The sequence below is a fragment of the Bacillus sp. FSL W8-0629 genome (genome assembly GCF_038593225.1).
In the GTDB taxonomy this organism is placed as follows: Bacteria; Bacillota; Bacilli; order Bacillales; family Bacillaceae; genus Bacillus; species Bacillus altitudinis.
In genome coordinates, this window is the sequence record NZ_CP151975.1 from 1,063,014 (window position 1) to 1,120,684 (window position 57,671).

The window sequence follows — 57,671 nt, forward strand, 5'->3', positions numbered from 1 at the left end:
CGATGATTGATGAAGTGAAAAAAGGAATTGAACAAAAGTAATGGATGAAAAGCTGCTCATTTTGAGCAGCTTTTTTATTGTGGATACATAAAAATATGTTGCATGCAGGAAACTTTCATCAAAATATGTTATAGTGGAACCTACATTGTGAGACTAAGATAGAGTGAGGGTTCGGAAAGGATGAAGGAGAAAACAAGATCAAAAAGAAGGCTAAGACCTTGGGTGAAAGTCGTGCTGTTTATCATGGCATTTGTCATGATCATGGCAGTATCTGTCACAGGATACGCATACTATAAAATTTCAAAAGCGTCGAATAAAGCGCAAGTATCTTTAGAAAGAGGAGAGACCTCGCAAAAGCGTGTGAAAGCTTTTGATCCAGGAAAGGATAGCTTTTCGGTGTTGCTCTTAGGGATTGACAGCCGTCCAGGTGAAACGGTAGACGAAGCAAGAAGTGATGCGGTCTTACTGGCGACGGTGAATCGAACAGACAAAACGATCAAGCTCCTAAGTATTCCTCGTGATTCTTATGTTGATATACCGGGGAGAGGATATGATAAAATTGCTCACGCCCATGCGTTTGGGAGTGCAGATTTATCAGTCAAAACGGTAGAGAATTTGTTAAACATCCCGGTAGACTATGTGATTGCAGGAAACTTTAAGGCGTTTCAAGACATTGTCGATGAGCTAAATGGAATTGACGTAACGATTGAAGATGAAGGCATTGCAAAACAAATGGAAAAGGATTCAAAAGGAAAAGTTCATGTGGAAACAGGCACACATACGCTGAGCGGTGAAGAAGCATTAGCGTTTGTGAGAACGAGAAAGGCAGATAGTGATCTCATGCGCGGAAAGCGCCAAATGGAAGCACTTCAAGCCATCTTTGAAAAATCCAAATCCATTTCTTCCATACCGTCTTATGACAACATCATTGATACACTTGGGGATAACGTCTCCACCAATTTATCCATGAAGCAGTTGATCGGTCTATTCCCTTTACTGAGTTCATTAAAATCAGTGGATACCATTCAGTTAAAAGGACACGATTACCAGCCTGGGAATGTGTATTACTTTGAGTTAGATGGACCAGGATTAGAAGAAGTGAGACAAGAGCTGAGAAAACAGCTCGAATTGTCATAATTGAGAAAGAGCCTGCCGCTGTGGCAGGCTTCAGCGTGTAGACAAACCCTCGCATTCTTTGTCAGTCCTGCGTGCTGGTGCTCACGAATGTGAAATTCGCTCCGCGCCAGTACTCGTCCTTTCTAGACTGCAAAGGTTTTCTATCACGCTGAAAAGAAGACAAAGGGCTAAAATAAAGTTCATTTTAGCCTTTTGTCAACAATCTGGAGCCTGCCACTGTGGCAGGCTTTTTTTAATAATAGAGGGTTGCAGGCATCGTTGGGTACCACACACCATTTAAAGCAAGCGCCCAGCCATACACCTTTTGACCTGATTCAATCTTGTCCTTTACCGAAGTGAGCGCTTCGTATGAAAAGACTTGATAAGCCTGTCCGGTTTTTTTTGCGACAATGACCGATAGAATATTGTCATTGAATACACTTGGCTCTTCGTCCGTACTCGTCCAAGCAATTCGATTATAGTAATTCATGTTGAAAGGATTTTCGAGTGCTTTCACTTCAAACTTCACTCGTTTTCCAACGATAGAAACCGTTGTATAGGCTACACTTGTTATTTGTGCAGATGCTGCTGGGGCTTGTTTTCCTGTCTGCAGTGGTTCTAATGCTGACACTGTGCTTGGCACAAGTAATCCTGCTGCTAAGGTGAGTGCTGTTATTTTTTTGAACATGAGTCGGAACCTCCTAATTTTTGGTATAACAATCAATTCGCCAAAAACTGAAAAGTCCCTTCTATAAATGTAAAATATAACCATATTATTTTCCTGAATGGAGGAAATAATGGGTGAGCATTTCCTCTACACGATGACGTATACGGGGATTAAAATATTTATGCTTTTCTTCATAGCCATTTATCAGAAATAAATATGTCGTAAATCCTTCATCGTGTTCAATTTGCTGTACGTTCATTTTTTCTTTACGTAACTGTTGTTTCAGTTGATAAAGGGCTTTTTGTGCTTCTTTTAATGAAGAGGTGACTAGCTGAATATATGGTTCATTTAGTTTGAATGTTTGATGTTTTTTAAGGTACGTCAAATCACGATTGAGGATGGAGATGACCATTGGAAGAAAGATGGCCTGTTCCATCATCTGAAGCTGTACGCTTGATAATCTCGTCATGTCCATGCCTGCTTTCTTTATTTATAGAACATTTGTTCTTATTTATTATATCGGATGAGTTAAAAAATCTCAAGGGGGGCTGAGAGGGATTCATTTGTATATTTTTATGTTTTCCATGTAAAATGAAAGATAGACAAACCTTGAAGGAGTCAAACAAGTTGCCATTATTTCTTTCTATATTTACTCATGAAAATATCACATCATTTTTTGAAAGCTACAAGGCTTTTGGACCCATTGTGGCTATATTACTCCCTTTAATAGAAGCATTTCTACCGTTTTTACCTCTCGTGGCATTTGCGGTGGCCAATGCAAATGCTTTTGGGCTATGGGAAGGCTTTTTATTGACCTGGATTGGTGCAAGTGCAGGGTCTATCCTTGTCTTTTTACTGATCAGAAAATTTGGACAGATGAGGATGCTGAACTTTATTAGCAGACACCCTTCTATTCAAAAGCTAATGCTTTGGGTTGAAAAGCGGGGATTTGGTCCGTTATTTATTTTACTCTGCTTTCCTTTTACACCTTCTGCTGCCGTTAATGTCGTAGCAGGTCTATCAAGAATCAGCGTCTGGCAGTTCTCATTAGCTGCTTTATCAGGGAAGTGTGTCATGCTCTTTATTATTAGTTTTATCGGCTATGACATTTCAGCTTTAGTAAAGAATCCGTTAAGAAGTGTTTTTGCGGTTCTAGTCATTGCTTTATTATGGTATGTTGGAAAGAGAGTAGAAAATAGGTTGAATATACGGATGAGTCAGCGTGAGGACAAAGGAGGCTCTTAATGAAAAAGAAGCCATTGCTATGGTTCATGATTATTACATGCATCGTCTTGTTGTTCCAAGTAAAGAATTTCATGTTTGTCACGTACAAAGTAGAAGGGGTTAGTATGGACCCGACATTTACAGATGGAACAGAATTATTAATTAACAAGTTCTCGCCAAAACTCACGAAAATTAGCCGGTTTGACTATGTGTTATTTCATGGCCCTAAAAATCAAATATTGATCAAACGGGTCATTGGACTTCCAGGAGAAACAATCAAATATGAAGATGATCAACTGTTTGTTGATGGTGTAAAATGGAAAGAGCCGTATTTAAAAGAGCAGAAAAAACATAAAATGGGCAACGTCCTAACAGGTGATTTTCAGCTGAAAGCCATCACCGGTCGTCAGAACATACAAAACAATCATTACTTCGTGATCGGAGATAATCGAATACATAGCTTTGACAGCCGGCATTTTGGAACGATCTCAAAGGATCAAGTAGTCGGTGTAAAAAGGAATCATGATGAATAAAAAAGAGCCGCTCTGCTTATGCAAAGCGGCTCAGCGTGTAGACAAACCCTCGCATTCGTTGTCATGTCTGCGCTCCAGTGCTCACGAATGTCAAATTCGCTCCGCTCTGGTGCTCGACCTTCCTAGACTGCAAAGGTTTTCTATCACGCTGAAAAGAAGACAACGGGCTAAAATCAACATCATTTTAGCCCGTTGTCAGACCATCTGAAAGCCGCTCTGCTTATGCAAAGCGGCTCTTTTTATTTAGCGGCTTTATAATCAGTCTGTCTTTTTGCCCAGACATGATGTAAGAAACGAAAAAACGGTGGCAGCATGGCGATGACCAAAATAATTCTGACGACTTGTACAGCCACAACAAATGTGGAATCCTCATGAAGTGTAACAGCTGTTGTGGCCATTTCCGCAATACCGCCAGGCGAAAAAGCAAGAATGGCCGTAATGACAGAAATACCTGTTATTTCTGCAATGGCAATTGAACTGAGAACGGTCGCAGCAATCAATCCGGCTGAGCTGACGACGGCCACAATCAAGGTATTTTTTAGCCCGACAAACATTTGTTTATTCATTTTTGACCCGATGGTTGCCCCTAGAAATACTTGTGACGCAATGTTCGCTTGGGCTGGCCAGTAAGGAATCAAATCATGACCTGTCAAGGCGCCTGCCCCTACTTGGAGAGCCGCCACACCTAACATACTGCCGATCAGCCAAGGGGCGGGAAAGTGAAGACGCACGGCTAGGCGTGACATCAGCCATGCCCCTAAAATGAGTGCAGCAGTCCAAGAAATGTTTGATATTGTGAAAACGCCTGATGAGAAGGCGCTGCCTTGGGCGACTACCACATCTGATTGGCTTTTTGTATTTAAATAAAATACCGTAAATGGAATGGTCAGTACGACCATTAACACACGTATCGTTTGTACGAGACTCACTACAGCTGTATTTGCTCCAACCTCTTGGGCGATGCCTGGCATAGCGGAAAGACCGCCGGGGGCAGTGCCGACAAAGCTGGTCAGCATATCTGTTTTACTTAGCTTCCATAAGACAAACCCGGAGAGCATGGCTAATAAAATAGAAAAAACGAGCATGAAACTCACGGGAAGCCAATTTTCAGCGAAAATGTGAAGGACTTTCATGTTCATTTTTTGTCCTAGTTCGATTCCGAGAATGAATTGACCAAGGAGTAGCCATCTGCTGTGAATACGTAAGGTATTCTTTCCTTTACGCTGAAACAGGGCGGGACGGCGCAGGGCAATAAATGCAGCTGTCATTAATGTGCCAATCATCCAGCCGATAGACATCCCTGTTAGAGATAAAAGGAATCCACCTAAACCGCTTACCGCAATCAAAATGAGATCGGTTCGAAGGCTGTTTCCTTGCTTCATCACGTATAAACCTTCTTCCTGTATATTTGTTCAGTAAGTGAAATGTTGTTATCTTCACTATAATACAAAAGTCTCTATAAATAAAATACGAATTTTTTTAGTATTTTCATAAGATTATCTTATGGTTAACTCTGTTAGAAAAAAGATTGTTTTTGATATAAATGACATATAATTTTTTCAAAAACAAATACAATATACAACGATTTTCCCCTATTTTTGTTATCTGTTGACTATCATTTTCAATTACACTACAATGCTTAGTGTGAGGTGATGACATGAAAATTCCTTCTTTTAAATATAACGAAAAGGGATTGAACCGCTTTTTCGGTCCTTTAGAAGGAAGGATTATGGAGATCCTTTATCAAGGTGAGGATATGCCGATTAAAGAGGTACAGCAGAAGCTGTCAGATGAGAAGCCAATTAATTTCAACACGGTCATGACGGTACTCAATCGATTAACCGAAAAAGGAATTGTGGAAAAGAAAACAAAAGGGCGTTCATCTATCTATAACCCTGTTTTAACAAAAGAAGAATTTCTAAATGAGCAAACGAAATGGATTACTCAAGGACTGATGGATGATTTCGGCCCCCTTGCAGTCAATCATATGGTGGACGCAATTGAAAGTGCTGATCCTGAATTACTGAAGGTACTCGAAGCAAGGCTTGCATCCAAAAAAGAGGAGAAACGACATGATTAAAATGAAGTCGAGTCTGCTGTTTTTAGGCGGTATATTGATTGGCTTAGTGATCTTTTACCAGATGGGCTATTATGTACTCTCAAGCTTTTTTGGCTGGAATCAAGCATATAACCTGATCCATGTATGTCAATCTGTTCTCGAATTTTATGGATTCACTCCTTTAAAGTATTTTCTGGATGCGTTCGTCTTGTATACGCTTGGTTTTGCCGTTTTCTATATGACAAAGCAGGTCAGAAAGTATCTTCATTTCAAAAGAAATATGATGATGGCAGTCGATCAACATGCAACGCAAAGTCTATCAGACAATTATAGAAATGAGATCATTGTGTTTCATTGCCATGAACCGCTTGCTTTCGCAATGGGGATGCTTCGGCCAAAAGTGTATCTCTCAACAGCGCTTATAGACATGCTGGATGAAGGGGAAATCGATGCTGTTGTCTATCACGAATTACATCACAAATACAGCTACGATCCTTTAAAGACTTTCGCTTTCTCTATGCTCACAAAAGTGATTTGGTACATTCCTGTGTTAAAGCATATGAGACAAAGTTACTCCGTTTTTCGTGAAGTCATTGCAGATGACTATGCCATTCAGCAGACAGGGACTGAGCTTGGAGTAGGGCAAGCCCTTTTGAAACTCATTAAAAATAGAACCCAGTTTCAAAAACAAACGAAATTTGCCGTGTCCTTTGGAGACCGAGCATTGAATTTAAGAATCCAAAAAATCTTAAACCCAACATACAACATACCGTTCAATGTACCACTTATCCCAATTGTGACATCAACCATCCTCATGTTGGTCTTAATGATTATGCTCAACTTAAATTACTAATTTTTTTTACGAATGAACATTACATGATGTAGTGTGAAAATGGGAGGAAATCACTATATGAAAACAAATCAAGAAATAGGAACACTTTTTGTACGCGTCATCTTAGGCATTATTTTCTTTTTACATGGGCTTCAAGCATATCAAGGTGGACTAGGAGGCACTGCTGCATTTTTTGGTCAAATTGGTGTCCCAGAATTTATGGCCTATATTGTCAAAACAATTGAACTGGTTGGTGGAATTGCCCTGATTCTAGGTTTAGGCACACGTCTTTTCGCAGCTTTATTTGTGCCAATTATGGCTGTAGCCATTATCACAGTTGGTTTTGCAAGAGGATTTGTGGGCGGTTATGAATTTGAACTTTCTTTAATGGTCATGGCGCTTTACTTGACACTTAGTGGCAGCAAGATGCTATCGATTGATGGATTGTTAAAACAACAGCAGCAAAGTAATGAAGCAAAATTTCATTAAATAACAAAAAACTCCTTCTGCGATTTGTAGCAGAGGAGTTTTTTTATGGTCAAAAGGTCGTTTTATCATTAAAAAAGGAAAAGCGAAGAGGCGTTTTGATGATGACAGCCCTTTATTTAACATATTGAATGAGCAAAAAAGCAATTTCATTTTTTGACGGAACATACGATCTCCTATTAAAATAGGGGTAACTAAGAAACATGGTGCGTTAAAAGATATAGAAACCAGACGGCATGCTGCTGTTCATCTTGAGCAATACGCTTCATTAATTCCTTTGTTCCTTGATCACGGACATAGTCTGATACCGTTAAGTAAAAATCGACTGTTTTTTGTTCGTCTTTAAAGGCAAATAAGAGACCTTCCCTAAATTGGTCTGGACAAGGCTCTGTTATGCTTGGTTTGTGGTTTTTACCAGTCAAAGAATAGTATAGCTTTGTAAATAGCTGATAATGTCTGACTTCATCCTGACGTATTTCTTGAATGATTTTTTTCGCTTCAGGATTTTTTGCTTTTTGTGCAAGTTTTTCATAGCATTGGATCGCAGAATATTCGCCATTGATGGCCTTTTCAAGGTCTGCAATGATCCTTGTGTTTTGGCGCATGTCATATGGCGAGTAGTCATAATAACCGTAATACATGATATTGCCAGCCTCCTTTTAGATCATGATGGTTTATGATATGAAAAGAGTCGGGAAAGGTGCCTATTTTCTTTTCAATCGGAGGAGAAAGGGAAGGTGATAGGAAAATAGCTATTTACCTTTATTTTCGCTAGAATATGAGTACATAAGAAAGGTGTTGTGGAACGTGGAGATTCAGTTTTTAGCAGGCAGATCGGGGAGTGGAAAAACGACTGCAATTCTAGAAGAAATCAAAGAACAACTGCGGCTTGATCCGCTGGGTCCGCCAATCATTTTTTTAGTCCCGGATCAAATGACATTTTTAATGGAATATGAGCTTGCAAAAACGTCTGAAGCTGGTGGAATGATCAGGGCCAAAGTCTTTAGTTTTACTCGGCTTGCCTGGTCTATATTACAGCAGACTGGCGGTGCGAACCGTCAATTTGTCACAAGCACAGGGATTCAAATGCTCTTAAGAAAAGTAATAGAAGAACAGAAAGACAAGTTTAAGGTATTCAAAAAGGCGAGTGATAAACCGGGATTTGTTGAGCAAATAGAAAAGACGATGGCTGAATTCAAAAGGTACTGTATGATGCCGGAGGATATTGAAAAAATTTCGGTATCCAGCATGCATTCAGAGTATACAGAAGAAAGACGTGCGGCGGAAAAATTGCATGACCTTCATGTTCTTTATCAGCAGATGGAGCAGCATCTGCAAGATGAGTATGTGCACTCAGAGGATTACTTGACACTTCTGGCTCAGCAAATTCCTTTATCAGAAGAATTGAGAGGAGCACACATTTATATAGATGGTTTTTATCAGTTTACCCCCCAGCAGCTTCTTGTCATTGAACAGCTTTTGCTACATGCAGAAAAAATAACAGCTGCATTCACAGTGGATCGTTCCTATCATGACACGCAGCCAAATGAACTTGATTTATTTCGCATGACAGGTAAGACATATTCCCAGCTTTATCAGTTGGCTAAAGAGTGCGGAGCGGCTATTTCTGAGAACATTTTGGAGAGAAATAAGCGGCATCTTCATACCCCAGATCTAGCTTATTTAGAAAATCAATATGAACAGAGACCTTTGCAGCCGTATCAAGAAGAAACGCCTCACCTTACCGTATCGAAAAGTGCAAATAAACGAGCTGAAATTGAGGGAGTAGCGAGAGATATTCTTGATTTAGTAAGAGGGGAAGGTCTTAGGTTACGAGACATCTCAATTGTTGCAAGACATGTAGACGACTATAAAGATACGTTAAAAGAGGTGTTTCGAGATTACGATATTCCTTTCTTTATTGATGGAAATGAATCGATGCAGTATCATCCGCTCATTGAGTTCATTCGTTCGAGCCTCGATGTCATAAAAGGGAACTGGCGGTATGAGGCGGTGTTTCGCTGTGTGAAAACGGAGTTCTTATTTCCGCTTGAACTCGCCAAAAACAAAGCGAGAGAACAGGCGGATCAGCTTGAAAACTATTGTATTGCTTACGGTGTAAAAGGTGAACGCTGGACGAATGGTTCACGATTTCATTATCGCCGCTTCCAATCACTAGATGAAGATTTTGGACAAACCGATCAAGAAATAGAAATGGAGCAAATGCTGAATGATGTAAAAGAATGGATTGTTCCGCCTCTCTTTCAATTGCAAAAAAGATTGAAAAAAGCGCAAAAGCTAAGAGACATGGTGGAGGCAGTGTATATCTTTCTAGAAGAAGCCCAAGTGCCAGAAAAGCTTGAAAAGGCAAGGCTTGAGGCAGAAGAAGCAGGCAGGTTAGCTGAAGCGATGCAGCATGGGCAAGTGTGGGATGCTGTCATTCAATTGATGGATGAATTTGTTGAAATGCTGGGCGAGGAGGAGCTCTCATTTCCATTATTTCAACAGATGATGGATACAGGACTGTCCTCTCTCAAGTTTGCTTTGATTCCCCCTTCACTTGATCAAGTGTTTATCGGAAGTATGGATTTATCCAGAATGTATCAAGTAAAGTGTACGTTTGTCATTGGAGTAAATGATGGAGTTATACCTGCACGGCCCTCTGATGAAAGTGTATTGTCTGAAGACGACCGGGAATGGTTAAAGCGGGCAGGAGCAGAGCTGGCAGAGACAGGGAAGGAACGGCTGCTGGATGAACAATTTTTGATATATCAAGCGCTGTCCAGTCCATCGCACTACCTGTATTTATCCTATTCAGCTTCAGATACGGAAGGGCGGTCTCTTTTGCCTTCGACCCTCATCAAGTATTGTGAGGAACTGATGCCAAACCATCAGCAAGCCCTCTATGTGTTAGATCCAGAGCAGTTGGATGATCAGGAGCAATTAAAATTTGTAACAAACGAGCATGTCTCGTTATCCTATACCGTTTCGCAGCTGCAACAATGGCTCAATCAATATCCGATCAGCGGCGTATGGTGGAGTGTATATAATCATTTGATGACCTCGTCCAACCGTGACGTATCAAAAAAAATCATGTCCAGCTTGTTCTTTACCAATAGAGCGAAACGTTTAAAGCCGAATGTCACAAAAGAACTTTACGGTGACCATATTCAGGGCAGTGTTTCAAGAATGGAGAAATTCAATGCATGTGCATTTTCTCATTTTGCTTCCCACGGGCTAAAACTAAAAGACCGACAATTTTACAAATTAGAAGCACCTGATATCGGCCAGCTCTTTCACTCGGCTTTAAAACTGATTTCAGATACGCTTGTTGAACAAAAAAAGGATTGGAAAAACTTAACGAAGGAAGATTGTGTGACCTACTCAAGGCATGCAATTGAACAGCTGGCTCCACGTCTGCAAAAAGAAATTTTATTAAGCTCTAATCGGCATGCTTATATAAAAGAAAAGCTTCAAAAAATCCTCATCAGGGTGTCTTCTATATTAAGCGAACATGCAAAAGTGAGCGGATTCTCTCCGGTTGGACTTGAGTTAGGTTTTGGAGGTCAAGGACCTCTGCCGCCGTTTACTTTTCAATTAAAAAACGGCTGCACGATGGAGCTTGTTGGAAGGATTGACCGAGTGGATAAAGCAGAAGGGTCAAAAGGACTTCTATTAAGAATTGTCGACTATAAGTCCAGTGAGAAGGGGCTTGATCTAGCAGAAGTTTACTACGGTTTAGCCTTGCAAATGCTCACTTATTTAGACCTGACCATTACGTATTCTAAAGAATGGCTTGGCATGGAAGCGACACCGGCAGGAATTTTATACTTCCATATTCATGACCCGCTGATTCAAGCGCCTATTCCGCTTGGAGAAGATGCAATTGAGCAGGAAATATTGAAGAAATTTAAAATGAAGGGTCTATTGCTCGAAGATGTGGAAGCAGTGAAGTTGATGGATCAAACACTCGAATCAGGAAGATCACAAGTCATCCAAGCTGGTTTGAAAAAGGATGGTTCTTTCCGATCTGACTCTGCGGTATTAAGTGAAGATCATTTTCACATTCTCACAAAACACGTTCGGCGAACCTTTGAAGAGGCAGGAGAAAGAATTACAAGCGGTGAGGTAGAGATAAACCCATATAAATTAAAGGATCAAACCCCTTGCCGCTTTTGCTCCTTTAAGTCTATTTGCCAATTTGATGAATCAATAGAAGATAATGAATTTAGGGTGCTCACCTCTGAGAAGGATGATGTCATGTTAGACCGGATCAAAAAAGAAGGGGATCAGTATGCAAATACCAAAACCGAATAACAGTACTTGGACAGATGACCAATGGAACGCCATCGTTTCAGAAGGACAAGATATTCTTGTTGCTGCGGCGGCAGGGTCAGGGAAAACAGCGGTCTTGGTTGAACGGCTCATTCGAAAAATGACTCGGCCGGAGCAGCCAGTTGATGTGGACAGGCTGCTCGTAGTGACTTTTACCAATGCTTCAGCAGCAGAAATGAAGCACCGGATCACTGAAGCACTTGAAAAAGAACTATCTAAAAACCCTGGATCACTTCATATGCGGAGACAGCTGTCACTTATGAATCGTGCCAATATTTCTACCTTGCACTCCTTTTGTTTGCAAGTTCTTCGCACTTTTTATTATGAGATTGACCTTGATCCAGGTTTTCGTTTGGCTGATCAAACAGAAGGAGAATTATTAGGAGATGAAGTGTTAGATGAACTGTTTGAGGATGAGTATAAGGCTGGAAAGCCGTCATTTTTTGAACTCGTTGATCGTTACACATCTGATCGGCATGATTTAGATCTTCAATGGCTTGTCAAAAGAATTTATGAGTTTTCTAGGTCACATCCAGCGCCCGAACAATGGATGCGGGCATTCCTTTCTCTTTATGATGTGGATACACAGACAAAGGTAGAAGAATTACCCTTTTATCCATATATCAAAGAGGACCTTTCTCTCGTTTTAAGAAGCTGCCAGGAACTGCTGGAACAAGCGCTCACTTTATCAAAAGAGCCGGGCGGTCCAGCACCGAGAGCAGAGAATTTTATAGATGATTTAGAGCAAGTAAATGAATTAATAAGGCATCAAGATGATTTTGAGACACTTTATGAGCTTTTACCAACTATCAATTTTAAAAGGTTAAAGACTTGCAAAGGGGATGACTATGACCCAGCTCTGTTAGAAAAAGCAACAGATGCACGCAATCAAGCCAAAAAACAATTAGAAAAGCTAAAAGATGAATACTTTATGCGCAGTCCCGATCAGCATTTAAAAAGCTTGGCTGAAATGAAGCCAGTTGTAGAAACACTTGTAGAGCTTGTGATTCAATATGGAGAGCGTTTCGAAAGAGCAAAACAAGAAAAATCAATCGTAGACTTTTCGGATCTAGAACATTATTGTTTGCGCATTTTAGCGAAGCAGGACGCAGAAGGAAATCTCATTGAAACAGAAGCGGCTAAATACTATCAACAGCAATTTGAAGAAGTACTCGTGGATGAATACCAGGATACAAATCTTGTCCAAGAAACGATTTTAAAGCTTGTGTCTAAAGGGAAACAACCGGCAGAAGGCAATCGCTTTATGGTTGGTGATGTGAAGCAGTCCATTTATCGCTTTAGACTTGCAGAGCCGATGCTCTTTTTAAATAAATATAAACAATTTAAAGCAGATAACAAAGAAACAGGTAAAAGAATTGATCTAAATAAAAACTTCCGTAGCCGGGCTGATGTTTTAGACAGTACCAACTTTCTGTTCAAACAGCTGATGGGAGAAACAGTTGGAGAAATTGAATATGACGAACAAGCTGAATTAAAGCTTGGAGCGAGTTATCCGCAAAGCGAAGACACGACGACAGAAATGCTTCTTGTTCATTTAGATCAGCACGACACAGAAAGCGATGAAGAACGAGAAGAGCTAGAGACGGTACAATTTGAGGCGAGAGTGATTGCAAAGAAAATAAAAGAATTGGTAGAACAGCCTTTTCAAGTGTACGATGCAAAACAGCAGCTGACACGCAACTTGCAGTATCGAGACATTGTGATCTTGCTTCGATCAATGCCGTGGGCTCCGCAAATGATGGAAGAGTTGAAGAAGCAGGGAATCCCTGTTTATGCGAATCTTTCCTCAGGCTATTTCGAAGCGACAGAGGTATCTGTCATTCTTTCTTTGTTAAAAGTGATTGATAATCCATATCAAGATATTCCGCTCGCTGCTGTTTTAAGGTCACCTCTTGTTCATTTAGACGAAAATGAGATGGCACTGATTAGAACCAGTGATAAAAAAGGCACTTATTATGACGCTGTGAAGGCATTTATGAGTGTGACACACTCTGATCATCCGACATGCAGAAAGCTGGAGCGATTCTTCCTTCAATTACGCAAATGGCGTGATTTTTCGATTCAGCATTCGGTAGCAGAACTGATTTGGGAAGTGTACCGAGATACACAATATCTAGATTATGTCGGCGGGATGCCAGGAGGTAAGCAAAGACAGGCAAACCTTCGGGCTTTATATGATCGAGCGAAACAGTATGAAAAGGCTGCATTTAGAGGGCTGTTTCGATTTCTTCGATTTATTGAAAGAATGCAAGAGCGTGGAGATGATCTTGGAGCGGCAAAAACGTTCAGTGAAACAGAGGATGTTGTCCGCATGATGACCATTCATAGCAGTAAAGGACTCGAATTCCCTGTTGTATTTACTGCAGGACTTGGCAGAAACTTTAACATGATGGATTTAAACCAGTCCTATTTGCTCGATAAAGAATTAGGTTTTGGCAGCAAATATATTCATCCTGAGCTGAGAATTAGTTATGCAACATTACCGCTGATCGCGATGAAAAAAAAGATGAGAAAAGAGTTGTTATCTGAAGAACTGAGGGTTCTATATGTGGCGCTCACAAGGGCGAAGGAAAAATTATTTTTAGTCGGCTCTGTCAAAAATCAAGTGAAAGCTTTAAGTAAGTGGCAAAATGCCGCAAACGGAGACGACTGGCTTCTCCCTGATTTTGAACGTTATCAAGCGAGAACATACTTAGATTTTATTGGCCCTGCCCTTATCCGTCATCAAGCGATGTCTTCTCTTTTAGAAGAATCGAGAGAAGTCGTTCTCTCGCATCCATCATCATTTTCTATCACCTTTCATCAAGCGTCCGATCTTCTACAAGAAGACATGTCACTTGAAAAACAAAAACAAGACGAAGTGCTACAAGCATTAATGGAAGGTGTGCCTGTTCAAGGATATGGCGATTACGAGGAGGAAGTAAAAGAAAGACTTTCATGGCGTTATCCATATTTAGCGGCCTCCCAAGTAGGGACAAAGCAGTCAGTTTCCGAGATCAAAAGAATGAAAGAAATACAGGATGAATACAGTGTGCCTGCTTCCATTCGAAAAGCTCATGCGACACTGTACGAACGACCGGCTTTTATGAAGAAAAAAACACTCACAGCTGCAGAACAAGGGACGGCCATGCATACAGTCATGCAGCATATACCTCTTCCTTCAAATGAACCATATGATGAATCTCGTGTAGAAGAGCTGCTCCATTCTTTAAAAGAGAAAGACTTACTAACAGATGAACAAATCCAGTCCATCAATCGAGAAGGAATTGTGGCCTTCTTTTCTACTGCTATTGGTCAAAAACTGCAGAAAGCGGACTGGGTGAAACGAGAAGTATCGTTTAGTATGGTTTTACCGGTTAAAGAGGTATACAGCCATATTGATGCAGAAGGTGAACCTGTGCTCATTCAAGGAATGATCGATTGTTTATTTGAAGCAGATGGCAAGCTCTATTTACTTGATTATAAAACAGATCGAGTGACTGGCAGATTCTCAGGTGGATTAGAGGAAGCTGAAGCGATGTTAAAAAAACGCTATGAAACGCAAATATCGTTGTATACAGCAGCGGTAGAACGTTTAACAAACAGAACATTAGAGGAGAAAATCCTTTATTTCTTTGATGGAAATCTAGAAATTTCTTTATAGGTGGAATGAATGAGAGGTGAATCACATGAGGATTCTGCATACAGCGGATTGGCATCTAGGGAAAACCCTTGAAGGTCGAAGCCGGCTTGAGGAGCAAGCGGAGTTTTTAGATGAATTAAATCAAATCGTCAAGGATGAACACATTGATGTCATTGTGATGGCAGGCGATGCCTTTGATACAGTAAACCCTCCTGCTCGCGCAGAACAGCTTTTTTATGAAAGTTTGTCTGCATTATCTGATAAAGGAAAGCGTCAGGTGGTTGTGATCTCTGGCAACCATGATAACCCAGACCGTTTATCAGCCGCATCTCCTTTAACGAATGAGCAGGGGATTCATTTAATTGGATATCCGACAAATGATTTAATTCATGTCGATGTTTCTTCTGCAAGTGAACGTCTATCTATTGCAGCACTCGCTTACCCGTCTGAAGCAAGGCTAAACGAGGTGCTGGCTGAAACATTTGAAGAGAAACTGCTTCGTGATCAGTACAATTTAAAAATACAACAAATGTTTCAACATTTAAGCAGCCAATTTCAGGCGAATACGGTCAATATCGCAACAAGTCATATTTATGTGGCAGGTGGCAGTCAAACGGATTCGGAAAGGCCGATTGAAGTGGGAGGCGCATATACCGTTGCGGCCGAAAGTCTGCCTGAGGCGGCTTGTTATGTCGCATTGGGGCATTTGCATCGCCCCCAAACCATTAAACGTGCCAAGACGATTGCCCGCTATTCTGGATCTCCACTTGCATACAGCTTTTCTGAAGCAGGCTACGCCAAATCAGTCACCATTGTGGATGCAAAACCGAATGAAACAGCAAGCTGGAAAGAAGTGTTTTTATCAAGCGGTAAACCACTTATGAAGTGGAAGGCGACTGAAGGGCTGAGCCAAGTACACAATTGGCTGGATGAAAAGCGGGATCTTCAAGCCTGGATTGATTTAGAGATTCACTTAACAGATCAGCTGTCGATCGAACAAATTCATCAGCTTAGAAAACAGCATAGTGGATTTGTCCATATTAGACCAAAGTTTAAAGAGTTACAGCAAAAAGAAGAACAAAAACAAGTGGAAAAGCTCTCGATTGAAGAGCGGTTCGTGAAATTTTATGAGCGTCAGACAGGTGGAGGTCTACCTGATGAAAAAACCGTCAAGCTATTTTTAGAGCTTGCCAATGACATGCAAGAGGAGGAAGCGAATTGAAGCCGATCACGTTAACCATTAAAGGACTTCATAGCTTCAGAGAAGAGCAAACCATTGACTTTAGCTCCTTATGTGATGCAGGTGTGTTTGGTATTTTTGGACCGACTGGAAGCGGAAAATCGTCCATATTAGATGCCATGACACTCGCACTCTATGGCAAGGTCGAACGTGCACTCAATAATACGCATGGTATTTTGAACCAAGCTGAAGAAAAGCTGTCTGTCTCCTTTACGTTCGCTTTGCAAAGAGAACACCATATTTCTTATAAAGTGGAACGTGCCTTTAAACGTGCAGATGAAATGAAGGTTAGAACGACGTTATGCCGATTGATTGAAATTGGTGATACGCAGACAGTTCTTGCAGATAAAGCAAGTGAGGTCAATCGTAAAATAGAAGAATTACTTGGTTTAACCATTGACGATTTTACGAGAGCGGTTGTTTTACCCCAAGGAAAGTTTGCGGAATTCCTTTCATTGAAAGGAGCCGACAGACGCCAAATGCTTCAGCGTTTGTTTAATTTAGAGAAATATGGTGATCAGCTCGTCAAACGTTTACGCGCAAAGGCTCAAAATCACTACGGACAGAAAAACGAACTGCTGGCTGAATTGACTGGATTAGGAGAAGCTGGGCCAGAGGCATTAGCGAAAGCTAAAGAAGCAGCTGCGCAGGCGCAAGCTATTTTTCATGAGAAAAAACAAACGCGGGACGAAGCGTTCACTGCTTTTACAAAAGCGCAAGCCATCTGGCAGTATCAAAAGGAACAAGAAGCGTACGAGAAGGAACAACACAACCTCAATCTGCTGGCATCCACGATGGAAGAGAAAAAGAATCAACTTCACATTGCAGAGCAGGCAGAGACATTAAAGCCTTATGCGGATGCATTAACAAAGGCTGAAAAGCAGCTCTCTCAAGCATCAAAAGAGAAGCAGGAAGCAGAAAAACATTTACTTCATCAACGAACGATCTATGATCAAATGACGCAGGAGTATGAGCAAACGCGGCAAAAGAAAATGGAAAATGAGCCAGAGCTTCTTCAAAAGAAAGAGCAGCTTATTCAATTAAAAGAAATTGAACGAAAAAAAGAAACAGCTCTTCAGGAAAAGACCGTACTAGAGCAGCAAAACCATGAAAAAGCGCAGCAATTGACTCAAAAAAAAGCGGAAGCCGAAAACGTGCAATCTTTATTAGAGCGTGCGCTTGCGAAACAAACACAGTTGAAGCATGAGCTGGAACAATTACAAGTCTCTGTCAAAGAGCGGAAACTTGTACAAGACGCACTTCGTTTCAGTGAAAATGTTCAAAGAATGAATGTGAGCATTCAAAAGGAAGAACAAAAGATTGAGAAGCTAAGACAGCGTTCAGCACAGGCGACACAATCGTATGAAAAGCTTCAAAAACAGCAAAAAGATCATCATGAAAAAATAAATCAATCGTTTCAAGCGATAGAGCAATTGTATTTTTATGTATGTGAATTTGAACGAGGTCTTACAGAATGGAGTCATAAAGAGCAGGACAAAAAACAAGAAAAATTAAAACAGCGTGATGTTGTCAGATCGGCAGAATTAAGAAAAGAATTAGCGGCAGAGCTAGTAGACGGTGAACCATGTCCTGTTTGTGGATCGATTCATCATGATCCAAAGGCTGTGATAGACAATGACCATGAAGAAACGGTTGCCCAAATTGATGAATGGATTGTAAAAATGGATAAAGAGCTCAAGCTGGCAGAGGAATATGCTAGAGACATGTTTGCTGCAAAGCAGCTGCTTGAAACGCATGCCAATCAATTAGTTAAACAGTTCTCCTTTTTATCTCAAAAAGCCCCCGATTCGGAAGTAGCTGCAGCAGTAGAAGCAGTACAGAATCCGCAGTCTTTGCACCAGCTGATTCAAGAATGGAAAGGCGTAAAACAAGATATTCAAGCAATCGAAAGCAAACGAGCTCGTTTAATGGACGTCACTTATGATCAAGCGGCAGAAATGAGCAAAGTAAAAGACCAACTGACATTTGAGCAGCAGCGCATACAAGAACTAGACATGCTGATCAAGGAGCTTCGATCTGAGCTTTCCGAACAACTGACGCAATTTGAACAGACCTTTCCTCACCTGACAATCAACCAAGTGCAGGAAATGCAGCAACAAATTGACGAAAAGGATCAACAAGCGGAAGGTTATCAAGAGCGTATTGAGAAGAGTATTTCTTTTCTAGAGGAAAAACAGCAGGCAAAAGAGCATCTGCAAACAGCTATATACGATCTAGAGAAGGAACTCGATAAGCTGGCGCATCAGCTGGGAAGCCAGCAACACCTGATCGATCAATATGAAACAGATTTACAGCGATATCCTTTAAAAGCGGCTTCTCTTTCTGATGAACTGTACGAAGTTCAACAATCTCTTGTTCATCTAAATGAAAAAGAACAGCAATCGTACGAGCAATTTAAGCATGCACAGCAATTATTTAGTGAGGCACAAAGCCATTTCTCAAGCAGTGAACGTCAGCTCCAAGAGGCGAAGCGGCGAAAACAAGAAGCTGAGAAAGCGTGGCAAAAAGAAACAGCATCTACTCCTTTTGCTCATCCTCAGGAGATAGCACCTGCTTTAATGGATCGATCTGTACGTCTTACAGTCAAACAGGAAATTGAGGAATTTGAGGATAAAAGAAAGCAATGTGCAGCAAACTTAAAGCGAATTTCTGAACTGTTAAAAGGTGAGTCGCTGGATGAAGACGAGTGGACAGACATTCAACTAAAAAAAGAAGCGGCAGAAAAAGCGCTTGAAGAAGCGACAGCGCTGAGTGGATCTGCACAGGAGCATCTGCGAGTGATTGAAGCAAACCATCAGCGCTTTGCAAGCATTCATGAACGCCTTGAAGAACTGCAGCAAGAAATTGACCGGCTGGATAAGCTTCAAACGGTGTTTAAAGGGAATACATTTGTTGAGTTCCTAGCAGAAGAACAGCTAGAAAGTGTCAGTCGTGATGCTTCTCATCGTCTTGGGATTTTGACAAGACAAAGGTATGCCATTGAAGTCGATTCAGAGGGCGGTTTTGTGATGCGGGATGATGCCAATGGAGGTGTCAGACGTCCGGTATCCAGCTTGTCTGGGGGAGAAACTTTCCTGACGTCTTTAGCACTTGCCCTTGCTCTGTCTGCACAAATTCAGCTGAGAGGTGAGTTCCCGCTGCAATTCTTCTTCTTAGATGAAGGATTTGGTACACTCGATCAAGACTTGTTAGATACGGTGATTACAGCATTAGAGAAGCTACAATCTCAAAATTTGGCTGTTGGTGTGATCAGCCATGTGGAAGAATTAAAGATGAGACTGCCAAAGAAACTGATTGTCCACCCAGCAGATCCAAGCGGGAAAGGAACAACAGTCTCGATGGAATTAATGTAAAGTGAGGTGATCTCAGGATGGCAAAGCAAACGATTGGATTATGTGAGCTGTGCGGAAGACAAGAGGTCGTCCTTACAGAACATCACTTAACGCCAAGAGAAGAAGGAGGGGCCTTTCTACCGACTGCCTTCCTGTGTATCCCTTGCCATAAACAGGTACATGCTCTTTATACAAACCAGGAGCTTGCCGCACGTTTGAATACGCTGGATGCCCTAAGACAAGATGAAAAGCTTGTTCCGTACATCAAATGGATTCGAAAGCAGCCGGCAAGCAAGCTGGTCAAAACAAAGAAATCAAGACAACGCAGAAAGAAATAAGCATAAAAAAGCGCTCCTCTAAATGAAATGAGTGTAGAGGAGCCGCTTTATGCATTGCCTACCATATTCTGATCATTTAAGTCAGGATCCACATAGTTGGTGGCGCTAATGCCATTATTTAAAATCAAGAAATCTCCGGTATTCCCCGCTCCAGAGCCTAAAGCAGATTTTGAAGAACTTTTAGGCGAAAGATAAAATGAGTCACCGACGTTTACGACGCCCCCAGAAATCGAGTTAATGTAAATGGGTCCGACAATTGCTGGCATAATCGACATCCTTTATTCGAAGTCATATCACCATCATATGCGCAGGTAGGTCCAATTGTGAGTTTGGCGGATGTTCGTCGTTGTTGCTAAATAACTCTCGAATATGCTTCACTCGCGCAACGGCATTTATTCCGCACGTAGAGCCAATTTGATAGATAGAGGAGGAAGAGACCCCTTCTACATGAATGGACGACACTTTAATGAGAGGCTTTTCATGATAAAAGGCCGTTCTAACCGCTCGTTCTGGCAGCATCAATGGGATCGGCTCATAATACACTTCAAATTCTTTTGCATCTAGGTTTTCAGCTTCATTTCCATAAAATAAACTAATCGTTCGCTGGACAGCTAGCACCTTCACGTTCGGACAGAGCTCTTGTGTATCACCAATTTGAACAACACTTGCAATCCCGACAGAATTCACCTTCGAGAACTTCACTTGAGATGTGCGCTTGATCATTATCGAGGGGCTAGAGGAACAAACGGGCCAATAATTAATGATTCTGGCGGTGTATCGAAAATCGATGACAGTTGTACATGGTCCGTGTCCCCGATAATAAATAGGGAAGAGGACGATACCCCAACTACTTTAATGCTTCCAGTTTCGATGTTGCGGTTGACGACTGTGAAATTCATCCGTTTTCCTCTCCTTTCGTTTCATTTGGAATATGGGCTAAAAAGTGCTCGATTGCCCGTTTGACATCATGTTTCACGTATTCAGCAATTTGCTCGGAACGTTGAAGCGGGGTCATATCTTCCCTTTGTGGCAGCTGCCCCGCATAATATTTGATTCTGCTGTCTATTTGTTTTCGAATGTCCTCAATGATATGGTGTTTGTTGCTTTCATCAAGCGAGCCTTCGTATCGCTGCTCTAGTTCTTCAAGAAGCTGCGGTGCTTCTTCATTTAAGAATGCATCGACAAGCTGGCGTGTTTGATTGAAAAATTGATCAGCCATTTCTTGCTGCATCATTCCAATTCCCGGGGTTGTTGTTTGGCCCACTTCAAAATTTTGAACACTATTTGGATCAGATGGATTGAGGCCGATATTTAATGTGCCTTCCAGCCGCTCGATTTTCAGTTGATCAAATTGATAATCAATCCGTTCAATCGTTGTTGTCGGTTTATCTTTGATCATTTGCATTTCCTGCTGAAGCTCGTTAAGCCTTTTTTCAAGCATCATGATTTGCTGTGTTTGCTTTTGAATGATGCCATACATTTGTGAAGCGCTGTTTTGATAGTCATACATATGCATACACCTCCGGGGATTGCAGATGAACTTATGTTGTTGGTGACTGAAGCGGTACAAAAGGTGCCGTGCTTGCGCCTTGAGACTCTTCAATTCCTTGTGTGCCTGCTGCGGCAGGTGCTGACTCTACATAGCTTCCAGTGTTATACAGATTGGAGAGTGCCTTGATTGATCCAGCACTGCCGATTTGCAGAACGGATGAGTTACTCACAGACTCCACACGTAAGTAATTAATTTGTATCGCTTGATTAATATAGAAGTTCAATGGATTCTCACTCCTTACAAGTTACCAACAAGCGGTTGATCAATGACATCACTATCATACGTATTTGTCACACTTTTATAGTTGCTAATGCGTAATTGATCACCAGTGTTAAAACTGCCTGCGCCGGCAAACGTTTTAACCTGACTATTTGGAGAAATGGTGATGCAGTCTCCAACATGAACGACTCCGCTCGTTCCGACGGCATTTACTTTAAAGGCTCCAACAATAGCCGGCATAGCGGTGCACATCCTTTAGAAAAATAGGGCACTTCGTTTTTGGGCGTTTCACCATAGCTTATGATGGGTCTTTTAATATGTGATTGTCTTTTTGAAGAACTTTGATGAGAGGAATGAAGTGTATGGTTTACCCTTTATTCGAGCATTCTTTAGAGGTGGTTTTGATGCCTTTATTTAAGAGTGTGTCAAGCTCTTGACTGCACCTGATGGTTTCTTCGGCATTCATTCCGAATTTTTTTGCGGTCTCAATCAAATGTAATCTTTTTTGTTCAATTTCATAATTGATCATAACGGACGCCAACTCTCACATTTTTTATCAAATAGAAGGATATGGTTAGTATACCCTATTTTTCTATAAAAAAAGCTCTTTCGTCAATATGAGAACTAAAGTGACAAAATTCGAAAGTGTGTTTACAGGCGCGATGTCTCTTTTTTAATCTCAGTTTGTAAATAACGTCGTCTTTTGTTGATATACTGTCGGATTAATTCTCGCTCTGAACGCAGCATGTCTTGTCGGTTTTTCGTATATGGATCATCTCCAATTCGCTGCTCAATCGAAGCATGCCATGTCTCAATGATGGGGAGAAGCCGTTTTTCTAAAAAATGTGTATCTAGTACGTGCTGGAAAAGGGCATAATAGTCTCTTTTAAATGCAGGGATGTCTAGTAATCTAGCGGTTAATGTATTGAAACCGCTGACTGGAATATAATCAAACGCCATTTCTTCTCCGTGAATATCACGACCCCAAGTCGCATCATAATCCCAAGGCATTACTTGAAACCTTCCTTGATCATTCACATAAAGCGCATAGTTATGAACAAAGCCATCAAAATTTTGGGTACACACGACACCAATGAGCCAGCGGAAATATTGTGTTACATCAAGGTACTGCTCAATCTTATTTGCAAACGTGTCGTCCCTTGCGGTGTTCAAAAAGTAAATAAATTCACTCAGCTGCTTGTCGTGTTCAGGAGTTCCCGTTTTTTTCTCATAACCGAGAAGAAGATGTTTTTTTGGCTTTTTATCAAATGAACTTAAAAGAGAGAAATTGGCGTCATCATCTACAGCATAATAAATGCCGCCTCCATGCAGCTGTCGTTTTTGGAGGAACAGCTCATCTACAGATTCTATTTTTAAATAAATGCCTTCTTTTCTTCCATTAATGGTCAGAAACACATGAGAAGCGGATGGGCTGAATACACCCATCTGTTCAAAGAAATAAAAAGACAGCCTGTTGCGAATGAAAGAAGGATCATTGTACTCTGCATTTAAGTGAAAAAGGGATTCACCCTGTCTTTGCTTTGGTTTTCGAAATTCAATTTGATAGGATTTTTTCTTGAGCTTTCGGATGTGTGATCCTCGGTATGAGGCATAAATATGTGACTTCGTTTGGCCGGTTTTCAGAATGGCCTCGACGGGTTCATCGTTCCATACGTCCTTTTTTAATTCCATGAGATCTTTTGGATGAATCCAGATATCCAGTTGTTTTAAAGGTTCTGTGTCCATGCGTTCATCACCCTCCTATATCTCTTCCACTATATGAAAATGAAGGAATGTCCTGTACCTGCTGGTAGGTATTCATGGAGTTTTCTAAGAAAGAGGCATTCGCCAAGAACACTTGTCTACCGAGTCTCGTAACATAAAGCAGAGAAGATAAACAGCTTTGTCTGTTTGTTTTGTCAGAGCACAGTTTGGGAGGGGAATTGTTCGTGAGCACATTTGATCATTCGCATATTGAACATGCAGTTGATTCACTTCGAAGTGAGGGGCGTGATCAACACTTAGATCGTGAACCAGAATCGGGACATTCGCACAAATCATCTCGTTCTCGTCATTCAAATCGCCGTCACTGGTTCTTTGGTGGAGGAGGCTGCCGTAAGTCACATCGCAGCAAAAAAAGCCATAAAAGCTATCGCTCTAAAAAAAGCTATCGCTCTAAAAAAAGTCGCTGCTCAAAGAAAAGTGTAAAGAGCGAGAAACCATGCAAAAGCAAAAAGTCGTATAGAAGCAAGAAATCATGCAAAAGCAAAAAGTCATACCGCAGTAAAAAGAGTAAACCCAAAAAATCATGCCGCAGCAAACACAGATCACATCATAAGAAAAGCTGCCGCAAATCACACCGCAGCTATCGATCTAAACGTTCTCATCACCACAAACGGAGTCACTCTTGCCGAAGATGCGGAAAGAAAAAACATCATTCCCGCCATCAAGGAAATGTTGATCGTAAATGGGATCAAGGGAATATGTGGGAGTATCGACGCTACCGCTAAATGTCAGGTCTTCATTTTTGAAACCCTTTTTAAAAGAGAGTATGATAAAAAAGGGTTTTTTTTATTTCGTAGAGAAATAAAAATGAGACATCATAATGTAGTGAAATGAAGATTGTGAGGGGAAGACATGAAGTTTTTTACAGGTGAGATACATAACAGATTGTTTATCGGGGTCGTCATTGATGATGAATGGGTGATGGACGTCAAAAAGGCAGAAGCAAAACTATTTGAGCTAGAAACATTGCCAAACTCTTTATTTGAATGCATCAACATGGGGGACAAGTTTGTCGAACACGTCAAACAGCTTCTTGATTGGGCGGAGAAAAAAGAAGAAGACCGTGGCTCTTATGTCTATCCGCTTTCGGACGTGACACTCCATGCACCGATTCCAAAACCAACGAAAAACATCATGTGTGTTGGGAAAAACTATCAAGATCACGTCATGGAAATGGGAAGTGCGGCAGATATTCCTAAAGACGTGATGATCTTTACAAAGGCGCCTACCTCTGTTGTAGGGCATGAAGCGGACATTCTTCTCCATGAAGATGTGACAAGTGAATTGGATTACGAAGGGGAGCTTGCCATTGTCATTGGCAAAACAGGAAAGAATATTGCTCCTGAAGAGGTCCACGACTACATTTTCGGTTACACCATTTTAAATGATATAACGGCAAGAGATTTGCAGAAAAAACACAAACAATTTTTCATCGGAAAAAGCTTAGATACAACTTGTCCAATGGGACCTTATATCGTTCACAAGTCAGTGATCAAGGATCATGGAGCACTCCATGTGGAAACAAAGGTAAACGGAGAGGTTCGTCAGTCTGCCAGTACGGAATTAATGATCTTCCCAATTGAAGACATTGTGTCAACTCTTTCAAAAGGGATGACGCTGGAAGCGGGAGACATCATTGCAACAGGTACACCTTCTGGAGTCGGCAAAGGTTTTGAACCGCCAAAATTTTTAGCCTCAGGCGATCAGGTTGAAGTAACAATTGAACCAATTGGGACGTTATCAAATCGCGTCAAATAAAGGCGTGTTGACACAGGATTGTCGCTTTGTGTTCGACTTATTTCGTGGTACGATGAGAAGGTAATTGTTCTGATAAAGGGGGAAATCACAAATGGGAACACATTTACATATTACAGCGTGGGTGCTAGGTATTATTTTATTTTTCGTTGCCTTTGCATTAGCAGGTAAAAACGATAAAGGCGCTAAAATTGTGCATATGATCGTACGACTGTTCTACTTGATTATTATTGCAACAGGCGTAGAGCTGTATGTTCGCACAGGAATGAAAATCCCGGGTTACGGGGGCGAGTATGTTGGAAAAATGATACTTGGTATTCTTGTGATTGGTTTCATGGAAATGGTCCTTGTACGCAAGAAAAAAGGAAAATCGGTGACGGGTGTATTCATTGGTTTTATCGTGGTTGCTATTGTGACCATTCTTCTCGGCTTACGTCTGCCGATCGGTTTCCATATCTTTTAAGATAAAAAGGGCATTGCTTATCAAAAGCAGTGCCCTTTTTATGTGAGATCAAACTGAGACATCAGCCGATGACCGTCAGACGTCGTCCATTCCAATTGAACTTGATTTGTACCCGAATGATGGTGGCATTGAAGGGCAAGTGATTGCATGTCTCCTGAAAACTGAAAAAAAGACACGCGATGAGAAGGATGGAAGGAAGAGAAGATACAATCATAGACGGAAAAGCCAAGCTGTTCTACATAGTCAATGATCTGATAAAAGACGCTTTCCGGTACGAACATGAGCAAATCAAGCCACCCTTTAGAAAGAGACGCTGTATATTGAATGCGTTCACCGCCTTTTACCTCCATCAACTTCCCATTCTCACAAAGAACGACAGACCCGAGCAATTCTCCTTTTGTCCATCGATCCTTTTCTTTCAAACAGATCATAGAACTTTGAAGGCTTTCAGGCAGCATGATGTCTCCTTCTTCGTCTTCAATCAGACAATGACCGTTTTCCATCAGTAAGTACCCGTTACACCATTTTGGGTGGTTTTGCTGAAGATATGTCATTCGGTTCTCCATGAGCAAAAGCTCCTTTCCTCTTTCTTTTCTTACCAAATGAAGCTTGTCCTATACACAGGGGGAAAAAAGGACAAATCAACTATCAAGGAGCCGATGCATAAACTAAGAAAGGCTAAATGAGAACACTTGATGAAAAACGGATGGGAGCTGATGATGATGTGTGGAATAACAGGCTGGGCAGACTTTAAAAAGCAGCTCATCCAACAGGATCATGTAATCAATCAAATGACAGATACATTATCTAAACGAGGGCCGGATGATACAAATACGTGGAAAAGTGAGCACGTTCTTTTCGGCCATAAACGGTTAGCCGTTGTCGATGTTGAAGGCGGAAAGCAGCCGATGACATATACCCATCAACACCATGATTATACGGTGGTATACAATGGAGAACTCTATAACACGGAGGATATACGAAAAGAATTATTCAAAAGGGGGCACCGCTTTCTTGGGCATTCTGATACAGAGGTTCTTCTTCACGCCTATACAGAATGGAAGGAAGAGTGTGTGACCCATTTTAATGGAATTTTTGCATTTGTCATTTGGGATAGTGAGCGTGAATTATTATTTGCAGCGAGAGACCGGCTCGGTGTCAAGCCATTTTTCTATACAGAACGTCATCATTCCTTTTTGTTTGGCTCAGAAATCAAAGCACTTCTGGCTCATCCTGAAATGAAAGCCAAAGTGGATCATGAAGGGTTATCAGAAATCTTTGGTTTAGGGCCGTCTAGAACACCAGGGCAAGGCGTATTTAAAGGGGTGAAAGAGCTGAGACCTGCTCATGCCTTAACCTTCTCAAAAGATGGTTTGCGTGTGTGGAGGTACTGGAATGTCAAAAGCAAGCAGCATACAGATTCGCTTGATGACACCGCTCAGCACGTGAAGGAACTCTTTACGGATGCTGTTACAAGACAACTCGTCTCTGATGTGCCTGTATGTACGTTTTTATCGGGCGGTGTGGATTCTAGTGCCATTACGGCCATTGCCGCCAAGCACTTTGAGAAAATAGGGAAAGCCCCGCTGCATACGTATTCTGTTGATTACGACGGAAATGATCAATTCTTTGAAGCAAGTCAATTTCAGCCGAATGCTGACGGCCCGTGGATTGATCGAATGACCAAAGCGTTTCAAACGAATCATCACAGCTGTATCATTGGGCAAAAAGAGCTGGCTTCTTATTTGAAAGAAGCGGTTGAAGTGCGAGATTTGCCGGGGATGGCAGATATTGATTCATCCTTACTATGGTTCTGTCGAGAAATTAAAAAGGATTTTGTTGTCGGTTTATCAGGTGAATGTGCAGATGAAATTTTTGGAGGTTACCCATGGTTTCACATGGCAAGCGAAACCAATGGATTTCCGTGGATGAGATCAACGGAAGCACGCATTCAGCTTCTTCAAGACTCATGGCAAAAGAAATTATCACTGAAGGAATATGCGCAAAGCAAATATGAAGAAACCGTGGCAGAAACCCCTCTTTTAGATGGGGAAACTGGAGTAGATAAAGCCCGAAGAGAACTTTTTTACTTAAATATGATTTGGTTTATGACAACACTGCTGGATCGAAAAGATCGTATGAGCATGGGGGCGAGCCTTGAGGTACGTGTACCATTCGCAGATCATCGTCTTGTTGAGTATGTATGGAATATTCCTTGGGAAATGAAAATGTATGGAAATCGGGAAAAAGGGGTTTTGAGAAAAGCATTAGAGGGAATTTTACCGAATGAAGTGCTTTATCGCAAGAAGAGCCCTTATCCGAAAACACATCATCCTGCTTATACTCAGGCGGTAAAAGAGATGTTAACAGATTGTCTCGCGCAAAAGGATTCTGTGCTTCATGAATTTTTAGATCCACATCAATTAAAACAGCTGATTGAAACAGAAGGGGCTTCTTTCCAGGTTCCTTGGTATGGTCAGTTAATGAAAGGCCCACAGCTCATTGCCCATTTGGCACAGATTCATCATTGGTTTGAAACATATCGAATTGATATAGAAGCATAACAAAGGGTCGGCTTTCTTGCACTTGTTGAAAGGAAGTCGGCTTTTTTGATACATAACATGAGACTTTTAGAGCACATCAAAAGTTGATCTAACCGCTTCAATTTGTATAATTAACTTAAAGTGAATTAATTTGGAGGAAAAAGGATAATGAAAATCATTGTGATCGGAGCAGGACCAGGGGGACTTGCAGCAGCTATGATGTTGCAAAGCAAAGGACATGATGTTCATATATATGAAAAACAGTCCTTTGTTGGCGGACGTAACTCTAAGTTTCAACTTGGTGATTTCACGTTTGATACAGGTCCTACTTTTCTCAGTATGATTCATATTGCAGAGGAACTATTCACCTTTGCCGGTAAAAATCTCTATGATTATATAGATGTGATTGAATTAAAAGAAATGTATAGATTAATCTTTCAAGATGAGAAGCTTGATATGATTCGAGATCGAGACGAAATGTACAAACGTCTAGAAGCCTTTGCACCTGGTGAGGGCGAGGGGTATGTACGTTTTATGAATGATACAAAACGAAAAATGGACCGCCTAACGCCGATTCTACAAAGTAAAATGGATCGTTTCCATCATTATTTGCGTCCAAAAGTCATCAAAGCACTTCCTCAGCTCTCATTAAATAAAAGCTTATATGATGTGCTGTCGTATTATTTCTCAAATGAATCGGTGAAATATGCCTTTACATTCCAATCAAAATATTTAGGGATGTCACCTTGGGAATGCCCAGGAGCGTTCTCAATTCTTTCCTTTATGGAGCATGACACAGGCGTTTATCATCCGAAAGGCGGAGTGAATCAGCTGTCAGAAGCGATGGCAAAGGCAGCTGTTGAATCTGGGGCTACCCTTCATCTATCAACTGGAGTTGACAAGTTGCTGACGAAAGGCAGGAAAGTGAAGGGCATTCGCTTAGAAACTGGTGAAGAAATACAGGCAGATGAGGTGGTCGTAAATGGTGATTTTGCACACGTGATGACAAAGCTTGTAGAGCCGGGTCTTTTAAAGAAATATAGCGAGAAGAAACTGAAAAAGAAAAAATTCTCATGTTCCACCTTTATGCTGTACCTAGGTTTAGATACGATATATGATGAGCCGCATCATACCATCGTTTTTTCCGATGACTATGCGAAGTTAGTCAAAGAAATTACGAAAACCTTTGAGCTGCCGGATGATCCGTCCATTTATATTCAAAATGCAAGTGTGACAGATGATTCGCTTGCGCCAAAAGGCAAGTCCGCTCTTTATGTGTTAGCACCCGTTGCCAATAATCAAAGCGGTATTGACTGGGAAGCGCATCAAGAAGAATTTAGAAAGCTTGTGCTGGATACGCTGGAGCGGAAAACAGGCTTTAAGAATATCAGGCAGCATATTGAAGTCGAGCGGATGATCACACCGAAGCACTGGGAAGAAGAGCTGTATGTATATGAAGGAGCTACATTTAATCTTGGTCATCAGTTGACGCAGATGATGGTACTCAGGCCGCATAATGAATTTGATGAGTTGAAACACTGCTGGCTCGTTGGTGGAGGAACCCACCCAGGCAGCGGATTGCCAACCATTTTAGAATCAGCGCGTATTACGACAAATGCGATTCTGTCAAAAGAGAAACATACGCACAAAAGAGTGCCACATCAAGAAAAGGGGAGCGCCTCATGAAAAAACATATATTGATTGCTGGCGGCGGTATTGGCGGAATGATCTCAGCTCTCTATTTAAAAAAAGCTGGACATGATGTCACCCTTGTTGAAAAAAATGAACGGCTCGGCGGGAGACTTGCTTTTGTACGTGAGAAAGGATATAAAGTAGATGAAGGTCCGACCATTGTCCTACTTCCTGATATGTTAAAAGGCATTTTACATGACGTAGGCATTGATGAAACATCTCTTGATCTCTTGCAGCTCGATCCGCTGTATACGATCCACTATCAAGATGGAACCTCCTATACGAAATACTCTGATACACTGCGACAACTAGAAGAAATCAAACGTGTATTTCCAAAGGAAGAACAGGGATATTTAACATTTATGCAAGAAATGACGGATCGGTTTCAAGAAGGGCAGGAAGCTTTTCTAGAAAAATCATTTCATGAAAAACGAACCTTTTTTACAAAAGCGAACATGAAGATTTTAATGAAATTAAAAGCATATCGAACCGTTCAAAGTTCTCTCAAAAAATATTTTTCAGATGAGCGCCTCCGAGATGCATATGCACTTCAAACCCTCTATGTCGGAGGAAATCCGTATGAAGCATCTGCCATTTATTCGCTTGTTTCATATAGTGAGCACGCACACGGAATTTACTATTTAAAAGGCGGTTATGCGAGTTTAGTAGATATATTGGAGAGACAGCTCTTAAAGACGGGTGTACACATAAGAAAAAGTGAAGAAGTCGCACAATTTGAGTTTGAGGGGAAACGTGTGGTCAAGGCAAAAATAAATGATGAGCACATAGCAGCTGATGCATTTGTGATGAACGGAGATTATCCAGCGGCGTTAAAACAGCTTGGTTTAGGTGAACAAGACCGGCGTAAATACGTTCCATCCTCCGGCTGCGTGATGGTGTATCTAGGGTTAAACAAAGTATACGATGAAGCACCTGTTCATCAATTTTTCATGGGAGAACACTTTGATCAGCATATGAGAGAGGTGTTCCAAACGAAAACGATACCTCAAGATCCATCATTTTATACATTTAATCCATCGACCATCGATCCATCCCTTGCCCCAGAAGGCAGCAGTGTCCTATATATGCTCATTCCTGTTCCATCAGGAGATCACATCAATTGGGAACAAGAGACAGACTTTGTGGATAAAATGGTGGAGCGTCTTGAGAAAAGAGGCTTTCCACAGCTGCGAGAGGCGGTTGTCTGGCAAAAGGTGAGAACACCGAATGATTCAATGCGAGAAGGATTGTTTGAAGGCGGCAGCTTTGGACTCGCTCCTAATTTGTTTCAATCAGGTGTGTTTCGCCCGCAAGTAAAGGTTGCAGATGTAGACAATCTATATGCGGTAGGTGCTTCCATCCATCCCGGCGGCGGGGTACCGATCGTGATGCAAAGTGCAAAGCTCATGGCTTCTGTACTGCTTAAAGAGCTGAACAACAGAAAGGAAGTGAAGCTAAGTGGTTGATGTGCAAACAGCATTGAAAATATGTGAAGAGACCATTCAAACCCATTCAAAAACGTTTTATCGTGCCTTTTCCATGCTGCCTAAAAAGAAAAGACAGGCTGTTTGGGCCGTATATTCTTTTTGTAGGAGAGCGGATGACATTGTAGATGAGTCTCCTTCACCAAAGGAAGAACTGGCGTCTTTTCAGGAGGCATTTGAACGTTTCTTGCAAGGAGAAGTAGATCGTGATGATCCAATGTGGGTGGCGCTGGAGTATACATTTCAACAGTTTCGTATGGATGAATCCCCATTCCGTGACCTGCTGCGAGGACAGGAGATGGATTTAGAGCAACATCGATATGAAACGTTAGATGAACTGCTCATCTATTCCTATCATGTCGCAAGTACAGTTGGATTAATGCTGCTTCCGATCATTGCACCGCGTAAAAAAGAACAGCTAAAAGAAGCTGCGATTTCCCTTGGGATTGGCATGCAGTTGACCAATATTCTTCGAGACATTGGTGAGGATAAGGCGGAAAGGAACCGCATTTATTTGCCAAAACAAGTCATGGATCAATTTGGGTATACAGAGCAAGAATTACAAGAAGGGATCGTCAATCAAGCCTTCCAGCATGTATGGGAATATATTGCTTTTGAGGCAGAGGCGTACTATGAGGAATTTTTTGACCATCTCCATGAATTCCCACTTTATTCAAGGATACCAGTGAAAGCAGCTGCTCACTTTTATAAGGCTATTTTAGATAAAACTAGAGAAAACGAATACCGCGTCTTTACGAAGCGGTCATATATTTCAACACAAGAAAAAGCACTTATTTTAGAAGATATTACGTAATGAGAAGAAGACAAAGGGGTAAAATAGAGTTCGTTCGTTTTAGCCCTTTGTCAACAATCTGAAAGGACTGCACCCGCAGTCCTTTTTATGTGGAAGTAAACCGGTACTCCGTCCATACCCTTGAACGCCACCGCCTATACATGAAGATACCTCTTACCCATTCATCCACGATAAAAGAAATCCAAACCCCGATAAGGCCCATCTCAAGTTGAATGCCTAATAAATAAGCGATCGGAAGGCCGATGCCCCACATTGAAATCATCGCCATATAGACTGGAAACTTCGCGTCACCAGCTGCCCGCAAGGAGTTGATGATGACCATATTAAAAGAACGTCCAGGCTCTAAAATAATTGTCAATATGAGGAGGAGACTCGCTATTTGAATGATCTCACTGTTGCTAGTGAAAAAAGTAAGTAAATGCGTCGATGATAAAGATAAAGCAGTAGAAGAAAGAAGTGAGATGGCAATGGCCCAGTATAAGCTTTTCATGCATCTTCGATAGGCCGCATCAAATTCTTTCGCCCCGATCAGGCGCCCGATTAAGATTTGTGTTCCTTGGCTAATGGCGGCACCAAATAACATAATGAACATCATCAAATTCTGGGTATAGACTTTTGCTGCCAGTGCTTGCGTGCCCATAAATGTGATAAACAGCGTAATAATCATTTGAGAACCATTATAAGAAAGTTGTTCTCCAGCAGAAGGAATGCCGATTTTTAGCAGTTTTTTTAAATGCGTTCGCTGGATGTAAAACATTCGTTTGAATGAAAACCGCAATCCAATGCGGTGTCGAACAATGAGTATCATGGCTGTAAGACCGATCAACCGTGCAAATGATGTGGAAAGAGCAACACCCATGACACCTAATACAGGGAAGCCAAATGGTCCAAAGATGACCAAATAATTACCAGCAACATTTAACAAGTTCATACCGATGGTGACATACATCGTATCTCTCGTGAATCCATAGCTTTTTAAAATAGCACTATAGGTCATAATGAGCGCCTGAATAAAAGAAAGCAGGCCGACAATCTGTAAAAAGACGGTTGCATCTGGCATGAGCTCGCTTGATAATCCCATCATATGCAGGATGGGCACAGCTAACACAAACATAAGAAGACTGATCACAAAGCTAATGAGGAAGTTGGTGCCTAGTGATACATAGGCAACTTGGGTCGCTTCCTGCTTGCGGCTCGCTCCTAAAAGCTGCGCAATGACAATCGTCGTCCCAGTCGTAATGAAGCTGAACATCACAATCAATAGATTTAATAGCTGATTGCTTACCCCTACTGCGGCAACACTATTGTCAGAATACTGGCTGAGCATCAGTGTATCTGCGCTCCCCATCAGCATATATAAAGAGATTTCGATAAAAATAGGCCAAGTTAATGCAAATAATGAAGGGTGGGATTTTTCACTTTTGGCTTGAACCTTTTGTATTGTCAGTGCTTGTGGTTTCATCACATCGCCTTCTTTCGTATAAATCCGATTTATAGTGTACCTTGCATCGACTATAATAAGAAGAGATGAAACCGAAACTTATTGGAGAAATCCGACTTCATAAGGGGATGAATATGGGTCCGTTTATTACATTTACTGTACCGCCATTTCCAGTCTATATTGCTTCAGGCAAAGGTGTATTCCATCGAGGAGAACGACATATCTCCAGAATTTTCACCGTATTTGATCTTCTTTATGTCACGAAAGGTGAACTGTGGATCACAGAAGACGAGGTGCCTCATCACGTAAAAGAGGGAGAATATATCATCTTATCACCGGGACTTGCCCATGGTGGACATCTGCCATGCAAAGAAGAAACACTTTATGAGTGGCTGCATTTTTCAATTGATTCATTTGAGTTTACAGATCGGCCGAGAGAACACTGGTTTGACATGAAGCAAAATCAAGCCACTTTTGAAAAAGCAGCAAGCTATGAATTTCGTCTGCCCCGAAAAGGAAAAGTGAAAGGGGAAAGCGTGCTACAGAAGCATCTTTCAGCGATGCGCGCTTTAAATGATGATGCGTCTGAACTTCAGCTCAAAAAGCAGCTTCAATTTGAGGAAATGCTCATTCATTTACAAAAAGAAGCATTTCATATTCCAAGTGCAAAGGAGACTGTCGCTTCAGAAGTGGTTCACTATCTTGAACGTCATTTTACGCAAAAATTACAGATGGAGAAGCTGGCAGAGATTCTTCATTATCATCCTGATTACATGACAAGGTGCATGCAGACCGTGTACGGACTGACGCCGAGCCAGTACATCAATCGACTCAAAATTGAAAAAGCCAAAAGCCTGCTTGCTTCAACGAATGAAAAAATAGCTCTCATTGCAGAACATGTAGGCATTGATGACCCTACTTATTTTTCAAAGCTGTTTCGGCAAAATGAAGGCATGACGCCTATCGAGTATCGTCATCTTGCTAAAAGAACGACAAAGTAAAGGAACGTGAACAGATGAAAGGAAAAAAAGAAGAGATTGTGAGCATACGTCCATTAGACGAAACCGATTTAGAAGTGGTATGGCATTTAAGGTTTAAAGCGCCAGACCAGGCTTATCGAAAGTGGAATGCACCATATTTTATTGAACATGACATATCGCTCGCTGCATTTAAAAAACGCTATTTACAGGATGATTCTGTCCTGCCAAAACTATTTGGCATTGATGTCGGAGGTGAATTAAAGGGTACAGTTTCTTATTATTGGGAGAATGAACGCACACGTTGGCTGGAGTGTGGGATTCTTATTTATGACTCACGTTTTTGGAATGGGGGCGTTGGAACAAAGGCATTGCGTCTATGGATCGATGAACTTTTTTCACACATTGATATCCCACGCATCGGTCTGACTACCTGGTCTGGAAATGAACGCATGATGCGTTGCGCAGAGAAATGCGGGTTTATCCTTGAGGGAAGACTGCGTAAGGTTCGTTACTATCAAGGGGAGTATTATGATTCGATGCGGTATGGGATGCTGAGAGAAGAATGGCAAAGCCTTCCGAATCATTCATTTGAATAGTTGTTTTTAAGATTAGGAAAAAAGTATAGTAAGATTAAATAAATTGAAAAAGAAGGGTGGCGGATGAATGTGAAATGGATTACAGGTTGGTTTGTATCCATATTAGTCGCAATCTACCTATTCGTTGATGCACCAAAACACGGGAAAAATAAATGGTTATGGGCCATCTTAGGTCTTTTGCTCGGGCTCTTCACACTTGGAATATATCTCATTCAAACAGGAAGAAAAGGGGTGGGCTGGACAGTACTGATTGTGTCCATTTTCATCTATGCGATTGCCATCCTCGTCTTTGTCTTGTACTTTCTCATGCTGGTCTTCGGGTACTCCAACGCAAATTAGAGGGTACGGCTGTGGTGATTTGTTTCACTTCAAGTTGCTACCGATTGATGGTTTGATTGCGCCAAAGCATCTTAGGATAAATGGTGATGGGGCTCGGGCAGGATGATCCTCATGTTTATCCATCTTATTTTATCTCATGTGGCTCACTGCTTTGGTCAAGTAAGTCCTTCATAAAGAAGGGCTTTTTTCTTTTATTTTTTGAGCAGGGACACCTGCAATGACAATCCGCTCTTCATGAAAGGAGCGATTCACTACTGCATTTGCTCCGATGGAAATATGATTCGCAATATAAATGTTTCCAAACAGTTTAGCGCCAGGGCCGATCCATACATGATCTCCGATGACGGGCACATCTTTTTCATGATGGTTTTGACCGATATTTACGCCTTGATGAATATCACAAAACGCGCCGATTTTGGCATGCTTGTTCACAATCAACAGCCCAGTATGGTTGATTCTGAGCCCAGGTCCAAATACACCAATTGGGATATCAAAGCCAAGCTGCATTCCTTTCTTTTTATGTAAGTAACGATAAAACCATTTGCGTAACGTAGCACCGCTATTCGTATAGTACTCATATTTTCGTAAATATCTTTGATATTTCCAAATATCATCCCCAAGCCACTTTGGTCTTTTTCGATTGGTGGCAAGTGCTTTCTGATCTTGTGCCAAGTAGTGGTGAAGGTCATGCTTCGTTAAAATCATCAGATCTCCCTCGATTCCCTTTCGTTTCAGAGAAATTATACCATCATAACCATTTATATCAAGATAAAATAACGTTCATTTTTTGTTTTACTGCATTCATTTCATTCGGCCGTCCCGTATCAAACAAGGGAGCTACAACGCATAGAGCAAAAGAACCAGGAGAATTGTTTTGTAATTTTTTTCAATATTTTTCATACTCAAACGTTACATCGCCCTTATGGCTGTAGATGTTTGTAAAAAATACACGAAATTACTCGTTAAAAAGAGAATATAGCATTCATATGCTTTTAGAATCATCTTTTTGAATACAATTGACTTTCGTATCTTACATCCTCTAGGCTAGTAAATGAAAATGATAATCTTTATCAATTGGAGGAGTGTTTTATTATGTCCATCAAAACCGTTTCTAAAAATCAGCAATTTTTAGAGCAACAAAATCAAAGAGAATCTAATGCAAGGTCTTACCCGAGACGGTTCCCATTAGCCATGCAAAAAGCCGAAGGTATGATCGTGACAGATGCAGATGGTAGAGAATTTTATGACTGCCTAGCAGGTGCAGGAACCCTTGCCCTTGGTCACAATCACCCGGTTGTTATAGATGCTATTGAACGTATGCTTCATGAAAAAAGACCGTTGCATACGCTGGACATCACTTCAGAGATTAAAGAAGAATTTGTGAATGAGATTTTTTCTCACTTGCCAGAAGAGTTTGCAAAAAGAGCAAAAATTCAATTTTGTGGACCAACTGGTGGTGATGCTATAGAAGCAGCAATTAAATTAGTCAAGACAGCGACGGGAAATCGTTCCATTCTATCATTCCACGGAGCATATCATGGTGCTACACATGGCACGATGTCATTAAGCGGCAACTTATCGCCAAAGGAAAAAGTACAAGGATTAATGCCAGATGTTCACTTCCTGCCTTATCCATATGAATACCGCTGCCCATTTGGAATTGGCGGTAAAGACTCACATCGCATTTCAAGCTCTTATATTGAGCGTGTATTAAATGACCCTGAGAGTGGAATTCTCCCGCCAGCAGGCATGATCTTTGAAGCGGTGCAAGGGGAGGGCGGCTCCATCCCGGCATCAATTGAATGGATACAAGAAATGAGACGAATCACAAAAGAAAAAGGAATTCCACTTATTATTGACGAGGTTCAGTCAGGCATCGGCCGAACTGGTAAGATGTTTGCCTTTGAACATGCTGGTATTGTGCCAGATGTCATCGTGTTATCAAAAGCAATTGGGGGAAGCCTTCCGCTATCCGTTGTGATTTATGACAAAGACTTAGATCAATGGAATCCAGGTGCACACATTGGCACGTTTAGAGGAAATCAAATGGCGATGGCAGCTGGAACTGCTACGCTTAAATTTATAAAAGAAACCAATCTGCTTGATCATGTAGAAGCACTTGGTCAGCGTATGCAGGCCAATCTAAAAGACATTCAAAAACAAGTGCCTGCTCTCGGTGATGTGCGAGGAAGAGGATTAATGATTGGTGTTGAAGTTGTGAATCCAGATGAGAAACAGGATGTGGACGGCAGTTATCCAGCAAATCCAGAGCTAGCCAGTCTCATTCAAAAGAATTGTTTTGATAAAGGCTTAATTGTGGAGACAGGAGGCCGTTTTGGAAGTGTGATTCGATTCTTACCACCTTTGATCATGACAGAAGAACAGCTTGAAAAAGTCATCACGATTTTTAAAGAGGCAGTTTACGATGCAGTCAACTAAACCATCTGTCGATTCATTATTTATTCAACAAAGCCAGCTTGGGAGGGAGTCCTTCCAAGCGGCTCTCTACACATCCATCGACAGCTTACTGGCAGAGTGGCAAACAAGCAGAGGACCGTATAGCGGAATATTGCCTGGGAAATTAGCGGCTCATGTCGAATCGTTATTCCAGATTCAACCGGCTGGTGAATCCATTGAGTCTGTTTTTCAAGATATAAAAAATCACCTTTTACCGCATTTAGTTGATGTGTCACATCCTAAATGCCTGGCACATTTGCATTGCCCACCTCTAATCCCTGCTCTGGCAGCAGAGGTGATCGTAAGTTCCTTTAACCAATCAATGGATTCCTTTGATCAAAGCGGCATTGCATCTTTGGTTGAGGAGGAAATCCTCAAGTGGTTATGTGAAAAGTTTTCTTATGGAGAACGAGCAGATGGGACCTTTACGAGCGGTGGAACCCAATCTAACTACATGGGACTGCTTTTAGCAAGAGATGCATTTTGTGAAAACACTTGGCAATGGAATGTACAGCAGAAAGGGTTGCCGAGCGAGGCAAACCGTATGCGGATTCTTTGCTCCAAGAATGCCCACTTCACTGTGAAAAAATCAGCATCTCAGCTAGGTTTAGGTGAACAGGCTGTTGTGTTAGTTGAGACAGACGAACATCACCGAATGGACCTGCATGATTTGCAGAAGAAGCTTATGGAGCTTAAAGAGCAGGAATTGCTTCCATTTGCAGTCGTTGCGACTTGCGGGACAACTGATTTTGGCAGTATTGATCCTGTACGTGACATATATGACATGGTGAAGCCTTTCGGTTTGTGGATTCATGCAGATGCTGCCTATGGAGGAGCGCTTGTATTAAGCAAAACCTTCCAAGGAAAATTAGATGGCATCGAGTTGGCTGATTCGATCACGATTGACTTTCATAAGCAATTTTATCAGCCGATCTCCTGCGGGGCATTTTTACTAAAGGATAAAAGACATTTTGGTTTGATTGATTACCACGCAGATTATCTCAATCCAAAGGAAGATGAACTGGAAGGCATTCTGCATCTCGTGAATAAATCTGTTCAGACGACGCGCCGGTTTGATGCGCTAAAACTCCTTCTCTCTCTGCGTATGATTGGAGAAGAAGGGTTTGCAAGTATCATTGACCATACCATCCATTTTGCGAAAGATGTGGCTACGTTGATTGAGAAAAATGAGCATCTTGAGGTGATCAATCCTGATCCAGAAATCAATGCAGTCGTGTTTCGTTTTATAGATGATCATCAAGCAGAGGACATCAATAAAATCATTCATCGCACACTTTTCCAAACAGGAACGGCTGTCGTAGCAAAAACAGTAGCCGATGGTCAAACTTGCTTAAAATTCACTTTGTTAAATCCGAGAACGACTATTACACATATTGAGGAAATCCTTTCTGACATTGTTGATATCGGGATCGCTCATATTCAATCCGGGAGGGTACTACGTTGAGTCAATATAAACAAATGGCTGAAAATGCAACTATGCAAAGCTTTTTAAACTGTTTTTTACGTGAAACAGGAATTGATCGATCTGCAAAGAAAGAGACAAAAGCAGACGGCTCACTTGTATTTGTAGCAGCATTAGCAAAACAAGATCTTGAGCTTGTCATTCCGATTCGATATTTTTCGCCTGTAGGCCGTCATCTCTTTGATTTTCCCGTTCGCTTTCGCCCGCAAGGCAGTGAGCAACAGGGAACGATCATCGATTACACCACACTTGTTGCTTTATGTTCAAAGGAACTTCTCATTGAATATGGCCGCACAGATGCAGAGGATGAGTTTATGCTTCGCATCATTTTAAGCTGCCGGAATATTGAACGATTCATCAGAGAGAGAGAAAGTGATCGAGCGGCTCTTTCTTCAGCTGATTTTGAATATATTGAAGCGGAGCAGTCACTTCTTCTTGGGCATTTAACGCATCCTACACCAAAAAGCAGACAAGGAATGACAGAAGAGGAGGAAGCTATTTATTCTCCTGAGCTGAAAGGCTCTTTCCAGCTTCATTACTTTAAAGCACATCCGTCAATTGTGCTTCAGGATTCTTCTCTTTCACAATCTGCGGCAAGTCTCATGTTTGAGGAGATCATGCGCCAGATGCCAGAAGAAAAAGAGAGACTGACGACGTTAACAGAAGGCGGTGAATATGTCCTGATTCCGATTCATCCGCTACAAGTCCAAGTGGTCATGGAGAAAGCGTTCGTCAAGCGTTATATAGAGGACGGGATGCTGACGTATTTAGGGCCGCTAGGATCTGAATACACAGCGACATCTTCCTTTAGAACGGTCTATCAAAAAGACTCTGCGTACATGCTTAAATTCTCTGTCCCTGTAAAGATCACAAACTCTTTACGTGTTAACAAACAAAAGGAACTTGATCGTGGAGTTGAGATGTCTCGTATCTTAAAAACAGAATTAGGCGTTTCTTTATATGACAAATTCTCTGGATTCCGTGTGATTGAAGATCCTGCGTATCTATCTATTCAAGGGGATGAGGCGGAATCTGGCTTTGAAGTCGTCATTCGTCAAAATCCATTTTTGCATCATGAAAAAGGGGCAAGCTTAATTGCAGGGCTATGTCAGGATCATGCATACGGAGGAAAATCAAGGCTTTCAGGCATTATCCATGAATTAGCAGACGCTGAAGGCAGATCAACAGAAGATGTCAGCCGTGATTGGTTCACACAATATTTATCGATTGCGTTAAAGCCGATGCTTTGGCTGTTTGAAACGTATGGACTTGCCCTTGAAGCTCATCAGCAAAATGCTGTCGTACAGCTAAAGAATGGATATCCGCACACATTCTATTATCGTGACAACCAAGGCTACTATTATAGCGAATCGAAAAAGGATCAGCTTGCGAAGCTTGTTCAAAACTTAAGCGTAAGAAGTGAAACCATTTGTGCAGACGATGTAGCGGTTGAGAGACTGCGTTACTATTTCTTCTTTAATCATTTGTTTGGTCTTGTGAATGGTTTTGGTACAGAGGGGCTTGCAAAAGAAGAAGATTTATTAGCCCTGATTAGAGACACACTGCTTGCGCATGAAGAGACATATGGTGCATCTGAGCTGACGAACAGTCTTCTTCGGTCACAGGAGCTGCCTTCAAAAGCGAACTTACTCACGCGGTTTGAAGATATGGATGAGCTGACGGGTTCTTTAGAAACTCAATCCAGGTACACGTCTGTATTGAATCCGCTCTTTTTACATAAGGAGGCGCTGATTGGATGAGGCATCGAATTGGGTTCATTCGCGCTGAATATGAACGGGACGTCCAGCTTGTCCACAAGTGGATGCAAGAAGAGTATGTCCACCCATTTTGGCATTTGAATATTCCATTTCCTGCTTTTGAAAAGCACTTTTATCAGGCCATTCATGATCCGCATCAAACCCTTTATTTAGGAACCATTGATGGCACGCCGATGAGCTATTTTGAAGCATACAATGTGAAAGGGGATATCATTGAATCGTACTATGAGCCTTCTCCGCATGATCAAGGCATTCACCTGTTAATTGGAGAGCCAGATTATGTAGGGAAAGGATTTGCGGCTCCGCTGCTTCAAGCCATGACAGCATTTCAGTTTGAGCAGAACAAACGAACAGAAAAAATCGTGGCTGAGCCAGATATTCGGAACGAAAAAATGATTCATGTCTTTGAAAAGTGTGGATTCGAACGTGTGAAACCAGTCACTTTACCAGATAAAACAGGTCTTTTGATGTTTTGTCATCGAGATCGATTTGAAAGGAAGTATAACCATGACGCGGTTCAACAAGCAAAATAATGTAGTGGATGTCATTGGGATTGGCATTGGACCATTTAACCTAGGGCTTGCTGCATTATCTGAAGAAGTAGACGAAATTGACGCTTTGTTTTTTGAAAGAAGTGAAGCGTTCCACTGGCATCCAGGTATGCTCATTGAAGGGACAACACTTCAAGTCCCCTTTTTAGCGGATCTTGTCAGTATGGCGGATGTGAAAAGCAAATATAGCTTTCTCAACTATTTGCAGGAACAAAACCGTTTGTATTCATTTTACTTTCTAGAAGACTTCCATATCCCGCGCAAGGAATATAGCCATTATTGCCGCTGGGTCGCGGATCAATTAGATTCTTGCCGATTTGGCATGAATGTCGAATCTGTCTCCATCGTTGAAAAAGCTGGAGAAAAACGATATGAAGTGCATGTCCGTCATGTGAAAGATCAAACGGTAGAGGTGTTTGAGAGTAAGCATCTTGTTTTAGGTATCGGTACACAGCCTGCGGTACCAGCATCTCTTCAGCCAGCTTTAGGGGATCGGGTGTTTCATTCTGCTGATTACTTGAAACGAAAGAAAGAAGGCTGTTTTAAAGGAAAATCCGTGACGGTCATCGGTTCTGGTCAAAGTGCGGCAGAAGTATTCTATGACATTTTATCAGACGATGAGGCGAAGGATATTCATTGGTTTACACGCTCTAAAGGGTTTTTCCCAATGGAATATTCAAATTTAGGTCTTGAGTATTTCTCTCCAGACTATATTGATTTCTTTTATGAGCTTCCGCAGCCTAAAAAAGATGCGCTATTAAAGCAGCAAGATTTGCTGTATAAAGGCATCAGTTCAGCGATGATCCGAGATATTTATCACTTGCTTTATGAACGCTCTGCTTGCGGAGAGCAGCTGAACACCGTGCTGCAGGCGATGACGGAAGTCAATTTGATTGAGGAAACGAGGGACGGCTTATCGCTTTCATGCAATCAATGGGTCAAAGAGGACTCCTTTACGCATGAGACAGACATTGTCGTCTTGGCAACGGGCTATCAATCTGTATTACCGCCATTTATTGATCCGATTTCCCATCATATTCAGTGGGATCATCAAGGACGCTTCCAGGTTGAACGTGAATATCGATTGAAAACAAACACATTAGGTGAGAATGATATTTTTGTACAAAATGCAGAGCTTCATACACATGGAGTAGGCGCACCAGATTTAGGGCTAGGGGCGTACCGAAACAGTGTCATTATCAATGAACTGGCTCGTCGACCTGTGTATCCACTTTATCAAAAGCATGTTTTCCAGACATTCGGTACACATAAACACGCAAATACATTTGAAGAAATCAAAGGGTAAGGAGGATGAACCGATGAGTGTACAAGATGAATTGAAAAAAGCGGTCAATCCTGCTGCTTGGAAAAAAGCAAACCAGCGAATGGTGGCAAAAATGCTGTCCGAATATATGTATGAGGATATGCTTCATCCCGTTCAGCTAAATCATCAGGATGGCATCGCCCAATATGAATTAATCATTCACGATCAGAAGAAATATCGTTATCTCGCAAAACCTCGTTTGTTTGATAGTTTTGATACGATTGCTGAATCGATCGAGTGCTGTCAAGACGGAACATGGACAAAGGATGTTAGTGCCATTGTGTTTTTACTAGACATTCAGCCAATCATCCCAATGTCTTCTGAAACAACTGGTCATCTGATCAAAGAGCTTCACCATACCTTGTTAGCGGATGTTCATTTGCTGTCGAAAAAAGCACTTCGTGCAGATGAGCTAACAGATACAGATTATGCATGGATTGAGGGCGAGATGACTGGTCATCCGTGGATCGTCTATAACAAAGGGCGTATTGGATTCAGCTACGATGATTACTTAGCCTATGCACCTGAAAGGCAGGAATGTGTGCAGCTGTCTTGGATTGCTGTTCACCGAGAACTTGCGACTTTCCATGCGGTCGATCATGAGAACTATGAGCACATCATTGCCAAAGAATTAGACGAAGTCACGATTCGTCAATTCCAACGTGTGTTAAAGGATGAAGGGCTGAATGCGGCTGATTATTATATGATGCCTGTTCATAAATGGCAGTGGACGCATATGATCATCCAGCATTTCCCTGAAGATTTAGCCATGCGCCGTATTGTGTATTTAGGAGAAGGGCTGGATCAATATATTCCACAGCAATCGATCAGAACCTTTACAAACATCTCAAATAAAGGCAAGCATCATATTAAACTGCCAATGAGTATTTTAAATACGCTAGTGTACCGGGGGCTCCCATCAGAACGTACGGTGATTGCACCTCGTATTACAGCACATATTAAAGGAATCGCCGATCAAGACGCCTTTTTATCCGATGTATGCCGCGTGATTTTACCGGGTGAGAATGCGAGTATCAATGTTGATCATCCTTATTACAGCAAGCTACCTGGTGCGCCATATCAATACCTTGAAATGCTTGGGGTCATTTTTAGAGAAAGCATTTATACGTATTTAGATGAAGGGGAGAGCCCTGTTACGTTGGCGGCACTGACGTATGAAGATCATGAAGGCGAGCCTTATCTGAAGCAGCTCATTGAAAAATCGGGTCTGTCAGCAAAAGAATGGATGGCGTCATTCTTCCACGTTGTCATGCCGCCGCTTCTGCACTTTATGTATCAATATGGCACGGTGTTTTCACCGCACGGACAAAATACAATTCTTGTATTAAAAGATCACAAGCCGCATCGTTTGGCGATCAAAGATTTTGTTGATGATGTGAACATTAGTGATCAGCCGCTGCCTGAATTGGCTTCATTAGAAGAAGATCTAAAGGAAGTGCTGCGTAGTGAGCCGCCTGAGGGTCTTGTACAATTTATTTTTACGGGTCTGTTTATTTGCAATCTTCGTTACGTGTCAAACGTGTTAGACAATCACAATCTGTTAGATGAAACGACGCTTTGGCGCTTGCTTGCAGAAGAAATTCAGCAGTATCAAAAGCAATTTCCACAGCTAAAAGATCGTTTTGCTTTATTTGATCTATTCCAGCCTCAGCTGACAAAGCTTTGCTTAAACCGTAATCGCATGATTGATTATGGCTATGGAGATGGAGATGACCGGCCGCATGCATCAGAGCATGGCAAGGTCACAAATGCAATCGCTCAAGTTCTCTCATCCGTAGGCGAAAAATAAAAAAGAAAAGCTGTAGACAACATCTGTCTACAGCTTTTTGATTTTTTAAGAAAATGCTTGTGAGGCCAGGAAATAGAGAAGCGCCGGATCGTTCTGCTTTTCGTTCCCGCGAATCATCATAAAATGTGCGACGTTTGTTTTCGTAAATCCTGCTTCTACAAGTGATGCATGCAGGCGTTCAGCTGTTTCTTCCTGCATATCTAAACGAAAGGCGCCAGAATAAGACGTGAGAAGTGATTGAATGAGTGATAGCGCCGTTTGTTCATCGTTTGCTGCAAGCGGGCCAATCATCAGATTAGCTGGTGTTTCCACACCAAACGCGAAGCCGGTGATTTCGTGGTGTTCATCCTTTGCGATCAGTTTAAATGCTGCTCGCTCCATTCGCTTTATTAAGAAGTTTGATCGATTGGTCCCTGCGCCTTTTTCATCCAGCCTTTCAATAGACGGGAGGTGCGTTTGATCAGCGGGAAAAAGATGAATCTGATGTGACGGGTGAAGGGCACTAGGATTTGTTTTTTGTGCTTTGTATGTATGAATATAACCGGCTGTCTGAAAGCCGATTTTTTCATAAACTGGGCGTCCTTGTACAGTAGCCGTTAAAACGACAGGGACACTTGGATCACTATGACGAAGCAGTGTGTCAATCATTTGACGGGCAAGACCGAGGCCTCGATGTGTCTCAGATACAATGACCGCCCCAATTGATGCCACTCTGTCATACTGAAAAAGTCCAGCGCATGAAATGACTTGTCCGTCAGTTGTTGTAAAACCGGTAAAATGTCCATTTGTTAAAAGAGATGTGAGCTCTTCCGCATTGTAATCAGGCCAGTCGACCTCTTTTGACAATGCAACAAGGTCTGGTATGTCATCAAGGGTTAAAGTTCGTTGTATAACGTTTGCCAATACACGCAACTCCTTCTTAGCTGATTTCTCTATATGTATCGTACCATAAGAACGCATAAGAAAAAGGAAAAGGGGATACCTTTTCCTTCAGCGTATAGACAAACCCTCGCATTTGGTGTCAGTCCTGCGCTTCGGTGCTCCCTTTTCCTTTTGTCTAGTTTAATAATTGAGGTCACGGTTGTATTCATATTCAAAGGTGAGCTGTAAGTTTTTAATTGAGACAACGCCTACTTTGATTAACCGTCCACCGATCAATTGAGGAATCTCGGTTGCATTAAAAGAAACAAAAAAGCGGTCTTTTGCTGGCACTTGACTTGTTTTATAAGAAGAGATGTCAACTTTTTGACCGTTCCAAGGTACGTTCACTGTTCCGCCTTTTAAGGAAGAGACAGTGAATACATAATTATATGCATTTGTACTGCCTTTTTCAGCTTCTAATGACAGGCCAGTGACAACGGCATCCTGCGGCAAGCTGCTTAAATCAAAAGAAGAATTGGGAGATCCGGCTTCATTGAAACTATTCAATGTGGCAGGTGATCCATATCGTTTCGTTGTGCCTTTTTCAATACTTTTATCAAAGACAATACGATACATGTTGTCCTCTTCATTTAATAATTGCTTTGGTTTGACGGCTAAATAGTAGTCAGTGCTTGCGGCAATTTTCGGCATATGGATGATTTCATTTTGGTTGTTTGTCCGCACAGAGGAAGACACGAGTGACCCGCTCTGATTGTAAAGATAAAGATCGAAATCATTTCCAGCTTTCACATTGACGAGTTTGATAGAAAAGCGGCCATCTGCTCCATCAAATTTAGAGCTGGTGAACCGGTAAAAATCAATGTCATTCATAGAAGAGATACTACCTTCGTGATATAAATAGGTCTTGTTTAGATGAAGAGAGTGCTGTAAGAATTGAGCTTTTTCCATCGTATCATTGTTTGCATAATCACTGTCTGGATACAGATGCTCCAATTCTTCTGTATAATATGTTGTTTGTTTCGTAGAAGTTTCACTTGCTTGAGCAGGTGATTGGAAAAGAGGGCTAGCGATAAAGAGGCCTGTAAGCAATAAAACCCCGATCTTCTTTTTGAACATGACAAACATCTCCTTTTAAGTAAATGACTTTCATTTATAATATCGGTAAATAAACGTAATTTTTCATATTTATTCCATTTTTATTTATAAAAAGAACCTCCAATTCAGGAGGTTTTTTTAGTGAACGTTAAAATATCGAGCTTCAGGATGAGAAACGACAATGGCTGAAACGGATGCTTCGGGCTCCATCATAAACCCTTCTGTGAGATGAATCCCGATTTTTTCTGGCTGCAGCAGGTGGAATAGTTTTTCTTGGTCTTCTAGATTAGGGCACGCTGGATAGCCAAAGGAATAGCGCTGACCTTGATATTTGGCTTGGAACCGTTTCTCCATCGTGAAATCGACTGGGTCTGGGAATCCCCATTTATCACGAATTACTTGGTGCGTTCGTTCAGCCAATCCTTCTGCAAGCTCAAGTGCTAAAGCTTGGACCGCATGCATTTTTAAATAGTCACCCTCTTGTTTAAATTGCTGCGCAACCTCTCGTATGCGGGCACCAGCCGTCACTGCAAATAAGGCGATATAATCTTTCTCGTTCTCTCCGCTTTTCCGCACATAATCAGAAATAGACCGGTACGGAAGTTTTTCCTGTCTTGGAAATTGGAATGTCTCAATGACGCGGTCAGGCGCTTCTGGATCATAGATATGCAGGTCATTCCCATTTGAACTGGCAGGGAAGAATTGATAGACGAATGCAGGTGCAAACCAGTTTTTCTCTCTGCCTTCTTGAAGAAGATCTGTGATCAGTTGTTTTAACTCCAATGCTTTTGGATGCTGTTCAGCCAAGAGCTTTTTGACCTTTCCTTTTAAGCCGAGATGATGGCCGATCAGCATCTGCTCATTGACATAGGGCATAATGTGGTGCAAATCAATATCCCGTACATAATGGCGTTTCGTATTTTCTGGCGTGAAAATCGCTGCCTCCGGAAGTGTCGCGCGTTTTTCTAGTAATTCAATCACAGCTTTTGGCTGCGTTGTTTCTTTTTCCTTATGGAGTGTTTCTTGATCCTCTAAGGGTTTTGTTTGAAATTGAAGAGGGTTCGCTCTTAATTCATTCGCTAAAGACAGGCCGTCCATTGCATCTTTGGCGTAAAGGACGGGGCCATCATATTGAGGCGAAATTTTCATCTTCGTAAACTTCCGGGAAAGCGCCGCGCCGCCCACCAAAATGGGAACAGAGATGTTTGCTTTTTGTAAATCTTGAGCGGTCAAGACCATTTGCTGTGCTGATTTGACAAGTAAACCTGATAATCCAATCATATCTGGCTTTTCTTTTTGCACCGCTTCAATCAATGTTTGTGGGGTTACTTTGATTCCGAGATCGACGACGTGAAAGCCATTATTGCTCAAAATGATGTCGACCAGGTTTTTCCCTATATCATGGACATCGCCTTTGACGGTGGCGAGGAGAATCTTCCCTTTGCCGCTTGCGTCCTTTTTCTCCATAAATTGCTCAAGGTATGAAACAGATGCTTTCATGACCTCAGCGGATTGGAGGACTTCAGCTACAATCAATTCGTTTTGATTAAAAAGGCGCCCAACCTCTGACATTCCCTGCATTAATGGTCCATTGATGACATGAAGAGGTGATTCAAATTTCTCCAAAGCAAGGGCCAAGTCATCAATCAGGCCTTCTTTCGTCCCTTCGACGACATAGAGTGCCAGCCTTTCATCAAGTGATAAGGAGATCTTTGGTTTCTTCTCTGTTTTCTTTTTCCCTCGATAAAATTGGGTGAACTCAGCAAGGGTTTGATCATTTGTTTCATAAAGTAAAGTTTCAGCCAGCTTGATTTCTTCCTTTGGAATTGAAGCGAAGCGTTCAAGCTTTTCAGTATTCACGATCGCATAATCAAGCCCTGCTTTTACGCAGTGATACAAATAAACGGCATTCAATATTTCTCTGCCAACTGGCGGGAGTCCGAAAGACACGTTACTAATGCCTAAAATGGTGAGACATTCAGGCAGTGCTGCTTTGATTCGCTCAATGCCTTTAATCGTCTCTTCAGCAGCACCAATATACTGTTCGTCTCCAGTACCTACTGGAAAGACAAGCGGGTCAAAAATGATATCACTCGCAGGGATTCCATATTTTTTCGTGAGCAGGTCATGGGATCTTACGGCAATCTCAAGTTTTCGATCTGCTGTGACGGCCATCCCTGTTTCATCGATTGTTCCAACAACAAGTGCGCCGCCATATAGCTTGACAAGCGGAAGAATCTCTTCAAAGCGCTCTTCTCCATCCTCTAAATTAATAGAATTGATAATGGCTTTTCCTTGAGAATACATGAGTGCTTTTTCGATGACATGTTTATCGGTTGAATCAATGACAAAAGGAGCTTTCACTTTTTTCATGGCTTCTTTTAAAAAGCCTTCCATGTCTGCTATCTCATCACGATCAGGGTCTGCTAGACACACATCAATGACGTGAGCGCCATTTTTCACTTGAGCACGGGCAATTTCTGCCGCCTCTTCAAACTTTTGTTCTGCGATGAGCCGTTTGAATTTGCGTGAACCAATGACATTTGTGCGCTCACCAACAAAGAGGGGGCGCATCGCTTCTTCATAAATGAGGGGCTCGATGCCTGATACGGTATGCGGTGATGACTCATGCGTCATGCTGCGGGGCTGAAGCGAACGTACTTCATCTGACAATGCCTGAATATGTGCAGGCGTTGTACCGCAGCAGCCGCCGACGATATTTAACCAGCCTTCTTTTGCAAAAGCGGCAATTTTTTTAGCAAGCGAAGCAGGGGATTCGTGATATTGCCCTTCTTCATCAGGGAGACCAGCGTTTGGATAGCAGCTGACAGCCGACTTTGAGATGGAGGAGAGTGTACGGATATGGTCTGTCATAAATTCTGGACCAGTTGCACAGTTTAGTCCGACGCTGATTGGTTTCATATGCTCAAGTGAGATATAAAAGGCTTCAATATCTTGACCGGCAAGGGTGGTGCCCATTGGTTCAATCGTCCCTGACACCATCAGTGGTAGCTCAATACCGGTTGCGTGAAAGGCTTCTTGAATACCTTTAAATCCAGCTTTGACATTCAGCATGTCTTGACTCGTTTCTAAAAGAAGAGCATCACATTTCCCATCAATCAGGGCGCGGGCTTGTTCTTCGTAATTTGCAACGAGCTCTTCAAACGTTGTGCCGCCTGTCACGGATAATGTTTTTGTAGTGGGTCCCATTGCGCCTACAACAAAGCGGGGCCAGTCTGGTGTCGACAAACGGTCTGCTTCACGCTTTGCCAGCTGAGCTGCTTTTACGTTCAATTCATAGGCGAGATGGCCAAGTCCATATTCATCGAGAACGAGCTTCGTCGCGCCGAATGTATTTGTTTCGATTAAATCTGCACTTGCTTCAAGATATTGCCGGTGAATCGTGGAGATAATATGAGGGGCTGTGACGTTCAAATATTCGTTACACCCCTCATACTCTTCTCCGCCGAAATCCTCTGCTGTGAGATCGGCGTTTTGAATCATTGTGCCCATTGCACCGTCAAGGACGAGGATGCGTTTTTTGAGCTGTTCAGTGATAGTTGGCATGGATGTTTGGCTCCTTTTCTTTCTGATGGATGTAAGTTGTCAGTTCTGCTGTTAAATCTGATCGAAGGAAAGGGGTAATTAAATAGATACCATTAAACAATTCGCAGGCTGTATCTAATAAAGAACGGGCAATCGCTAACCCTTCTGTCCGCTGCTTTTCTTTATCTTCGCCTGCCTTGGCCATAATCTCACGAATCGAGTCAGACAATTTAATGCCGGGAATTTCATGATGAATAAACTCAGCATTTCGGCTGCTTGTTAGCGGCATAATACCAATGTAAATCGGTTTATCCAAATGTCGGCTTTCTTCATGAATCTTCACAAGCTGTTCTTCAGAGTAAACAGGTTGTGAAATAAAATAATCGGCACCGTATTCGATTTTCTTCTCGAGGCGTTTGACCGCTTTATCAATATGACGGACATTTGGATTAAACGCGCCAGCCACTGAAAAATTGGTCTTTTTCCCGAGCGGCTTCCCAGAGAAAGATAGTCCCTCGTTAAATTGTTTGATCAGACGGATCAAATCAAAGGAGGTTAAATCATACACAGATGTCGCACCTGGGAAGTCTCCAATTTTAGACGGATCGCCTGTGATGGCTAAAATATCGGTTAGTCCAAGCGTGTCCAGTCCCATTAAGTGGGATTGGAGTCCAATCAAATTGCGATCACGACATGTGATATGGACAAGTGAACGCATATCAAGCTGCTGTTTTAATAAAGCGCCGCATGCCACATTGCTAATACGCGGGGTAGCTAGAGAGTTATCGGCCAGTGTGAGGGCATCAATGCCTGCACTTTTTAATTCGTTCGCTGCGACGAGGAATTTTTCAAAGTTCAGCTTCTTCGGCGGGTCCAGCTCGACGATAATCGAACGTTTTTTCACAGCAAGCTCGTCAAGACCTGGTTCTGTCCGTTGATCTTGGATGGAAATGATTTCTTCTTTTAATACTTTCACTTCTTTTTCGGTGATAGGTGCTAAATCTTTGACCGCCTCAGCCATGGCGCTTATATGCTGAGGGGTTGTTCCGCAGCAGCCTCCAATGATTCGTGCGCCCTGATTTCTAAACTCAAGTGCACTTTTTCGGAAATAATCATTATCTGTATCATAGACGAGTCTGCCTTCTTCAAGGGAGGGGAGACTGCTGTTTGGATAGACAGATAAATGCGAATTTTGCAAAAGTGGAACGCCTTCAAGTGCCTGAATCATATGATAAGGGCCTAATCGGCAGTTAATGCCGACGACATCAGCGCCAAGTGAGGATAATTCAGATAAACCGTCTTTTAGCGGTGTACCGTCCTGTAATACACCTTGCTCATGCATGGAGACGTTCATGACAATCGGAAGCGCAGTTTCTTTGCGAGCAATCTCAAGAACGGCTTTTGCTTCTTCAATATCGTAATATGTTTCAAGCAGTAATCCATCAGGCTCTTCATTTAAAAGGATATAGAGCTGTTCTCTAAAGCTCCGTTTAATCTCGTCTAAAGAGTAGGCATTTTTGTTAAATGTTCGAATCCCGCCGATCGTTCCGAGGACATAAGCTGAGCCAGCGGCTGCTTTTGCGATTTGTACAGCTTTTGTGTTAATGCGTTTTGTTTCTTCTTCTAAACCGTAGCGGGATAGTTTAATATAATTCGCACCGTATGTGTTCGTTTGAATAATGTCCGCTCCAGCTTGCACATATGCCTCGTGCACTCTTTTGACTTCATCATCTTTCGATAAATTTAATTCTTCAAAGCAGCGGTCAATGCCATAAGAGTATAAAAGTGTTCCCATTGCTCCATCAGCAATCAGTACGCGATTTTGTAAGTCTTGTAATAGGCCCATTGGTTTCCTCCTTATTTCTATGTAACAAAAAAAGCCTTCTGATAAGAAGAAGACTTTTTGGCTGTATTGAAATTCTTCTCCTTATCTTCCAAGCAGTTGCTTGCTGGATTTAGCACCTTGGTCATAGAAAATAGATTTCTACTACACCGGTTGCTGAGGCTTCACAGGGCCAGTCCCTCTGCCTCTCTTGATAAGAAAGCGATATGAACATGTCAATGAATTGAACTTCCATCAACTGTATCGAAAAAATCGGAAATAATCAATGGAAAATTTGAAATTTATCGAAAATTTATAAATTGGACGTCAATCGGTAAATCTGCCTTGCGCATGAGCGCCATCACTTCTTGTAAATCATCTTTATTTTTTCCTGTCACACGCACTTGGTCATCCTGAAATTGCGACTTTACTTTTAAACCAGATTGTTTGATCAAGGCATTGATCTTTTTGGCATTGTCCTTATCAATCCCGCTAATCAGCTTTGCACGCTGGCGAACGGTTCCACCTAGGGCATGTTCTGTTTTTCCATAGTCAATGTTTTTAGTCGGTACGTTTCGTTTAATCAGTTTTGTCACAAGGACATCCTTTAGCTGCTCCAGCTTGAAGTCATCATCAGAAATGAGAACGAGTTCTTCTTTTTCTAGTGAAATATCACTTTTACTTCCTTTAAAATCATAACGGTTTTTAATTTCTTTCAGTGCTGCTTGAATGGCGTTTTGCACTTCTGGCAGCTCCACCTTCGATACAATATCAAATGAACTTTCTTTTGCCATCACATATGACCTCCAACTATAGATATTGCGTCTATTTTATCATGCCCATAGGGGAAGAAGAAACTTTATCGAGGAGAGTTCAGATGCATGCGGTATAATTCAAGTACAGTTTGTCCACTTTAGCTAACAGAACTAGAGATGTTCATGATGACAGAAGTATAGTAGAATAAAGTGAATCAAAAGATGAACGAACGCTCTTTTAAGGGCAGATAGGAAGGAAGAGAACATGAGACCAGGTGAGCAACTGACCTTGCAAATAGATAACGAGATGGAATACGGCTACTTTTTAACAGATGGCGAAGATTCTGTTCTTCTACATCGCAGTGAGATGACAGAGGATATTGGAGATCGTGATGAAGTAGAGGTCTACTTATATGTAGATCATGAGGAAAGACTGGCAGCGACAATGAAAATTCCTAAAATCAATGCACATACATACGACTGGGTAGAAGTCGTAGACGTTGTAGAAGATATGGGTGCTTTTGTCGATATAGGTTTGTCAAAGGATGCACTTGTTGCAACTGAACACCTCCCGCCTTTTGAGGAAGCGTGGCCGAAAAAAGGCGACAAACTATACTGTATGCTCAAAGTGACAAGTTACGGGAGAATGTTCGCAAAACCAGCCACTGAAGATGTGATCAGTGAATTATTTACTGAGGCGCCAGAAACGTTAATGAACAAAGAAATTACGGGAACGATTTATCGCTTAATTGCGACAGGTTCTTTTATGCTGACAGATACAGGCGTGCGTGGGTTTATCCACCGCACGGAACGAAAGGAAGAGCCTAGATTAGGATCGACCGTGACAGGACGTGTCATTGCAGTGAAAGAGGACGGAACCGTGAACGTTTCTCTGCTTCCTAGAAAACAGGATGCATTATCTGTCGATGCAGAAGAAATCTTAACTTATATGAGAACGAGAAACGGTGCAATGCCTTACGGGGATAAAAGTGATCCAGAAGATATCCGGGAAAGATTTCAAATGAGCAAAGCAGCCTTCAAACGAGCATTAGGTCATTTAATGAAAAATGATCTTGTTTACCAAAAAGAAGGATGGACATACGAGAAAAAGTGAGCATTTGCTCACTTTTTTTATTTTTGTCATAAATAATGGTTTTTTTCAGTGAAAAAAGTCATGAAAAAAGCTGAAAATCCTTCACTTTATCATTGAAACAATGACTCTCAAATCCGATAAATAAGGGGTAAGGATGATAAAAGGAGTGTGTTTTTGGATGAAAGTGAAGATTTCATTACTTCTGATGGCAGCTATGATCATGGTACTCGCCTCATGCAGCAATCAGCAGGGAGGACCACCGATATCAAATGCGAAGCATATTGGTGTCATGCTGACGGATGATGGTCTTGGTGATCAATCATTTAACGATTCATCATTTAAAGGATTAGAAAAAGCACGTGATGAGCTTGGCATTGAATTCGATTATAGAGAAATTGCACAAACCGATACATATGAAAAAGGGCTGACCGAGCTTGTGAAAGATGGAAATGACCTGATCATCGGTGTAGGTTTCAGTATGCAAGAAGACTTAGAAAAGGTAGCGAAAAAATATCCGAAAAAGCAATTTTTACTCATTGATGCTGTGTCTGAACTGAAAAATGTCACATCAGTGACTTTTAAAGAAGAGCAGGGCAGCTATTTAGCGGGAGCACTTGCTGCCATGACAACAAAAAGTGATGTTATTGGTTTTGTTGGCGGAGTCGATGCAGAGGTGATCCACCGATTTGAACAAGGCTATCAAAAAGGCGCAAAATCTGTGAATCCGAAAATCAAGGTCGTATCCACGTATGCTGGCACATTTAGTGATGCAGGTAAAGGCAGTAAAATAGCGAAAGACATGATCAAAAAGAAAGCAGATGTTTTATATGCTGCAGCCGGTTATACGGGTGTTGGTGTATTAAAAGAAGCGCAAACGCAAGGCAAATATGCAATCGGCGTGGACAGCGATCAGTATTATACAGCTGAAAAAGCCGTTATTTCGTCTATGGTCAAAAAAGTAGATGAAGTCGTCTATCAATTCAGCGAACAGCTCGTCAAAAGCAGCAAAATCAAAAGCGGGCATATCGTTTATGACTTAAGTAATGACGGAATCGATATGGCAAGAATCCGGGTGCTCAAAGATGCTGAGAAATTGACCAAAAAATTAAATGGACTGAAGCAGACACTTCTGAAAGAAGAGGGGGCAGCATCATGAGCTTACGCATCAAAATTTTGCTCAACTCACTCATTTCACTTCTTTTAGCGGTTGGCGTAATTGCCTTTATTATTGTGAGCATGACAAAGATTCAGTCATCAAGCGAAACAGAAGTTCAAACCTTACTGAACGTACAAAAAACGAAGGCCAGCTTTGAAAGTGTCGAACAAGCCATGACCAATTATTCCATGACCCTTTCAGATGAACAGCTAGAGGTCGTTCAAAGCGATATATCGACAGCGAAAAAACAGCTGCAAACGTTAAACAAAAACGCAGGAAATATGAACAAAGAAGCCCTCACACGGTTAAATTCAAAGTTTGACACATGGACGCAAGAAGCAAACAATGCCATTGGTGAAAAAAATGCCTCTGATGCCAGACGAGTGGCTGCCAGAATTGACGGTGTTTTAAACGACGTGCATACGATGAATAAAAGAGCACAAGAAGCGTATGAATACCATTTAGAGGAGGCGGCAGACAATGTGCAAAGGATCATTACAAGCGCATCTGTCGCAGCCCTCACGCTGATTGTCATCGCCGTCTTTTTAAATATTGGTTTAACGAGATCCATTGTGACACCAATCAAATCCCTTTCTTACCGGGCAAAACAGATTGCCGAAGGAAACCTCGCTGTGGAGCGGATGAACATCAAGCGGAAAGATGAAATCGGCGGATTAAATGAGTCGTTCAATCAAATGACGGATCAGCTGATTAGCTTGATTCAAGAAATCAGTCATGTCTCAAGTCAAGTGGAATCATTCTCGATTCAGCTAGATGATGAAAACAAAAAGCTTATGGAATCAGCCAATCAAGTGTCTGTATCGACAGACGAAATGGCGAATGGTTCACAAGCGATTTCAGAAGACCTTCAGCATGGCGTTAGTTTGATTGAGAAAATGGATTCACATGGCCGTAAGAATTCCGAAAGATCACATACAGTCATCCGTAGTACAGAGGATGCCATTGAAGCGGTGGAAAGCGGGAAGCACACGTTAACAGAAACAAAAGCAGCCATTGAAAAAAATACACGTGCGACGAGACAAATTGAAGAGTCAGCAGGAGAATTCACTCAGTACGCAAGCGGAATCTCCGCAATGGCCAAAACGGTTTCTGATATTGCGGACCAGACAAACCTCCTCTCGCTCAATGCGGCGATTGAAGCGGCAAGAGCAGGAGAAGCTGGCAAAGGGTTTGCCGTCGTAGCGGACGAAATCCGTAAGCTGGCAGATGAATCGTCTCGTGCAACAAGACAAATTTTTGACATGGTGAGTCATATTGAAAAAGGCATTCAATCCATTAGCCAAACTGTACAAGAAGGGGTCAAGCTATCACTTCAGCAGCAAGATGCAATGGACAAAACCTCACACTCCTTTGAAGATATAGAAACAAAAGCACAACATATTAAGCAAGAAATGGCGGTCTTAAATGACCAAATTATTCAATCAACAGAGCTTGGCGGACAAGTGCTGCACTCGATTGAAAATATTAGTGCCGTTGTAGAAGAAACGGCAGCGGGCAGCGAAGAAATTTCTGCCTCGGCAAACGAACAACTGCAATCTTTCCATCAAATGAACAAACAAGTAGAAGAACTGATGAGTATGACAGCAAGGTTAAACGAAACCGTTCACCGATTTAAGCTATCATAAGAAAAGCACCCTTCCCGTGATGTTTCAGGGAAGGGTGCTTTTTATGATGGGCTGCCTGTAAAGAAGATGGCAAGTGTGCTAGGGCCTGAGTGGGACCCAACAGCCGCTCCGATGACCTGGATGTCGATTTCTTTTGGGTGAAATTCCGCTTCGATTAATTGTCTCATTTCTTCTGCAAGTGCAGGGTCATCTCCATGACTAATGCCAACAGTTTGACTAGACCAGTCAGATCCGCGTTCTTTCATCAGCTCGATAATGCGTTTCAATAATTTTTTACGGCCACGAATTTTTTCAAGGGGTATCAGTTTTCCATCCTCAACGTGTAAAATGGGTTTAATACTTAACAATCCGCCAACAAATGCGGACGCTTTACTGATTCTTCCGCCTCTTGCTAAATACGATAAATCGTCTACAGTAAAAATATGTTGTAAAGATTCACAAAAATGCTTTACAGACGTTTCAATTTCTTGTATTGTATTTCCGTCAATGGCAAGTGATTGAGCGTGTTTGACAGCTAGTCCATAACCAAGTGAAGCACATTTAGAATCAATGATTCGCAAATCGAAATCAGGGTATTCTTCCTTCACTTCGTTTGCCATCATCACAGCGGTTTGGTATGTACCTGAAAGCTCTGATGAAAAGGCAACATAAATAGCCGATGTATGGGTTTGGGCCGCAGAAACAAAGGCTTCTTTGATCCGGTTTGGTGAAGCTTGTGATGTTTTTGGACTTGCACCTTGTCTCATCGCATCAAATACTTGTTTTGGTTCAATGGTGATCAAAT

At 41.7% G+C, this 57,671-nt stretch carries 51 protein-coding genes and 1 riboswitch (2 of these 52 cut by a window edge); of the genes, 30 read left to right on the forward strand and 21 right to left on the reverse strand.

Annotated elements, in window-relative coordinates; translation table 11 throughout:
- Both NSQ17_RS05365 and NSQ17_RS05370 read left to right on the forward strand, forming a co-directional pair.
- Positions 1-41: the final stretch of a siderophore ABC transporter substrate-binding protein gene (locus NSQ17_RS05365; RefSeq protein ID WP_342467928.1), read on the forward strand. Its footprint begins 904 nt before the window's first position; 41 of the gene's 945 nt are visible here — the last part of the coding sequence; its start codon lies off the left edge, out of view; the stop codon is at positions 39-41.
- A 139-nt stretch (positions 42-180) separates the two neighbouring features.
- Positions 181-1,137, forward strand: a complete 957-nt coding sequence (locus NSQ17_RS05370; protein ID WP_007499147.1) for an LCP family protein — start codon at positions 181-183, stop codon at positions 1,135-1,137.
- A gap of 232 nt (positions 1,138-1,369) precedes the next feature.
- On the opposite strand, the gene NSQ17_RS05375 is transcribed toward NSQ17_RS05370, so the two are convergent.
- Positions 1,370-1,804: a hypothetical protein gene (locus NSQ17_RS05375; RefSeq protein ID WP_039167431.1), complete on the reverse strand. Its 435-nt coding sequence runs from the start codon at positions 1,802-1,804 to the stop codon at positions 1,370-1,372.
- A gap of 85 nt (positions 1,805-1,889) precedes the next feature.
- Positions 1,890-2,252: a hypothetical protein gene (locus NSQ17_RS05380; protein ID WP_017360224.1), complete on the reverse strand. Its 363-nt coding sequence runs from the start codon at positions 2,250-2,252 to the stop codon at positions 1,890-1,892.
- Positions 2,253-2,410: 158 nt separating this feature from the next.
- Between NSQ17_RS05380 and NSQ17_RS05385 the strand changes: the two genes are divergently transcribed.
- Together NSQ17_RS05385 and lepB are read left to right on the forward strand one after the other, a co-directional pair.
- Complete coding sequence (locus NSQ17_RS05385; RefSeq protein ID WP_017366969.1) at positions 2,411-3,028, forward strand: TVP38/TMEM64 family protein; 618 nt, start codon at positions 2,411-2,413, stop codon at positions 3,026-3,028.
- Positions 3,028-3,540 carry a signal peptidase I gene (gene lepB, locus NSQ17_RS05390; RefSeq protein WP_007499139.1) on the forward strand — a complete coding sequence of 171 codons (513 nt, stop codon included), beginning with the start codon at positions 3,028-3,030 and terminating at the stop codon, positions 3,538-3,540. Before NSQ17_RS05385 ends, lepB begins: the two co-directional genes overlap by 1 nt.
- 239 nt (positions 3,541-3,779) lie before the next feature.
- On the opposite strand, the gene NSQ17_RS05395 is transcribed toward lepB, so the two are convergent.
- Complete coding sequence (locus NSQ17_RS05395; RefSeq protein WP_007499137.1) at positions 3,780-4,922, reverse strand: AbrB family transcriptional regulator; 1,143 nt, start codon at positions 4,920-4,922, stop codon at positions 3,780-3,782.
- A gap of 275 nt (positions 4,923-5,197) precedes the next feature.
- On the opposite strand from NSQ17_RS05395, the gene NSQ17_RS05400 reads away from it, so the two are divergent.
- Genes NSQ17_RS05400 through NSQ17_RS05410 form a run of 3 tightly spaced genes read left to right on the forward strand, consistent with a single transcriptional unit; the run spans position 5,198 to position 6,920 of the window.
- Complete coding sequence (locus NSQ17_RS05400) at positions 5,198-5,620, forward strand: BlaI/MecI/CopY family transcriptional regulator (RefSeq protein WP_007499135.1); 423 nt, start codon at positions 5,198-5,200, stop codon at positions 5,618-5,620.
- Positions 5,613-6,452, forward strand: coding sequence for a M56 family metallopeptidase (locus NSQ17_RS05405; protein ID WP_058337506.1), 840 nt, complete (start codon positions 5,613-5,615; stop codon positions 6,450-6,452). Before NSQ17_RS05400 ends, NSQ17_RS05405 begins: the two co-directional genes overlap by 8 nt.
- 57 nt (positions 6,453-6,509) lie before the next feature.
- A complete protein-coding gene (locus tag NSQ17_RS05410; RefSeq protein WP_008348626.1) occupies positions 6,510-6,920 on the forward strand; it encodes a DoxX family protein in 411 nt (136 codons plus the stop codon).
- Positions 6,921-7,111: 191 nt separating this feature from the next.
- Here the strand turns inward: NSQ17_RS05410 and NSQ17_RS05415 are convergent, their stop codons facing one another.
- A complete protein-coding gene (locus NSQ17_RS05415) occupies positions 7,112-7,558 on the reverse strand; it encodes a ferritin-like domain-containing protein (RefSeq protein WP_007499129.1) in 447 nt (148 codons plus the stop codon).
- Positions 7,559-7,724: 166 nt separating this feature from the next.
- Between NSQ17_RS05415 and addB the strand changes: the two genes are divergently transcribed.
- From addB to NSQ17_RS05440, 5 genes are read left to right on the forward strand one after another with little or no spacing between them, the layout of a single operon-like run.
- The gene (gene addB, locus NSQ17_RS05420; protein ID WP_342467929.1) at positions 7,725-11,234 is read left to right on the forward strand and encodes a helicase-exonuclease AddAB subunit AddB; all 3,510 of its coding nucleotides are present in this window, start codon (positions 7,725-7,727) and stop codon (positions 11,232-11,234) included.
- The gene (gene addA / locus NSQ17_RS05425) at positions 11,212-14,916 is read left to right on the forward strand and encodes a helicase-exonuclease AddAB subunit AddA (RefSeq protein WP_342467930.1); all 3,705 of its coding nucleotides are present in this window, start codon (positions 11,212-11,214) and stop codon (positions 14,914-14,916) included. The genes addB and addA overlap by 23 nt, the downstream gene beginning before the upstream one ends.
- Positions 14,917-14,941: 25 nt before the next feature.
- Complete coding sequence (sbcD, locus tag NSQ17_RS05430; protein WP_342467931.1) at positions 14,942-16,117, forward strand: exonuclease subunit SbcD; 1,176 nt, start codon at positions 14,942-14,944, stop codon at positions 16,115-16,117.
- Positions 16,114-19,509 (forward strand): exonuclease subunit SbcC, encoded by a 3,396-nt coding sequence (gene sbcC, locus NSQ17_RS05435; protein ID WP_342467932.1) that lies wholly within the window; start codon positions 16,114-16,116, stop codon positions 19,507-19,509. The genes sbcD and sbcC overlap by 4 nt, the downstream gene beginning before the upstream one ends.
- 17 nt (positions 19,510-19,526) lie before the next feature.
- A complete protein-coding gene (locus NSQ17_RS05440; RefSeq protein ID WP_017360217.1) occupies positions 19,527-19,826 on the forward strand; it encodes a hypothetical protein in 300 nt (99 codons plus the stop codon).
- A gap of 47 nt (positions 19,827-19,873) precedes the next feature.
- Here NSQ17_RS05440 and NSQ17_RS05445 read toward each other — a convergent pair whose 3' ends face one another.
- The 8 genes from NSQ17_RS05445 to NSQ17_RS05480 all read right to left on the reverse strand — a co-directional run bounded on the left by NSQ17_RS05445 (position 19,874) and on the right by NSQ17_RS05480 (position 23,343).
- Complete coding sequence (locus NSQ17_RS05445; RefSeq protein WP_003211468.1) at positions 19,874-20,092, reverse strand: spore germination protein; 219 nt, start codon at positions 20,090-20,092, stop codon at positions 19,874-19,876.
- Between the two features lie 22 nt (positions 20,093-20,114).
- On the reverse strand, positions 20,115-20,549 hold the full coding sequence (locus tag NSQ17_RS05450; protein WP_008348609.1) for a spore germination protein GerPE: 435 nt from the start codon (positions 20,547-20,549) through the stop codon (positions 20,115-20,117).
- Positions 20,549-20,725, reverse strand: coding sequence for a germination protein GerPD (locus NSQ17_RS05455; RefSeq protein ID WP_003210893.1), 177 nt, complete (start codon positions 20,723-20,725; stop codon positions 20,549-20,551). The genes NSQ17_RS05450 and NSQ17_RS05455 overlap by 1 nt, the downstream gene beginning before the upstream one ends.
- The gene (locus tag NSQ17_RS05460; RefSeq protein ID WP_008348607.1) at positions 20,722-21,336 is read right to left on the reverse strand and encodes a spore germination protein GerPC; all 615 of its coding nucleotides are present in this window, start codon (positions 21,334-21,336) and stop codon (positions 20,722-20,724) included. Before NSQ17_RS05460 ends, NSQ17_RS05455 begins: the two co-directional genes overlap by 4 nt.
- A 31-nt stretch (positions 21,337-21,367) precedes the next feature.
- Positions 21,368-21,601: a spore germination protein GerPB gene (locus NSQ17_RS05465; protein ID WP_035392485.1), complete on the reverse strand. Its 234-nt coding sequence runs from the start codon at positions 21,599-21,601 to the stop codon at positions 21,368-21,370.
- Positions 21,602-21,615: 14 nt separating this feature from the next.
- Complete coding sequence (locus NSQ17_RS05470; protein ID WP_003211745.1) at positions 21,616-21,837, reverse strand: spore germination protein; 222 nt, start codon at positions 21,835-21,837, stop codon at positions 21,616-21,618.
- A 127-nt stretch (positions 21,838-21,964) separates the two neighbouring features.
- Positions 21,965-22,126, reverse strand: coding sequence for an aspartyl-phosphate phosphatase Spo0E family protein (locus NSQ17_RS05475; protein WP_008348605.1), 162 nt, complete (start codon positions 22,124-22,126; stop codon positions 21,965-21,967).
- A 122-nt stretch (positions 22,127-22,248) separates the two neighbouring features.
- Positions 22,249-23,343 (reverse strand): CotH kinase family protein, encoded by a 1,095-nt coding sequence (locus NSQ17_RS05480; RefSeq protein ID WP_342467933.1) that lies wholly within the window; start codon positions 23,341-23,343, stop codon positions 22,249-22,251.
- Between the two features lie 891 nt (positions 23,344-24,234).
- Here NSQ17_RS05480 and NSQ17_RS05485 point away from each other — a divergent pair.
- Positions 24,235-25,140 (forward strand): fumarylacetoacetate hydrolase family protein, encoded by a 906-nt coding sequence (locus tag NSQ17_RS05485; RefSeq protein WP_138278372.1) that lies wholly within the window; start codon positions 24,235-24,237, stop codon positions 25,138-25,140.
- Positions 25,141-25,231: 91 nt separating this feature from the next.
- The gene (locus NSQ17_RS05490) at positions 25,232-25,600 is read left to right on the forward strand and encodes a YisL family protein (RefSeq protein WP_007499115.1); all 369 of its coding nucleotides are present in this window, start codon (positions 25,232-25,234) and stop codon (positions 25,598-25,600) included.
- A 38-nt stretch (positions 25,601-25,638) separates the two neighbouring features.
- Here the strand turns inward: NSQ17_RS05490 and NSQ17_RS05495 are convergent, their stop codons facing one another.
- Positions 25,639-26,166, reverse strand: coding sequence for a DUF2777 family protein (locus NSQ17_RS05495; RefSeq protein WP_056705140.1), 528 nt, complete (start codon positions 26,164-26,166; stop codon positions 25,639-25,641).
- Between the two features lie 156 nt (positions 26,167-26,322).
- Here NSQ17_RS05495 and asnB point away from each other — a divergent pair, with 156 nt between their 5' ends.
- The 4 genes from asnB (at position 26,323) to NSQ17_RS05515 (ending at position 32,133) form a co-directional block, all read left to right on the forward strand.
- Positions 26,323-28,164, forward strand: coding sequence for an asparagine synthase (glutamine-hydrolyzing) (asnB, locus tag NSQ17_RS05500; protein WP_024720029.1), 1,842 nt, complete (start codon positions 26,323-26,325; stop codon positions 28,162-28,164).
- A 147-nt stretch (positions 28,165-28,311) separates the two neighbouring features.
- Positions 28,312-29,829, forward strand: coding sequence for a phytoene desaturase family protein (gene crtI / locus NSQ17_RS05505; protein WP_342467934.1), 1,518 nt, complete (start codon positions 28,312-28,314; stop codon positions 29,827-29,829).
- A complete protein-coding gene (gene crtI / locus NSQ17_RS05510; protein ID WP_024720031.1) occupies positions 29,826-31,301 on the forward strand; it encodes a phytoene desaturase family protein in 1,476 nt (491 codons plus the stop codon). The genes crtI (NSQ17_RS05505) and crtI (NSQ17_RS05510) overlap by 4 nt, the downstream gene beginning before the upstream one ends.
- On the forward strand, positions 31,294-32,133 hold the full coding sequence (locus tag NSQ17_RS05515; RefSeq protein ID WP_024720032.1) for a phytoene/squalene synthase family protein: 840 nt from the start codon (positions 31,294-31,296) through the stop codon (positions 32,131-32,133). The genes crtI (NSQ17_RS05510) and NSQ17_RS05515 overlap by 8 nt, the downstream gene beginning before the upstream one ends.
- Before the next feature lie 85 nt (positions 32,134-32,218).
- On the opposite strand, the gene NSQ17_RS05520 is transcribed toward NSQ17_RS05515, so the two are convergent.
- Entirely contained in the window at positions 32,219-33,595 is a 1,377-nt protein-coding gene (locus tag NSQ17_RS05520) for an MATE family efflux transporter (RefSeq protein ID WP_019743129.1), read from the reverse strand.
- 113 nt (positions 33,596-33,708) lie between these two features.
- Here NSQ17_RS05520 and NSQ17_RS05525 point away from each other — a divergent pair, with 113 nt between their 5' ends.
- The 3 genes from NSQ17_RS05525 (at position 33,709) to NSQ17_RS05535 (ending at position 35,489) form a co-directional block, all read left to right on the forward strand.
- A complete protein-coding gene (locus NSQ17_RS05525; RefSeq protein WP_045034702.1) occupies positions 33,709-34,575 on the forward strand; it encodes an AraC family transcriptional regulator in 867 nt (288 codons plus the stop codon).
- A 14-nt stretch (positions 34,576-34,589) separates the two neighbouring features.
- A complete protein-coding gene (locus tag NSQ17_RS05530) occupies positions 34,590-35,150 on the forward strand; it encodes a GNAT family protein (RefSeq protein ID WP_035392472.1) in 561 nt (186 codons plus the stop codon).
- Between the two features lie 63 nt (positions 35,151-35,213).
- Positions 35,214-35,489, forward strand: coding sequence for a hypothetical protein (locus NSQ17_RS05535; RefSeq protein ID WP_286067530.1), 276 nt, complete (start codon positions 35,214-35,216; stop codon positions 35,487-35,489).
- 168 nt (positions 35,490-35,657) lie between these two features.
- Here NSQ17_RS05535 and NSQ17_RS05540 read toward each other — a convergent pair whose 3' ends face one another.
- Entirely contained in the window at positions 35,658-36,194 is a 537-nt protein-coding gene (locus NSQ17_RS05540) for a serine acetyltransferase (RefSeq protein WP_342467935.1), read from the reverse strand.
- Positions 36,195-36,581: 387 nt separating this feature from the next.
- On the opposite strand from NSQ17_RS05540, the gene NSQ17_RS05545 reads away from it, so the two are divergent.
- Genes NSQ17_RS05545 through NSQ17_RS05570 form a run of 6 tightly spaced genes read left to right on the forward strand, consistent with a single transcriptional unit; the run spans position 36,582 to position 44,892 of the window.
- Complete coding sequence (locus NSQ17_RS05545) at positions 36,582-37,928, forward strand: aspartate aminotransferase family protein (protein WP_342467936.1); 1,347 nt, start codon at positions 36,582-36,584, stop codon at positions 37,926-37,928.
- Positions 37,915-39,411 carry an aspartate aminotransferase family protein gene (locus NSQ17_RS05550; RefSeq protein ID WP_160757896.1) on the forward strand — a complete coding sequence of 499 codons (1,497 nt, stop codon included), beginning with the start codon at positions 37,915-37,917 and terminating at the stop codon, positions 39,409-39,411. The genes NSQ17_RS05545 and NSQ17_RS05550 overlap by 14 nt, the downstream gene beginning before the upstream one ends.
- Entirely contained in the window at positions 39,408-41,189 is a 1,782-nt protein-coding gene (locus tag NSQ17_RS05555) for an IucA/IucC family protein (protein WP_342467937.1), read from the forward strand. The genes NSQ17_RS05550 and NSQ17_RS05555 overlap by 4 nt, the downstream gene beginning before the upstream one ends.
- Positions 41,186-41,740 (forward strand): GNAT family N-acetyltransferase, encoded by a 555-nt coding sequence (locus NSQ17_RS05560; protein WP_007499091.1) that lies wholly within the window; start codon positions 41,186-41,188, stop codon positions 41,738-41,740. The genes NSQ17_RS05555 and NSQ17_RS05560 overlap by 4 nt, the downstream gene beginning before the upstream one ends.
- Complete coding sequence (locus tag NSQ17_RS05565) at positions 41,715-43,064, forward strand: lysine N(6)-hydroxylase/L-ornithine N(5)-oxygenase family protein (RefSeq protein ID WP_096881223.1); 1,350 nt, start codon at positions 41,715-41,717, stop codon at positions 43,062-43,064. Before NSQ17_RS05560 ends, NSQ17_RS05565 begins: the two co-directional genes overlap by 26 nt.
- A gap of 13 nt (positions 43,065-43,077) precedes the next feature.
- Positions 43,078-44,892 (forward strand): IucA/IucC family siderophore biosynthesis protein, encoded by a 1,815-nt coding sequence (locus NSQ17_RS05570; protein WP_342467938.1) that lies wholly within the window; start codon positions 43,078-43,080, stop codon positions 44,890-44,892.
- Between the two features lie 45 nt (positions 44,893-44,937).
- Here the strand turns inward: NSQ17_RS05570 and NSQ17_RS05575 are convergent, their stop codons facing one another.
- The 5 genes from NSQ17_RS05575 to NSQ17_RS05595 all read right to left on the reverse strand — a co-directional run bounded on the left by NSQ17_RS05575 (position 44,938) and on the right by NSQ17_RS05595 (position 53,031).
- The gene (locus NSQ17_RS05575) at positions 44,938-45,795 is read right to left on the reverse strand and encodes a GNAT family N-acetyltransferase (protein WP_144678932.1); all 858 of its coding nucleotides are present in this window, start codon (positions 45,793-45,795) and stop codon (positions 44,938-44,940) included.
- Positions 45,796-45,954: 159 nt separating this feature from the next.
- Positions 45,955-46,890 (reverse strand): anti protein, encoded by a 936-nt coding sequence (locus NSQ17_RS05580; RefSeq protein ID WP_342467939.1) that lies wholly within the window; start codon positions 46,888-46,890, stop codon positions 45,955-45,957.
- A gap of 117 nt (positions 46,891-47,007) precedes the next feature.
- A complete protein-coding gene (gene metH / locus NSQ17_RS05585; protein ID WP_243825112.1) occupies positions 47,008-50,436 on the reverse strand; it encodes a methionine synthase in 3,429 nt (1,142 codons plus the stop codon).
- Positions 50,420-52,261 carry a bifunctional homocysteine S-methyltransferase/methylenetetrahydrofolate reductase gene (locus NSQ17_RS05590; protein WP_342467940.1) on the reverse strand — a complete coding sequence of 614 codons (1,842 nt, stop codon included), beginning with the start codon at positions 52,259-52,261 and terminating at the stop codon, positions 50,420-50,422. The genes metH and NSQ17_RS05590 overlap by 17 nt, the downstream gene beginning before the upstream one ends.
- 78 nt (positions 52,262-52,339) lie before the next feature.
- Positions 52,340-52,458, reverse strand: a riboswitch (SAM riboswitch).
- Between the two features lie 81 nt (positions 52,459-52,539).
- Positions 52,540-53,031: a YajQ family cyclic di-GMP-binding protein gene (locus tag NSQ17_RS05595; protein WP_024720044.1), complete on the reverse strand. Its 492-nt coding sequence runs from the start codon at positions 53,029-53,031 to the stop codon at positions 52,540-52,542.
- A gap of 226 nt (positions 53,032-53,257) precedes the next feature.
- On the opposite strand from NSQ17_RS05595, the gene NSQ17_RS05600 reads away from it, so the two are divergent.
- From NSQ17_RS05600 to NSQ17_RS05610, 3 genes are all read left to right on the forward strand, one after another.
- Positions 53,258-54,106 (forward strand): S1 RNA-binding domain-containing protein, encoded by an 849-nt coding sequence (locus tag NSQ17_RS05600; protein WP_017360190.1) that lies wholly within the window; start codon positions 53,258-53,260, stop codon positions 54,104-54,106.
- 157 nt (positions 54,107-54,263) lie between these two features.
- Positions 54,264-55,241 carry a BMP family ABC transporter substrate-binding protein gene (locus tag NSQ17_RS05605; protein WP_342467941.1) on the forward strand — a complete coding sequence of 326 codons (978 nt, stop codon included), beginning with the start codon at positions 54,264-54,266 and terminating at the stop codon, positions 55,239-55,241.
- Positions 55,238-56,887 (forward strand): methyl-accepting chemotaxis protein, encoded by a 1,650-nt coding sequence (locus tag NSQ17_RS05610; RefSeq protein ID WP_024720047.1) that lies wholly within the window; start codon positions 55,238-55,240, stop codon positions 56,885-56,887. Before NSQ17_RS05605 ends, NSQ17_RS05610 begins: the two co-directional genes overlap by 4 nt.
- Before the next feature lie 41 nt (positions 56,888-56,928).
- Here NSQ17_RS05610 and NSQ17_RS05615 read toward each other — a convergent pair whose 3' ends face one another.
- Positions 56,929-57,671 carry the 3' portion of a DegV family protein gene (locus NSQ17_RS05615; protein ID WP_008348544.1) on the reverse strand. Its footprint extends 115 nt past the window's final position, so the window shows 743 of its 858 coding nt (coding positions 116-858); its start codon lies off the right edge, out of view; it ends in the stop codon at positions 56,929-56,931.

What these genes read in the sequence shown, in the direction of transcription:
- NSQ17_RS05415 (WP_007499129.1), bottom strand. Translation starts at nt 7,558, where the DNA reads ATGTATTACGGTTATTATGACTACTCGCCATATGACATGCGCCAAAAC.
- NSQ17_RS05450 (WP_008348609.1), bottom strand. Translation starts at nt 20,549, where the DNA reads ATGATCAAGCGCACATCTCAAGTGAAGTTCTCGAAGGTGAATTCTGTC.
- NSQ17_RS05440 (WP_017360217.1), top strand. Translation starts at nt 19,527, where the DNA reads ATGGCAAAGCAAACGATTGGATTATGTGAGCTGTGCGGAAGACAAGAG.
- addA (WP_342467930.1), top strand. Translation starts at nt 11,212, where the DNA reads ATGCAAATACCAAAACCGAATAACAGTACTTGGACAGATGACCAATGG.
- NSQ17_RS05590 (WP_342467940.1), bottom strand. Translation starts at nt 52,261, where the DNA reads ATGGGCCTATTACAAGACTTACAAAATCGCGTACTGATTGCTGATGGA.
- NSQ17_RS05550 (WP_160757896.1), top strand. Translation starts at nt 37,915, where the DNA reads ATGCAGTCAACTAAACCATCTGTCGATTCATTATTTATTCAACAAAGC.
- NSQ17_RS05480 (WP_342467933.1), bottom strand. Translation starts at nt 23,343, where the DNA reads ATGGACACAGAACCTTTAAAACAACTGGATATCTGGATTCATCCAAAA.
- lepB (WP_007499139.1), top strand. Translation starts at nt 3,028, where the DNA reads ATGAAAAAGAAGCCATTGCTATGGTTCATGATTATTACATGCATCGTC.
- NSQ17_RS05540 (WP_342467935.1), bottom strand. Translation starts at nt 36,194, where the DNA reads ATGATTTTAACGAAGCATGACCTTCACCACTACTTGGCACAAGATCAG.
- NSQ17_RS05400 (WP_007499135.1), top strand. Translation starts at nt 5,198, where the DNA reads ATGAAAATTCCTTCTTTTAAATATAACGAAAAGGGATTGAACCGCTTT.
- NSQ17_RS05560 (WP_007499091.1), top strand. Translation starts at nt 41,186, where the DNA reads ATGAGGCATCGAATTGGGTTCATTCGCGCTGAATATGAACGGGACGTC.
- NSQ17_RS05485 (WP_138278372.1), top strand. Translation starts at nt 24,235, where the DNA reads ATGAAGTTTTTTACAGGTGAGATACATAACAGATTGTTTATCGGGGTC.
- NSQ17_RS05495 (WP_056705140.1), bottom strand. Translation starts at nt 26,166, where the DNA reads ATGGAGAACCGAATGACATATCTTCAGCAAAACCACCCAAAATGGTGT.
- NSQ17_RS05565 (WP_096881223.1), top strand. Translation starts at nt 41,715, where the DNA reads ATGACGCGGTTCAACAAGCAAAATAATGTAGTGGATGTCATTGGGATT.
- NSQ17_RS05580 (WP_342467939.1), bottom strand. Translation starts at nt 46,890, where the DNA reads ATGTTCAAAAAGAAGATCGGGGTTTTATTGCTTACAGGCCTCTTTATC.
- NSQ17_RS05380 (WP_017360224.1), bottom strand. Translation starts at nt 2,252, where the DNA reads ATGACGAGATTATCAAGCGTACAGCTTCAGATGATGGAACAGGCCATC.
- NSQ17_RS05395 (WP_007499137.1), bottom strand. Translation starts at nt 4,922, where the DNA reads ATGAAGCAAGGAAACAGCCTTCGAACCGATCTCATTTTGATTGCGGTA.
- NSQ17_RS05600 (WP_017360190.1), top strand. Translation starts at nt 53,258, where the DNA reads ATGAGACCAGGTGAGCAACTGACCTTGCAAATAGATAACGAGATGGAA.
- NSQ17_RS05545 (WP_342467936.1), top strand. Translation starts at nt 36,582, where the DNA reads ATGTCCATCAAAACCGTTTCTAAAAATCAGCAATTTTTAGAGCAACAA.
- crtI (WP_342467934.1), top strand. Translation starts at nt 28,312, where the DNA reads ATGAAAATCATTGTGATCGGAGCAGGACCAGGGGGACTTGCAGCAGCT.
- NSQ17_RS05595 (WP_024720044.1), bottom strand. Translation starts at nt 53,031, where the DNA reads ATGGCAAAAGAAAGTTCATTTGATATTGTATCGAAGGTGGAGCTGCCA.
- metH (WP_243825112.1), bottom strand. Translation starts at nt 50,436, where the DNA reads ATGCCAACTATCACTGAACAGCTCAAAAAACGCATCCTCGTCCTTGAC.
- NSQ17_RS05410 (WP_008348626.1), top strand. Translation starts at nt 6,510, where the DNA reads ATGAAAACAAATCAAGAAATAGGAACACTTTTTGTACGCGTCATCTTA.
- NSQ17_RS05470 (WP_003211745.1), bottom strand. Translation starts at nt 21,837, where the DNA reads ATGCCGGCTATTGTTGGAGCCTTTAAAGTAAATGCCGTCGGAACGAGC.
- NSQ17_RS05570 (WP_342467938.1), top strand. Translation starts at nt 43,078, where the DNA reads ATGAGTGTACAAGATGAATTGAAAAAAGCGGTCAATCCTGCTGCTTGG.
- NSQ17_RS05525 (WP_045034702.1), top strand. Translation starts at nt 33,709, where the DNA reads ATGGGTCCGTTTATTACATTTACTGTACCGCCATTTCCAGTCTATATT.
- NSQ17_RS05490 (WP_007499115.1), top strand. Translation starts at nt 25,232, where the DNA reads ATGGGAACACATTTACATATTACAGCGTGGGTGCTAGGTATTATTTTA.
- NSQ17_RS05455 (WP_003210893.1), bottom strand. Translation starts at nt 20,725, where the DNA reads ATGAATTTCACAGTCGTCAACCGCAACATCGAAACTGGAAGCATTAAA.
- NSQ17_RS05605 (WP_342467941.1), top strand. Translation starts at nt 54,264, where the DNA reads ATGAAAGTGAAGATTTCATTACTTCTGATGGCAGCTATGATCATGGTA.
- sbcD (WP_342467931.1), top strand. Translation starts at nt 14,942, where the DNA reads ATGAGGATTCTGCATACAGCGGATTGGCATCTAGGGAAAACCCTTGAA.
- NSQ17_RS05610 (WP_024720047.1), top strand. Translation starts at nt 55,238, where the DNA reads ATGAGCTTACGCATCAAAATTTTGCTCAACTCACTCATTTCACTTCTT.
- NSQ17_RS05445 (WP_003211468.1), bottom strand. Translation starts at nt 20,092, where the DNA reads ATGCCAGCAATTGTCGGACCCATTTACATTAACTCGATTTCTGGGGGC.
- NSQ17_RS05530 (WP_035392472.1), top strand. Translation starts at nt 34,590, where the DNA reads ATGAAAGGAAAAAAAGAAGAGATTGTGAGCATACGTCCATTAGACGAA.
- NSQ17_RS05475 (WP_008348605.1), bottom strand. Translation starts at nt 22,126, where the DNA reads ATGATCAATTATGAAATTGAACAAAAAAGATTACATTTGATTGAGACC.
- asnB (WP_024720029.1), top strand. Translation starts at nt 26,323, where the DNA reads ATGTGTGGAATAACAGGCTGGGCAGACTTTAAAAAGCAGCTCATCCAA.
- NSQ17_RS05375 (WP_039167431.1), bottom strand. Translation starts at nt 1,804, where the DNA reads ATGTTCAAAAAAATAACAGCACTCACCTTAGCAGCAGGATTACTTGTG.
- NSQ17_RS05520 (WP_019743129.1), bottom strand. Translation starts at nt 33,595, where the DNA reads ATGAAACCACAAGCACTGACAATACAAAAGGTTCAAGCCAAAAGTGAA.
- NSQ17_RS05460 (WP_008348607.1), bottom strand. Translation starts at nt 21,336, where the DNA reads ATGTATGACTATCAAAACAGCGCTTCACAAATGTATGGCATCATTCAA.
- crtI (WP_024720031.1), top strand. Translation starts at nt 29,826, where the DNA reads ATGAAAAAACATATATTGATTGCTGGCGGCGGTATTGGCGGAATGATC.
- NSQ17_RS05405 (WP_058337506.1), top strand. Translation starts at nt 5,613, where the DNA reads ATGATTAAAATGAAGTCGAGTCTGCTGTTTTTAGGCGGTATATTGATT.
- NSQ17_RS05370 (WP_007499147.1), top strand. Translation starts at nt 181, where the DNA reads ATGAAGGAGAAAACAAGATCAAAAAGAAGGCTAAGACCTTGGGTGAAA.
- NSQ17_RS05535 (WP_286067530.1), top strand. Translation starts at nt 35,214, where the DNA reads ATGAATGTGAAATGGATTACAGGTTGGTTTGTATCCATATTAGTCGCA.